The 55,778-nt window shown below is 70.3% G+C and carries 52 protein-coding genes and 7 tRNA genes (1 of these 59 running past the window's edge); 16 read left to right on the top strand and 43 right to left on the bottom strand.

Translation table 11 applies throughout. The features are described 5' to 3' along the window. Both ACGFW6_RS27875 and ACGFW6_RS27870 read right to left on the bottom strand, forming a co-directional pair. Nucleotides 1-68, bottom strand: the 5' portion of a protein-coding gene (locus ACGFW6_RS27875; RefSeq protein WP_393515425.1) for a hypothetical protein. Its footprint begins 280 nt before the window's first position; 68 of the gene's 348 nt are visible here — the first part of the coding sequence; the start codon lies at nucleotides 66-68; the stop codon falls past the left edge of the window. 16 nt (nucleotides 69-84) lie between these two features. Continuing rightward, nucleotides 85-522 carry a DUF948 domain-containing protein gene (locus ACGFW6_RS27870; RefSeq protein WP_093745335.1) on the bottom strand — a complete coding sequence of 146 codons (438 nt, stop codon included), beginning with the start codon at nucleotides 520-522 and terminating at the stop codon, nucleotides 85-87. 163 nt (nucleotides 523-685) lie between these two features. Between ACGFW6_RS27870 and ACGFW6_RS27865 the strand changes: the two genes are divergently transcribed. Next, nucleotides 686-2,869: an ATP-binding protein gene (locus ACGFW6_RS27865; RefSeq protein ID WP_393515422.1), complete on the top strand. Its 2,184-nt coding sequence runs from the start codon at nucleotides 686-688 to the stop codon at nucleotides 2,867-2,869. A 29-nt stretch (nucleotides 2,870-2,898) separates the two neighbouring features. Here ACGFW6_RS27865 and rpsD read toward each other — a convergent pair whose 3' ends face one another. The 5 genes from rpsD to ACGFW6_RS27840 all read right to left on the bottom strand — a co-directional run bounded on the left by rpsD (nucleotide 2,899) and on the right by ACGFW6_RS27840 (nucleotide 8,057). Then, nucleotides 2,899-3,513 (bottom strand): 30S ribosomal protein S4, encoded by a 615-nt coding sequence (gene rpsD, locus ACGFW6_RS27860; RefSeq protein WP_015661793.1) that lies wholly within the window; start codon nucleotides 3,511-3,513, stop codon nucleotides 2,899-2,901. A gap of 309 nt (nucleotides 3,514-3,822) precedes the next feature. After that, nucleotides 3,823-5,178, bottom strand: a complete 1,356-nt coding sequence (locus tag ACGFW6_RS27855) for a replication-associated recombination protein A (protein ID WP_393515418.1) — start codon at nucleotides 5,176-5,178, stop codon at nucleotides 3,823-3,825. Nucleotides 5,179-5,234: 56 nt separating this feature from the next. Further along, a complete protein-coding gene (locus tag ACGFW6_RS27850; protein ID WP_393515415.1) occupies nucleotides 5,235-5,891 on the bottom strand; it encodes a vitamin K epoxide reductase family protein in 657 nt (218 codons plus the stop codon). A 184-nt stretch (nucleotides 5,892-6,075) separates the two neighbouring features. Next, complete coding sequence (gene hisS, locus ACGFW6_RS27845) at nucleotides 6,076-7,338, bottom strand: histidine--tRNA ligase (protein ID WP_393515412.1); 1,263 nt, start codon at nucleotides 7,336-7,338, stop codon at nucleotides 6,076-6,078. A gap of 11 nt (nucleotides 7,339-7,349) precedes the next feature. Continuing rightward, nucleotides 7,350-8,057, bottom strand: a complete 708-nt coding sequence (locus ACGFW6_RS27840) for an MBL fold metallo-hydrolase (protein WP_393515409.1) — start codon at nucleotides 8,055-8,057, stop codon at nucleotides 7,350-7,352. A 180-nt stretch (nucleotides 8,058-8,237) separates the two neighbouring features. On the opposite strand from ACGFW6_RS27840, the gene ACGFW6_RS27835 reads away from it, so the two are divergent. Both ACGFW6_RS27835 and ACGFW6_RS27830 read left to right on the top strand, forming a co-directional pair. Beyond that, nucleotides 8,238-9,059, top strand: coding sequence for a peptidylprolyl isomerase (locus ACGFW6_RS27835; protein ID WP_393515406.1), 822 nt, complete (start codon nucleotides 8,238-8,240; stop codon nucleotides 9,057-9,059). A gap of 135 nt (nucleotides 9,060-9,194) precedes the next feature. Then, nucleotides 9,195-10,424 carry a DUF349 domain-containing protein gene (locus tag ACGFW6_RS27830; protein ID WP_393515403.1) on the top strand — a complete coding sequence of 410 codons (1,230 nt, stop codon included), beginning with the start codon at nucleotides 9,195-9,197 and terminating at the stop codon, nucleotides 10,422-10,424. Nucleotides 10,425-10,504: 80 nt separating this feature from the next. Here ACGFW6_RS27830 and ACGFW6_RS27825 read toward each other — a convergent pair whose 3' ends face one another. From ACGFW6_RS27825 to pgsA, 16 genes are all read right to left on the bottom strand, one after another. Next, nucleotides 10,505-13,027, bottom strand: coding sequence for a RelA/SpoT family protein (locus ACGFW6_RS27825; protein ID WP_393515400.1), 2,523 nt, complete (start codon nucleotides 13,025-13,027; stop codon nucleotides 10,505-10,507). A gap of 239 nt (nucleotides 13,028-13,266) precedes the next feature. Further along, on the bottom strand, nucleotides 13,267-13,680 hold the full coding sequence (locus ACGFW6_RS27820) for a hypothetical protein (RefSeq protein ID WP_393515397.1): 414 nt from the start codon (nucleotides 13,678-13,680) through the stop codon (nucleotides 13,267-13,269). Nucleotides 13,681-13,915: 235 nt separating this feature from the next. Beyond that, nucleotides 13,916-14,455, bottom strand: coding sequence for an adenine phosphoribosyltransferase (locus ACGFW6_RS27815; RefSeq protein ID WP_393515394.1), 540 nt, complete (start codon nucleotides 14,453-14,455; stop codon nucleotides 13,916-13,918). Then, nucleotides 14,452-15,576, bottom strand: coding sequence for a protein translocase subunit SecF (gene secF / locus ACGFW6_RS27810; protein ID WP_393515391.1), 1,125 nt, complete (start codon nucleotides 15,574-15,576; stop codon nucleotides 14,452-14,454). Before secF ends, ACGFW6_RS27815 begins: the two co-directional genes overlap by 4 nt. Before the next feature lies 1 nt (nucleotide 15,577). Further along, complete coding sequence (gene secD / locus ACGFW6_RS27805) at nucleotides 15,578-17,326, bottom strand: protein translocase subunit SecD (protein ID WP_393515388.1); 1,749 nt, start codon at nucleotides 17,324-17,326, stop codon at nucleotides 15,578-15,580. Between the two features lie 132 nt (nucleotides 17,327-17,458). Next, the gene (gene yajC, locus ACGFW6_RS27800; RefSeq protein ID WP_393515385.1) at nucleotides 17,459-17,953 is read right to left on the bottom strand and encodes a preprotein translocase subunit YajC; all 495 of its coding nucleotides are present in this window, start codon (nucleotides 17,951-17,953) and stop codon (nucleotides 17,459-17,461) included. 175 nt (nucleotides 17,954-18,128) lie between these two features. Further along, nucleotides 18,129-19,199, bottom strand: coding sequence for a Holliday junction branch migration DNA helicase RuvB (gene ruvB / locus ACGFW6_RS27795; RefSeq protein ID WP_359049621.1), 1,071 nt, complete (start codon nucleotides 19,197-19,199; stop codon nucleotides 18,129-18,131). Between the two features lie 174 nt (nucleotides 19,200-19,373). Then, on the bottom strand, nucleotides 19,374-19,979 hold the full coding sequence (gene ruvA / locus ACGFW6_RS27790) for a Holliday junction branch migration protein RuvA (protein ID WP_393515381.1): 606 nt from the start codon (nucleotides 19,977-19,979) through the stop codon (nucleotides 19,374-19,376). Then, nucleotides 19,976-20,518, bottom strand: coding sequence for a crossover junction endodeoxyribonuclease RuvC (ruvC, locus tag ACGFW6_RS27785; RefSeq protein WP_393515378.1), 543 nt, complete (start codon nucleotides 20,516-20,518; stop codon nucleotides 19,976-19,978). Before ruvC ends, ruvA begins: the two co-directional genes overlap by 4 nt. Nucleotides 20,519-20,718: 200 nt before the next feature. Then, nucleotides 20,719-21,471, bottom strand: a complete 753-nt coding sequence (locus ACGFW6_RS27780; RefSeq protein ID WP_393515375.1) for a YebC/PmpR family DNA-binding transcriptional regulator — start codon at nucleotides 21,469-21,471, stop codon at nucleotides 20,719-20,721. Nucleotides 21,472-21,519: 48 nt separating this feature from the next. Continuing rightward, nucleotides 21,520-22,125: a pyridoxal 5'-phosphate synthase glutaminase subunit PdxT gene (gene pdxT / locus ACGFW6_RS27775; protein WP_393515372.1), complete on the bottom strand. Its 606-nt coding sequence runs from the start codon at nucleotides 22,123-22,125 to the stop codon at nucleotides 21,520-21,522. Between the two features lie 17 nt (nucleotides 22,126-22,142). Then, nucleotides 22,143-23,048 (bottom strand): pyridoxal 5'-phosphate synthase lyase subunit PdxS, encoded by a 906-nt coding sequence (gene pdxS / locus ACGFW6_RS27770; RefSeq protein WP_393515369.1) that lies wholly within the window; start codon nucleotides 23,046-23,048, stop codon nucleotides 22,143-22,145. A 126-nt stretch (nucleotides 23,049-23,174) separates the two neighbouring features. Next, the gene (locus tag ACGFW6_RS27765; RefSeq protein ID WP_393515366.1) at nucleotides 23,175-23,717 is read right to left on the bottom strand and encodes a hypothetical protein; all 543 of its coding nucleotides are present in this window, start codon (nucleotides 23,715-23,717) and stop codon (nucleotides 23,175-23,177) included. Between the two features lie 152 nt (nucleotides 23,718-23,869). After that, nucleotides 23,870-25,045, bottom strand: a complete 1,176-nt coding sequence (locus ACGFW6_RS27760) for a glycosyltransferase family 4 protein (protein ID WP_393515363.1) — start codon at nucleotides 25,043-25,045, stop codon at nucleotides 23,870-23,872. Next, complete coding sequence (locus ACGFW6_RS27755) at nucleotides 25,042-25,974, bottom strand: phosphatidylinositol mannoside acyltransferase (RefSeq protein ID WP_393515359.1); 933 nt, start codon at nucleotides 25,972-25,974, stop codon at nucleotides 25,042-25,044. The genes ACGFW6_RS27760 and ACGFW6_RS27755 overlap by 4 nt, the downstream gene beginning before the upstream one ends. Further along, nucleotides 25,971-26,660, bottom strand: a complete 690-nt coding sequence (gene pgsA, locus ACGFW6_RS27750; protein ID WP_393515356.1) for a phosphatidylinositol phosphate synthase — start codon at nucleotides 26,658-26,660, stop codon at nucleotides 25,971-25,973. Before pgsA ends, ACGFW6_RS27755 begins: the two co-directional genes overlap by 4 nt. Before the next feature lie 281 nt (nucleotides 26,661-26,941). Between pgsA and ACGFW6_RS27745 the strand changes: the two genes are divergently transcribed. Then, nucleotides 26,942-29,137, top strand: coding sequence for an elongation factor G-like protein EF-G2 (locus ACGFW6_RS27745; RefSeq protein ID WP_393515353.1), 2,196 nt, complete (start codon nucleotides 26,942-26,944; stop codon nucleotides 29,135-29,137). A 170-nt stretch (nucleotides 29,138-29,307) separates the two neighbouring features. Next, nucleotides 29,308-30,969: a hypothetical protein gene (locus ACGFW6_RS27740; RefSeq protein WP_393515350.1), complete on the top strand. Its 1,662-nt coding sequence runs from the start codon at nucleotides 29,308-29,310 to the stop codon at nucleotides 30,967-30,969. Between the two features lie 109 nt (nucleotides 30,970-31,078). Here ACGFW6_RS27740 and ACGFW6_RS27735 read toward each other — a convergent pair whose 3' ends face one another. Further along, on the bottom strand, nucleotides 31,079-31,627 hold the full coding sequence (locus ACGFW6_RS27735; RefSeq protein WP_393515347.1) for an HIT family protein: 549 nt from the start codon (nucleotides 31,625-31,627) through the stop codon (nucleotides 31,079-31,081). Between the two features lie 78 nt (nucleotides 31,628-31,705). On the opposite strand from ACGFW6_RS27735, the gene ACGFW6_RS27730 reads away from it, so the two are divergent. Beyond that, nucleotides 31,706-32,365: a potassium channel family protein gene (locus tag ACGFW6_RS27730; RefSeq protein WP_393515344.1), complete on the top strand. Its 660-nt coding sequence runs from the start codon at nucleotides 31,706-31,708 to the stop codon at nucleotides 32,363-32,365. 34 nt (nucleotides 32,366-32,399) lie between these two features. Here the strand turns inward: ACGFW6_RS27730 and thrS are convergent, their stop codons facing one another. The 3 genes from thrS to ACGFW6_RS27715 all read right to left on the bottom strand — a co-directional run bounded on the left by thrS (nucleotide 32,400) and on the right by ACGFW6_RS27715 (nucleotide 36,391). Beyond that, nucleotides 32,400-34,376 carry a threonine--tRNA ligase gene (gene thrS, locus ACGFW6_RS27725; protein ID WP_393515341.1) on the bottom strand — a complete coding sequence of 659 codons (1,977 nt, stop codon included), beginning with the start codon at nucleotides 34,374-34,376 and terminating at the stop codon, nucleotides 32,400-32,402. Nucleotides 34,377-34,598: 222 nt separating this feature from the next. Continuing rightward, complete coding sequence (locus ACGFW6_RS27720) at nucleotides 34,599-35,828, bottom strand: hypothetical protein (RefSeq protein WP_393515338.1); 1,230 nt, start codon at nucleotides 35,826-35,828, stop codon at nucleotides 34,599-34,601. Further along, a complete protein-coding gene (locus tag ACGFW6_RS27715; RefSeq protein ID WP_126390191.1) occupies nucleotides 35,825-36,391 on the bottom strand; it encodes a DUF4365 domain-containing protein in 567 nt (188 codons plus the stop codon). Before ACGFW6_RS27715 ends, ACGFW6_RS27720 begins: the two co-directional genes overlap by 4 nt. 168 nt (nucleotides 36,392-36,559) lie before the next feature. Here ACGFW6_RS27715 and ACGFW6_RS27710 point away from each other — a divergent pair, with 168 nt between their 5' ends. Continuing rightward, entirely contained in the window at nucleotides 36,560-37,285 is a 726-nt protein-coding gene (locus ACGFW6_RS27710) for a 3'-5' exonuclease (protein WP_393515335.1), read from the top strand. 64 nt (nucleotides 37,286-37,349) lie between these two features. Here ACGFW6_RS27710 and ACGFW6_RS27705 read toward each other — a convergent pair. Then, nucleotides 37,350-37,421, bottom strand: a tRNA-Val gene (locus ACGFW6_RS27705). 39 nt (nucleotides 37,422-37,460) lie between these two features. Next, complete coding sequence (locus tag ACGFW6_RS27700) at nucleotides 37,461-37,919, bottom strand: SRPBCC family protein (protein WP_393515332.1); 459 nt, start codon at nucleotides 37,917-37,919, stop codon at nucleotides 37,461-37,463. Nucleotides 37,920-38,019: 100 nt separating this feature from the next. On the opposite strand from ACGFW6_RS27700, the gene ACGFW6_RS27695 reads away from it, so the two are divergent. Then, nucleotides 38,020-40,578, top strand: a complete 2,559-nt coding sequence (locus ACGFW6_RS27695) for an SCO7613 C-terminal domain-containing membrane protein (RefSeq protein WP_393515330.1) — start codon at nucleotides 38,020-38,022, stop codon at nucleotides 40,576-40,578. A gap of 68 nt (nucleotides 40,579-40,646) precedes the next feature. On the opposite strand, the gene ACGFW6_RS27690 is transcribed toward ACGFW6_RS27695, so the two are convergent. From ACGFW6_RS27690 to ACGFW6_RS27660, 7 genes are all read right to left on the bottom strand, one after another. Continuing rightward, nucleotides 40,647-43,382, bottom strand: a complete 2,736-nt coding sequence (locus ACGFW6_RS27690; RefSeq protein WP_393515327.1) for a Tat pathway signal sequence domain protein — start codon at nucleotides 43,380-43,382, stop codon at nucleotides 40,647-40,649. Between the two features lie 165 nt (nucleotides 43,383-43,547). Continuing rightward, complete coding sequence (locus ACGFW6_RS27685; RefSeq protein WP_393515324.1) at nucleotides 43,548-44,147, bottom strand: hypothetical protein; 600 nt, start codon at nucleotides 44,145-44,147, stop codon at nucleotides 43,548-43,550. 10 nt (nucleotides 44,148-44,157) lie between these two features. Next, nucleotides 44,158-45,036, bottom strand: a complete 879-nt coding sequence (locus tag ACGFW6_RS27680; RefSeq protein ID WP_393515321.1) for a carbohydrate ABC transporter permease — start codon at nucleotides 45,034-45,036, stop codon at nucleotides 44,158-44,160. After that, on the bottom strand, nucleotides 45,033-46,034 hold the full coding sequence (locus tag ACGFW6_RS27675) for a carbohydrate ABC transporter permease (protein WP_393515318.1): 1,002 nt from the start codon (nucleotides 46,032-46,034) through the stop codon (nucleotides 45,033-45,035). Before ACGFW6_RS27675 ends, ACGFW6_RS27680 begins: the two co-directional genes overlap by 4 nt. Next, on the bottom strand, nucleotides 46,034-47,359 hold the full coding sequence (locus ACGFW6_RS27670; RefSeq protein WP_393515315.1) for an ABC transporter substrate-binding protein: 1,326 nt from the start codon (nucleotides 47,357-47,359) through the stop codon (nucleotides 46,034-46,036). The genes ACGFW6_RS27675 and ACGFW6_RS27670 overlap by 1 nt, the downstream gene beginning before the upstream one ends. A gap of 335 nt (nucleotides 47,360-47,694) precedes the next feature. Beyond that, nucleotides 47,695-47,766: transfer RNA gene (locus tag ACGFW6_RS27665), tRNA-Val, on the bottom strand. A gap of 88 nt (nucleotides 47,767-47,854) precedes the next feature. Further along, nucleotides 47,855-48,313, bottom strand: coding sequence for a TIGR02611 family protein (locus tag ACGFW6_RS27660; RefSeq protein WP_393515312.1), 459 nt, complete (start codon nucleotides 48,311-48,313; stop codon nucleotides 47,855-47,857). Between the two features lie 191 nt (nucleotides 48,314-48,504). Here ACGFW6_RS27660 and ACGFW6_RS27655 point away from each other — a divergent pair, with 191 nt between their 5' ends. Both ACGFW6_RS27655 and ACGFW6_RS27650 read left to right on the top strand, forming a co-directional pair. Further along, on the top strand, nucleotides 48,505-48,918 hold the full coding sequence (locus ACGFW6_RS27655; protein WP_004002642.1) for an SsgA family sporulation/cell division regulator: 414 nt from the start codon (nucleotides 48,505-48,507) through the stop codon (nucleotides 48,916-48,918). A gap of 319 nt (nucleotides 48,919-49,237) precedes the next feature. Continuing rightward, on the top strand, nucleotides 49,238-49,798 hold the full coding sequence (locus ACGFW6_RS27650) for a CGNR zinc finger domain-containing protein (protein WP_393515309.1): 561 nt from the start codon (nucleotides 49,238-49,240) through the stop codon (nucleotides 49,796-49,798). 71 nt (nucleotides 49,799-49,869) lie between these two features. Here the strand turns inward: ACGFW6_RS27650 and ACGFW6_RS27645 are convergent, their stop codons facing one another. Together ACGFW6_RS27645 and ACGFW6_RS27640 are read right to left on the bottom strand one after the other, a co-directional pair. Continuing rightward, on the bottom strand, nucleotides 49,870-50,022 hold the full coding sequence (locus ACGFW6_RS27645; RefSeq protein ID WP_163017197.1) for a hypothetical protein: 153 nt from the start codon (nucleotides 50,020-50,022) through the stop codon (nucleotides 49,870-49,872). A 153-nt stretch (nucleotides 50,023-50,175) separates the two neighbouring features. Next, nucleotides 50,176-50,619, bottom strand: coding sequence for a hypothetical protein (locus tag ACGFW6_RS27640; RefSeq protein WP_393515306.1), 444 nt, complete (start codon nucleotides 50,617-50,619; stop codon nucleotides 50,176-50,178). A gap of 237 nt (nucleotides 50,620-50,856) precedes the next feature. Between ACGFW6_RS27640 and ACGFW6_RS27635 the strand changes: the two genes are divergently transcribed. Further along, the gene (locus ACGFW6_RS27635; protein ID WP_393515303.1) at nucleotides 50,857-51,378 is read left to right on the top strand and encodes a DsbA family protein; all 522 of its coding nucleotides are present in this window, start codon (nucleotides 50,857-50,859) and stop codon (nucleotides 51,376-51,378) included. Between the two features lie 59 nt (nucleotides 51,379-51,437). Here the strand turns inward: ACGFW6_RS27635 and ACGFW6_RS27630 are convergent, their stop codons facing one another. The 3 genes from ACGFW6_RS27630 to ACGFW6_RS27620 are packed head-to-tail and all read right to left on the bottom strand — an operon-like array spanning nucleotide 51,438 to nucleotide 54,178. Beyond that, nucleotides 51,438-52,262 (bottom strand): GNAT family N-acetyltransferase, encoded by an 825-nt coding sequence (locus tag ACGFW6_RS27630; protein ID WP_393515300.1) that lies wholly within the window; start codon nucleotides 52,260-52,262, stop codon nucleotides 51,438-51,440. A 51-nt stretch (nucleotides 52,263-52,313) separates the two neighbouring features. Beyond that, entirely contained in the window at nucleotides 52,314-53,135 is an 822-nt protein-coding gene (locus ACGFW6_RS27625) for an aminotransferase class IV (RefSeq protein WP_393515297.1), read from the bottom strand. Further along, on the bottom strand, nucleotides 53,132-54,178 hold the full coding sequence (locus ACGFW6_RS27620; protein WP_393515294.1) for a chorismate-binding protein: 1,047 nt from the start codon (nucleotides 54,176-54,178) through the stop codon (nucleotides 53,132-53,134). The genes ACGFW6_RS27625 and ACGFW6_RS27620 overlap by 4 nt, the downstream gene beginning before the upstream one ends. A 178-nt stretch (nucleotides 54,179-54,356) precedes the next feature. On the opposite strand from ACGFW6_RS27620, the gene ACGFW6_RS27615 reads away from it, so the two are divergent. The 5 genes from ACGFW6_RS27615 to ACGFW6_RS27595 all read left to right on the top strand — a co-directional run bounded on the left by ACGFW6_RS27615 (nucleotide 54,357) and on the right by ACGFW6_RS27595 (nucleotide 54,826). Next, nucleotides 54,357-54,429 (top strand) — tRNA-Gly (locus tag ACGFW6_RS27615). Between the two features lie 38 nt (nucleotides 54,430-54,467). Continuing rightward, nucleotides 54,468-54,541: transfer RNA gene (locus tag ACGFW6_RS27610), tRNA-Cys, on the top strand. Nucleotide 54,542: 1 nt separating this feature from the next. Next, a tRNA-Val gene (locus ACGFW6_RS27605) sits at nucleotides 54,543-54,614 on the top strand. 34 nt (nucleotides 54,615-54,648) lie between these two features. Further along, nucleotides 54,649-54,720: transfer RNA gene (locus ACGFW6_RS27600), tRNA-Val, on the top strand. 34 nt (nucleotides 54,721-54,754) lie between these two features. Further along, nucleotides 54,755-54,826 (top strand) — tRNA-Val (locus tag ACGFW6_RS27595). Nucleotides 54,827-54,877: 51 nt separating this feature from the next. Here the strand turns inward: ACGFW6_RS27595 and ACGFW6_RS27590 are convergent. Both ACGFW6_RS27590 and ACGFW6_RS27585 read right to left on the bottom strand, forming a co-directional pair. Further along, nucleotides 54,878-55,171 carry a zf-TFIIB domain-containing protein gene (locus ACGFW6_RS27590; RefSeq protein WP_380863328.1) on the bottom strand — a complete coding sequence of 98 codons (294 nt, stop codon included), beginning with the start codon at nucleotides 55,169-55,171 and terminating at the stop codon, nucleotides 54,878-54,880. A gap of 80 nt (nucleotides 55,172-55,251) precedes the next feature. Next, nucleotides 55,252-55,778: phosphotransferase family protein (locus ACGFW6_RS27585; RefSeq protein ID WP_393515291.1), on the bottom strand; the 527-nt coding region annotated here is incomplete at its 5' end.

Raw genomic sequence — 55,778 nt, 5'->3', positions numbered from 1 at the left:
TTGACCTTGGTGGTGGCCCAGACACCGGCGGCGACACCCGTGCTGAACCAGAACGTACGGCGGAACATCGCTCGGTCTCAGTCCTTACTTCCGCTTGCGGCGTGCGGTGGGGACCGTCCGGCCCACGATCACGGTACGCCGGGGCGACTTCGCGGGCACGTCCTCCTGCTTGCGGCCGCCGAGGGCCCGGCGCACGCCGTAGCCGAAGGCCGCGACCTTGACCAGGGGGCCGCCGAAGGTGGAGGCCACGGTGGTCGACAGCGCGGAGGCGTTCGACGTGACCTCCTGGACGTCCGAGGCGATCGCGTCGACCCGGTCGATCTGGGTCTGCGCGGAGCGCACCGCCGAGGAGGCGTCTGCCAGGAGCGGGACGGCCTGGTCGGTCACGTCCGCGACGAGTTTGGTGGTCGCCTTGAGCGTCTGGGCCAGCCTCGCCAGCGCGACGGCGAGGAAGGAGACCAGAATCGCCCAGAAGACGGCCACCAGGATCCCGGCAACCTCTCCACCGGACACTGTGTGCACCCGCTCCCTGAAACGTGCCTCTACATCGGTCTACATCGAAAAAGTCGTGCACCGAGCCTATCGCGCCGGGGCCGCCGTTCTGCACCGGATTACCGCCCGCGCGGGGCCGGGTCGCGAGAAGTGATTGTACGGACCGAACACGCTTCAGTACGCTCCGTATTCCATGCGGGATCAACTGCGCCCCCACTCCCCCGGCTCCGGCGATCTGCCCCTGGAGCTCAGCACGTTCGTGGGCCGCTCGGCCGAACTGACCGACCTCGCCGAGGCCCTCGGCACCGCACGGCTGGTGACCGTGACCGGCGCCGGCGGCGTCGGCAAGTCACGGCTGGCGGCACGCGCGGCCGCGCTGTGCGCGCCCGGCGACGGTGTGTGGCACGTGGAGCTGGAGCCGGTACGCGATCCGGAGTTCGTCGACTACGCGGTCGTGGAGGCCCTGGGCCTGACCGACCACACGACCCGTCTCCCCCGCGAGACGCTGCTGGACCGGCTCGGCGAGGGTGAACTGCTGCTGGTCCTCGACGGGTTCGAGCACCTGCTGGAGGCCAGCGCGGAGCTGGTGACGGATCTGCTGCGCCGGGCGCCGGGGCTGCGGGTGCTCGCGGTGGGGCGCAGGCCGCTGGGCATCGCGGGCGAGCGGCTGCTGCCGCTGGCGCCGCTGGGCGAGGACGACGCCGTGCGGCTGTTCGTGGAGCGGGCGGCCCAGTACGGACTGACCGTGCGGGACGACGGCGACGTACGGGAGGTGTGCCGTCGCCTGGACGGGATCCCGCTGGCGATCGAGCTGGCCGCGGGGCGGCTGCGGATGCTGTCGCCGGCGCAGGTGCTGGTCCGGCTGGACGACCGGTTCCGGCTGCTGACCGACGGAGGTCAGGACGCCCGGCCGCACTCGATCCCCGGAGGGCCTCCGTCCCGCCATCGGACGCTGCGCACGGCGGTCGGCTGGAGCCATGAACTGTGCACGCCCGAGGAGCGGTTGCTGTGGGCACGGCTGTCGGTGTTCGCGGGCCGCTTCGACCTGGAGGCGGTGGAGTACGTGTGCGGCGGTCAGGGTCTGCACTCCGACGACGTCTTCGACGTGCTCTCCGAGTTGCTCGCGCAGTCCGTGGTCGCGCGTGAGGAGACCGGGACCGGGGTGCGCTACCGCATGCTGGACACGATCCGGGCCTACGGCGCCGACTGGCTGGAGGCGACCGGTGACGCGGGCCGGCTGCGGCGTCGGCACCGCGACTGGTATCTGGGCCTGACGACCTGGTGCGAGCTGGAGTGGTTCTCGCCCCGGCAGGGTGAGGTGGCCGCCCGTGTCGAGGCGGAGCTGCCGAACCTGCGCAGCGCCCTGGAGTACTGCCTGAGCGAGCCGGACGAGGCGCATCTGGGGCACTACCTCGCGGGCTCGCTGTGGTTCTACTGGGTCGGCTGCGGCCGGCTCTCCGAGGGGCGGCACTGGCTGGAGCAGGCGGTGGCGCTGGACAGCGGTCATGAGCGGTCCCGGCTGAAGGCCCTGTGGGTGCTGGGCTATGTGGCGATCCTCCAGGGCGACTCGGTGCCGGCGCTCGGGACGCTGCTGGAGTGCCGGGAGGAGGCGGAGAGCGCCGCCGACCCCACGGCGGTGGCGTACGCCGAGCACCGCACGGGCTGTCTGGCGCTCGTGTCGGACGACATGGAACGCGCGGAGACGCTGCTGCGCTCGGCGCTGGCCCGCTACCAGGAGATCGGCGAGCTCAACAGCAATGTGCTGATGGGCCAGATCGAGCTGGCGATGACGCGGGCGTTCCGGGGCGATCTGCCGGACGCGGTGCGGCTGTGCGAGGACGTCCGTCAGGTGTGCGAGGACCACGGCGAGCGCTGGGCGCGCTCCTACGCGCTGTACGTCCTGGCGTACGCGGCCTGGGCCGACGGCGATCTGACCGGTGCCCGCACGCTGCTGAGGGAGTGTCTCGGCAACGCCCACTCCTTCCGCGATCTGCTCGGCTCGGTGCTGGCCGTGGAGCTGCTGGCCCTGGTCACGGGCGCGGAGGGCGACCCGGCGGAGGCGGCGGTGCTGCAGGGCGCGGCGGCGGGGATGTGGCCGTCGGTGGGGCTGCCGCTGTTCGGTTCGGCCTGTTTCAACGCGCCGCACGAGCTGTGCGAGACGGCGGCGCGGGAACGGCTCGGCGACGAGCGGTACGAGGAGTGCCTGCGGCGGGGAGGCGCGCTCGGCCGGGAGGAGGCGGTGCACCGGGCGCTGGGGCGGCGGCACCCGGAGGCCCCGTCCGCGCAGCGGGGATCGGCGCGGCCGGCCAACGCCGCCCCGGACATGCGAGAGCCCGCCGCCTCTCCCACCCGCAAGGGCGGGGAGACGACGGGCTGAGGCGCAGGTGTCCTACGGCCGCTGAAGGATCAACGGGCGTAGTACTCGACGACGAGCTGCTCGTCGCAGATCACCGGGATCTCCTTGCGGTTCGGCTCACGGTCCAGGCGGAACGCCAGGGCCTTGAGGTTCACCTGGAGGTAGCGCGGGGTCTCACCCTCGGGGGCGAAGCCGCCCTCACGGGCGATGGAGAAGAGGGTCTTCTCGCGGCTGCGCTCGCGGACCATCACGACGTCGTCGGGACGGACGCGGAACGACGGCTTGTCGACCTTCTGGCCGTTGACCTCGATGTGGCCGTGAACGACCATCTGACGGGCCTGGTAGATGGTGCGGGCGATGCCCGAACGCAGGACCAGGGCGTCGAGACGACGCTCGAGCTCGATGATCAGGGCCTCACCGGTCTTGCCCTGAACCTTGGAGGCACGCTCGTAGGCGCGGACGAGCTGACGCTCGGACACGTCGTACTGCGCACGCAGACGCTGCTTCTCCAGCAGACGGACCTTGTAGTCCGAGTTCTGCTTGCGGCCACGGCCGTGCTCACCCGGCGGGTAGGGACGGGCCTCGAAGTACTTGACGGCCTTCGGGGTCAGCGCGATGCCGAGGGCACGCGACTTCTTGACCTTGGGGCGGGACTGGTTCGCCACAATCTCTCATTTCTCAGTGTTCGGCTCGTCAGGGTTGAGGGAGGTCGCATCCGCAGCCGGGGAAACCCTCCTCGTCCTGCTGGACGGGGTGGGCAGCCGCTCCCCTGGTCTGGGCACATACGTGCAGCACGCGAGTGGCCCACCGACCGGTCCCGTCCTGCGACGAGTGGTGGTGGGCTGCCCGCGACACCGATCGACGGTGCGCGACGCTCCTGGGACCGATCCGGGACTGCGTCCTGGTCCGGCTCCGGCTGACCGTCCCGTTCTGACAGCACGGGACACAGCACTTCGGAGAAGTTTACAGGGTGCTCAGGACCGCTTGCGACCGAGGCGTTTCCTGGTCCACTCGACGGCGTCCGCGTACCGCGCCTCGGCGCCGTGCCTGGTCGGTGTGTAGTACTCCCGGTCCTTCAGGGCGTCCGGGGCGTACTGCTGCTCGGCGATGCCCTCGGACAGGTCGTGCGGATACACGTATCCCTGGGCGTGACCGAGCTTGGCGGCGCCCTTGTAGTGCCCGTCGCGCAGATGCGGGGGCACCGTGCCTGCCAGCCCCTTGCGTACGTCGTCCATGGCGGCGCCGATCGCCGTCGTCGCCGCGTTGGACTTGGGGGCCAGGGCGAGGGCGATGGTGGCGTGGCTGAGGGTGAGGGCGGCCTCGGGGAAGCCGATCATGGCGACGGCCTGGGCGGCGGCGACCGCGATCGGCAGGGCGTTCGGGTCGGCGAGGCCGATGTCCTCGCTGGCGGAGATCATCAGGCGACGGGCGATGAAGCGGGGGTCCTCGCCGGCCTCGATCATCCGGGCCAGGTAGTGCAGGGCGGCGTCGACGTCGGAGCCGCGGATGGACTTGATGAGGGCGCTGGCCACGTCGTAGTGCTGGTCGCCGTCGCGGTCGTACTTCACCGCGGCGCGGTCGACGGTCTGCTCCAGCGTCTGGAGGCTGATCTCGCTCTCGTCCTGGTCCAGGGCGGCCCCCGCGGCGGCCTCCAGGGCCGTCAGGGCGCGGCGGGCGTCGCCGCCGGCGATCCGCAGCAGGTGCTCCTCGGTGTCCTCGGGGAGGGCGACGGAGTCCTTCAGACCGCGCTCGTCGCTCAGCGCCCGCCGCAGCAGGCCCCTGACGTCGTCGTCGGTGAGGGGTTCGAGGGTGAGCAGGAGGGAGCGGGACAGCAGGGGCGAGATGACCGAGAAGTAGGGGTTCTCGGTGGTCGCCGCGATCAGGGTCACCCAGCGGTTCTCGACCGCCGGGAGCAGGGAGTCCTGCTGGGCCTTGCTGAAGCGGTGGATCTCGTCGAGGAAGAGGACGGTCTCCTTGCCGTACCCGCCGGTGGCACGGCGGGCGCCGTCGATGACCGCGCGGACCTCCTTGACGCCTGCGGTGATCGCGGAGAGCTCGACGAAGCGCTTGTTGGTGGCCTTGGAGACGACGTAGGCCAGGGTCGTCTTGCCGGTGCCGGGCGGGCCCCAGAGGATCACGGAGGACGGTCCGGCGGGGCCGCCGCCGGACTCGCCGACGAGCCGGCGCAGCGGTGAGCCGGGTTTCAGCAGGTGCTGCTGGCCCACCACCTCGTCCAGGGTGCGCGGGCGCATGCGCACGGCCAGGGGACTGCCGGCTGGGTCCTTCTCCTGGCGATCTTCTGCGGCGGCGGTGAACAGGTCGGGCTCCACGCTGGAAACCCTAAATCACCGCACTGACAATCCCACCCGGCCCCCGAGCGGCGGGCTCAGCTGGTCCAGAAGTCCCACCAGCGGGTCAGGATCAGCATGCCGATGATGCCGATGTGCAGCACGGGCATGACCCAGGTGAACTCGCCGAAGAAGCCCTTGAGCCAGTTCGGCGCGGGCAGGAAGCCGTTGCGGACGTTGAACGAGGTCACGTACCAGAACATGATGATCGTCGCGACCCAAGCCAGCGAGCACCACAGGCACAGCGCGTTGATGTTGTACAGCGACTGGTACATCAGCCAGGCGCAGAAGACCACGCCGAAGAGGGTGCCGGCGTTGAAGGTGAGCCAGTACCAGCGCGGGAAGCGGGCGCGGCCGAGCAGGGTCATGCCGACGCAGATGACGATGCCGTAGGCGACGAGGCCGAGCATCGGGTTGGGGAACCCGAAGGCGGCGGCCTGCTTGCTCTCCATGACGCTGCCGCAGGAGACGACCGGGTTGAGGCTGCATCCCGGGGTGAACGTCTTGCCCTCGACCTTGGCCTCGAGCAGCTTGAACTTGTCGATCGTGATGACCCACGCGGCAAGCAGCCCCGCCGCGCCGGTGATCACCAGCATCAGGGCGAGGGCACGGCTGCCGCCCACCGACCGCGGTGCTACCTGAGCAGGCTCCGACTCGGGCTCGGTGGAGACGTCTTTGACTGTCGTCTTGCTCATCACGCCGATCCGTCACTTGAGACTTGGAGTTTCTCCGGACACGGCACATTGTGCCGTACACGCACGCGTGCCCACCGTTCGCTGCGTATAAGGACATACGCGCAGTCCGGTAAAGGCGCTCAGTTCAGGACAGGGACGGAACGCAAGGGGCGGGGACCTGACGGTCCCCGCCCCTGGTGCGGAATCAGCCCAATCGGGCTTCCAGCTCCGCCACGATCTCGTTGACGCCGAAGGCCGCCTGCTCGCCGGACTCCATGTCCTTGAGCTGGACGACGCCCTCAGCGAGGTCGCGTTCGCCGGCGACGATCGTGTAGCGGGCGTTGCTGCGGTTGGCGTTCTTCATGGCGCCCTTGAGGCCCTTGGCGCCGTAGGAGAAGTCGGCCGCGATGCCGAGCTTGCGCAGTTCGGTGACCTTGGCGAACAGGACCCGGCGGGCCTCCTCGCCGAGCGGCACGGCGAACACGCTGGTGGACGACGGGAGTTCGAGCTCCACGCCCTCCGCCTCCAGGGCGAGCACCGTGCGGTCGACGCCGAGCGCCCAGCCGACGGACGGCAGCGCGGGGCCGCCGATCATCTCGGACAGCCCGTCGTAGCGGCCGCCGCCGCCCACCGCGGACTGGGAGCCCAGACCGTCGTGGACGAACTCGAAGGTGGTGCGCGTGTAGTAGTCCAGGCCGCGCACCAGCTTCGGGTCGTCCTCGTAGGAGACGCCCGCGGCGGTGATCAGTTCGCGGACCTCCTCGTGGTACGCCTTGCAGGCGTCGCACAGGTAGTCGCGCAGGAGCGGGGCGCCGGTGAGCTGCTGCTGCACCGACTCGCGCTTGTCGTCCAGGACGCGCAGCGGGTTGATGTCGATGCGGCGCCGGGTGTCCTCGTCCAGGTCGAGCCCGCGCAGGAAGTCCTGGAGGGCCGCGCGGTACACGGGCCGGCACTCCTTGTCGCCCAGGCTGTTCAGCAGGATCCGGAAGTTGCTGAGGCCCAGCGAGCGGTAGGCCTGGTCGGCCAGGATGATCAACTCGGCGTCCAGCGCCGGGTCCTCGGCACCGATCGCTTCGGCGCCGACCTGGGAGAAGTGGCGGTAGCGGCCCTTCTGGGGGCGCTCGTAGCGGTAGTAGGAGCCGGAGTACCAGAGCTTGACCGGGAGGTTGCCGGCCTTGTGCAGGTTGGCCTCCAGCGCGGCGCGCAGGACCGAGGCCGTGCCCTCGGGGCGCAGGGCGAGCTTGTCGCCGCCCTTGGTCTCGAAGGCGTACATCTCCTTGGTCACGATGTCGGTGGACTCACCGACACCGCGCGCGAACAGCTCGACGCTCTCGAAGCCGGGCGTCTCGATGTAGCCGTAGCCGGAGTTGCGCAGGGGCGCGGCGATCGCCTCACGGACGGCCAGGTACTTGGCGCTGTCCGGCGGGATCAGGTCGTACGTGCCCTTGGGGGCCTTGAAGGTGCTCACGGAAGGTCTCGTCACATTCCTCGTCGGGGAGCTTCCTGGGCTCCCGGGCCGGCGGCCACCTGCCGCAGATACGGGTTGGTGGCGCGCTCCTGGCCGATGGTCGTCTGGGGGCCGTGGCCGGACAGCACCACGGTCGAGTCGTCGAGCGGCAGGCACACGCGTGCCAGCGAGTCGAGGATCTCGGCCATGTCGCCGCCGGGCAGGTCGGTGCGTCCGATGGAGCCGGCGAACAGCAGGTCGCCCGAGAACAGGATCGGCGGGATGTCCGCCGCCTCGGGCATGCCGAAGGTCACCGACCCCTTGGTATGGCCCGGCGCGTGCGCGACGGTGAGCTCCAGGCCGGCCAGCTCCAGCTTGGCGCCGTCGGTCAGCTCCTTGACGTCGTCCGGCTCCCCGATGGTCAGCTCGCCCATGAGCTGCATGCCGATGGAGCGGCCGAGCGACTTCTCGGGGTCGCTCATCATGTACCGGTCCTCGGGGTGGATCCAGGCCGGCACGTCGTGCGCGCCGCACACGGGGACGACCGAGGCCACGTGATCGAGGTGGCCGTGGGTGAGGACGACGGCGACGGGCTTGAGCCGATGCTTCTTCAGTGCTTCCTCGACTCCGGGGGCCGCTTCGTGGCCCGGGTCGATGATCACGCACTCCTCACCGGCGGCGGGGGCGACGAGATAACAGTTCGTCCCCCAGGCCCCGGCGGGGAACCCGGCAATGAGCACGATCGTCCTTCGTTTGTGTCGACACGGGTGGTTTGTCGGCGGACTCCGCCTGTCGACAGAGCCTACCGGCGCTGCCGATTCCTCAGCGAACCCATATACGGTACGGGGCACACGCAGGCGGTCGGCTCAATGAACACACGCGTACCGGTCGACACTTACGACGCATGAGGAGAGAACCCGGTGGTCAGCCAGGAACAGCGGCGGCGTCAGCTCGCCCGGGAGAAGTTCTTGCGGCAGCAGCAGCGGCGTACGTCCGCCCGACGCAAAGCGCGCATGCGCAACTCGGTGATCGCGTCGGTGCTCGGAGTGGTCGTCATCGGCAGCCTCGCGCTGTACACGACGGGCGTCCTCAAGGGCGACGACAGCAAGGAGAACGCGGGCGCGGAGGTCACGCCGAGCGCGAGCCCCACCAGCAAGGCCCCGGACCCGTGCGAGAAGCCCGCCGAGGGCAAGGTCAAGACGGCGACCTGGAAGAAGGAGCCGGCGCTCACCGTCGACAAGTCGGCGAAGTACGCGATGAAGCTCGCGACGACGTGCGGTGACATAGACATCGACCTGAAGGCGTCGGCCGCGCCCCACACGGTGAACTCCTTCGAGTTCCTCGCCGCGAAGGGCTACTTCGACCACTCCAAGTGCCACCGGCTCACCACCAACGGCATCTACGTGCTGCAGTGCGGCGACCCGACGGGCGTCGGCACGGGCGGCCCCGGCTACACCATTCCGGACGAGAACCTGAAGGACAAAAGCCTGAAGGACAACATCTACCCGGCGGGCACCGTGGCCATGGCGAACACCGGCCAGAAGCACACCGGCGGCAGCCAGTTCTTCCTCGTGTACCAGGACAGTCAGCTTCCGCCCAGCTACACACCGTTCGGTACCGTTTCCGAATCCGGCATGAAGGTACTCAAGAAGATTGCCGACGCGGGTGAGAGCACCGGCCAGGGCGACGGCGCACCGAACGCGACGGTCGTGATCAACAAGGCGACGGTCACGAAATCCTGACCGCCAACTGCGAAATTTCGGTCGCGCGGGATGCGGACAGGCAACCCGCCGGTCGCCTATGTTGGCCGTGACGAAACTGTGGACGATGCCCGGGGGACACGAGCCCTTCGCGAGGCATCATGTGGAGGAGGCGCTGTGAGCAGCGACCCGTGGGGCCGCGTCGACGAGACGGGGACCGTGTACGTGCGTACGGCCGACGGCGAGCAGGTGGTCGGCTCTTGGCAGGCAGGCACTCCTGATGAGGCGCTGGCCTATTTCGAGCGCAAGTACGAGGGCCTGGTTGTCGAGATCGGCCTCCTCGAGAAGCGGGTGAAGACCACCGACCTGTCGGCGAAGGACGCCCAGACCGCGATCGACCACATCCGTGAGCAGGTCGACGCTCACCACGTGGTCGGTGATCTGGACGCCCTGCGGACCCGCCTGGACAAGCTGGTCGAGACGGTCGACAAGCGCCGTGAGGAGCGCAAGCAGCAGCGGGCCAAGCAGTCGGACGAGGCGCGCCACGCCAAGGAGGCGCTCGTCGTCGAGGCCGAGGAGCTGGCGCAGTCCGACCAGTGGCGGGCCGCCGGTGAGCGGCTGCGGGCGCTGGTGGACACCTGGAAGGGTCTGCCGCGGCTGGACCGCAAGTCCGACGACGAGCTGTGGCACCGCTTCTCGCACGCCCGTTCGGCGTTCTCCAAGCGGCGCAAGGCGCACTTCGCGCAGCTGGACGCGCAGCGCGAGGAGGCCCGCAAGACCAAGGAGCGGCTGGTCGCCGAGGCCGAGGCGCTGTCCGGTTCGACGGACTGGGGTCCGACGGCCGCGCGCTACCGCGAGCTGATGTCGGAGTGGAAGGCCGCGGGCCGCGCCCAGCGCGAGCACGAGGACGACCTGTGGAACCGCTTCCGCGGTGCCCAGGACATCTTCTTCGCGGCCCGCAGCTCGGTCTTCGCCGAGCGGGACGCCGAGCAGGCCGAGAACCTGAAGCTGAAGGAGGAGCTGGCCGGCGAGGCCGAGAAGCTCCTGCCGATCGGCGACCTGAAGGGCGCGCGTGCCGCCTTCCGCTCGATCAACGAGCGCTGGGAGGCCATCGGCCATGTGCCGCGCGACGCCCGGCCGAAGGTCGAGGGCCGGATGCACGCCGTCGAGCGGGCCCTGCAGGAGGCCGAGGAGAACGAGTGGCGCCGGACCAACCCGGAGGCACGCGCGCGTGCCGAGGGGCTGACCGGCCAGCTCCAGGCCGCCGTGGACAAGCTGACGGGCCAGATCGAGCAGGCGCGCGCCCAGGGCAACAACGCGAAGGCCGACAAGCTGGCGCGTGAGCTGGAGGGCCGCCAGGCGCTGCTGGACCAGGCGCTGAAGGGCCTCCAGGAGTTCGGCGGCTGACACCCGCCGGCACCGCTGCGACGAGAAGGGCCCCGTACGTGTCGTACGGGGCCCTTCTCGTGTCTGCTCCTACGGCACCGCTACGACCGGCTGCGCGCCGACGTCACGCGGTACACGTCGTACACGCCCTCCACTCCCCTGACGGCCTTCAGGACGTGCCCGAGGTGCTTCGGGTCGCCCATCTCGAAGGTGAAGCGGGAGGTGGCGACGCGGTCGCGGGAGGTCTGGACGGCCGCGGAGAGGATGTTGACGTGCTGGTCGGACAGGACGCGGGTGACGTCCGAGAGGAGCCGGGAGCGGTCGAGGGCCTCGACCTGGATGGCGACCAGGAAGACCGAGGACTGCGTCGGCGCCCACTCGACCTCGAGGATGCGCTCGGGCTCACGGGACAGTGACTCCACGTTGACGCAGTCGCTGCGGTGAACCGATACACCACTACCCCGCGTGACGAAACCGATGATCGGGTCGCCGGGTACGGGCGTACAGCAGCGCGCGAGCTTGACCCACACGTCCTCGACGCCCTTGACGATGACGCCGGGGTCGGCGCTGGAGCGGCGCTTGCGGCTGCGGCTGCGGGTCGGCGGGACCGACTCGTCGATCTCCTCCGTGGCCGCTTCCTCGCCGCCGAGCGCCTGGACCAGCTTCTGCACGATGTTCTGTGCGGAGACATGGCCCTCGCCGATCGCCGCGTACAGCGCGGAGATGTCGGCGTAGCGCATCTCGTGGGCGAGCGTGACGAGCGAGTCACCGGTCAGGATGCGCTGGATCGGCAGGTTCTGCTTGCGCATCGCGCGGACGATGGCGTCCTTGCCCTGCTCGATGGCCTCGTCGCGGCGCTCCTTGGAGAACCAGGCCCGGATCTTGTTGCGGGCGCGCGGGGACTTCACGAAGCCGAGCCAGTCGCGGGAGGGGCCCGCGCCGGCTGCCTTGGAGGTGAAGACCTCGACGAGGTCGCCGTTGTCCAGGGTGGATTCGAGCGGTACGAGCCGGCCGTTGACCCGTGCTCCTATGGTGCGGTGGCCGACCTCGGTGTGGACGGCGTACGCGAAGTCGACCGGGGTGGCCCCGGCCGGGAGCGCTATGACGTCGCCCTTCGGGGTGAAGACGAACACCTCGTTGCGGGACAGGTCGAAGCGCAGGGACTCCAGGAACTCGCCCGGGTCCTCGGTCTCCTTCTGCCAGTCCAGGAGCTGGCGCAGCCACGCCATGTCGTTGAGGTGGTCGTCCTTGCCCTTGCCGGACTTGGGCACGTCCGTGCGGATCTTGGAGGCGCCGGCGACGGCCTCCTGCTTGTACTTCCAGTGCGCGGCGATGCCGTACTCGGCGCGGCGGTGCATGTCGAACGTGCGGATCTGGAGTTCGACCGGCTTGCCGTTGGGGCCGATGACCGTCGTGTGCAGCGACTGGTACATGTTGAACTTGGGCATCGCGATGTAGTCCTTGAACCGGCCGGGGACCGGGTTCCATCGCGCGTGCACGGTGCCGAGGGCGGCGTAGCAGTCGCGGACCGTGTCGACAAGGACACGAATCCCCACCAGGTCGTAGATCTCCGCGAAGTCACGGCCGCGGACGATCATCTTCTGGTAGACGCTGTAGTAGTGCTTCGGGCGGCCGGTGACGGTCGCCTTGATGCGGGCGGCGCGCAGGTCCTGCTGGACCTCGTCGGTCACTATGGCCAGATACTCGTCACGCTTCGGTGCCCGCTCGGCCACCAGCCGTACGATCTCGTCGTACATCTTGGGGTAGAGGATCGCGAAGGCGAGGTCCTCCAGTTCCCACTTGATGGTGTTCATGCCGAGGCGGTGGGCGAGCGGTGCGTAGATCTCCAGCGTCTCGCGCGCCTTCTTCTCCTGCTTCTCGCGCTTGAGGTAACGCATGGTGCGCATGTTGTGCAGGCGGTCGGCGAGCTTGATGACCAGGACGCGCGGGTCCTTGGCCATGGCGACGACCATCTTGCGCACGGTCTCGGCCTGCGCGGCCTCGCCGAACTTGACCTTGTCCAGCTTGGTGACGCCGTCGACGAGCAGCGCGACGGAGTCACCGAAGTCGCGGCGGAGCTGGTCGAGGCCGTACTCGGTGTCCTCGACGGTGTCGTGCAGCAGGCCCGCCATCAGGGTGGCCGGATCCATACCCAGCTCGGCGAGGATTGTGGTGACCGCCAGCGGGTGCGTGATGTAGGGGTCGCCGCTCTTGCGCTTCTGGCCGCGGTGCCAGCGTTCGGCGACCTGGTAGGCCTTCTCGATCTGGCGGAGCGTGGCGGTCTCGATCTTCGGGTCGTTGCTGCGGACTATGCGCAGCAGCGGCTCGAGCACCGGGTTGTACGGGTTGGAGCGCTGGACGCCGAGGCGGGCGAGACGGGCGCGCACGCGGTTGGAGGAGCCGGTGCGGGCGGGCTGCCCGGTGTTCGGACGCACCGCCGGCGTCGACGAGGCGGGCTTGGGACGAGGCGGCTCGGCCGGCTTGTCGACCGGCGCCGACTGGGCATGCTCGACCGTCCCGCGCGAGTCGTTCTTCGCGTGTGGCGCGTTCGGCGCGGGCTTGGCCGCCGGTGCCGAGGCGGACTCGGGCTTGGCGGCGGTCAGGTGCTGGGCCTCGTCTGGCAAGAGGACTCCTCGTGCGCGATCCGGGTCCCCCGGTCAGGCTCCGGAGACCCCATGGTAGCGATCCTGAGCCACAGGATCGCCTTCAGGCCGATGTGAGGGCCGTCTACGCGAGAAACACACGAGGCGGGCGCCGGATTCCTCCGGGCCCGCCTCGGTCACCCTACGCAGTCGGCGCGCGACCACCGGTACGGTCGGGCCCCGGCCCGGCCGTGCGGTCGTTCACACCTCAGTGGCGCGGTTCAGCGCCACTTGAAGAGGGCCGCGCCCTTGACCTTCATCTCCTTGATGTCGGCGACGTTCCCCCACGGCACCCTGACGCTGCCGCTCTTGGCGCAGCCGGCGTCGTACCACTTCAGCTTGTGCTGCGCGTTGAAGCCCTTGACCTTGACACAGATCCGGGTACCCCGCTCGACCTTCCACTGATAGCCGATCTTGAAGCCGTCATGGCCGATGATGCTGCAGGTGGAGTCCTTGACCTTGCTCCAGCGGCCGGGGACGGCACCAGCGTTCTTCCAGGAGCTCGAACAGCGCGTGCCGGCGGCCTCGGACGCGGCGCTCGCGGGAGCCGCGTTCACGGGCGCCGCCGCTGCGGTAATCGCTGCCGCAGACACCAGCGTCACTGCCCCCGTGACAATCTTGCGCGAGATCAACACTTGAATCCTCCGTTTTCGGGTTCCCGCTCGCACCCACAAGTGGGCTGGTCAGGCGAGCGGGTGGTCGATATCGATCTTTCCAACCACCTCCCGTGGACCTCAAGGATCTTGAGCAACATTTGAGCCGATTGATCAAGACATGACATTTAGATTCGCTCATGCGATGCACGCAACGAAGAAGGGCGGGTACTCCGGGAAAGCCCGGAGTACCCGCCCTCACCTCGCTGGGACGGCCTCAGACGGTGATCAACGTCTCCAGAGGCGCGCCCGCCAGAGCAGGCTCGAGTCGCTGCCGACCGCCCAGGAACCCGAGCTCCATGAGGATCGCCACCCCTGCGACCTCCGCTCCGGCCCGGCGGATGAGCTGGAGGGATGCCTCGACGGTGCCACCGGTCGCGAGGACGTCGTCGACGACCAGGACGCGGTCTCCCGTGGTCAGGTCCTCGGCGTGGACCTCGATCTCCGCGGAGCCGTACTCCAGGTCGTACGCCTGGCTGAGGGTGGCTCCGGGGAGCTTGCCCGCCTTGCGTACGGGGATGAAGCCGACGCCCGCGCGGACGGCGGCCGGAGCACCGAGGATGAAGCCGCGGGCCTCCAGGCCGACGATCTTCGTGGCGCCGGTGTCGGCGACGATCTCCGCGAGCGCGTCGGTGAGCGCCGTGAACGCCGCCGGGTCCGCCAGGAGCGGGGTGATGTCCTTGAACATCACGCCCGGCTCCGGGTAGTCCGCGACGTCACGGATACGGCTGAGGAGCAGCTCCTTGATGTCGGTCATCGACGCTTCCCCGAGGGTCGGCCACGGCCCCGGCCACGGGACGCGGGCTGGTTGCGGGGGCCGACGACCGCGGGGGCGGCGTCCTCCGGCTCGTCGTCGTAGTGCTCGTCGGTGACCGGGGCCTCCGGGGCCTCGCCCTGTGCGGCGGCCTGCGCCCGCTTGGCGAGCACGCGCTTGCGCAGGGCCTTCATCTGCGGCTCGCGCTCCTTGAGGTCGGCGACGAGCGGCGTGGCGATGAAGATCGACGAGTACGCACCCGCGGCGAGACCGACGAACAGCGACAGCGAGATGTCGTTGAGCATGCCGGCGCCGAGGAAGCCGCCACCGATGAACAGCAGGCCCGCCACCGGCAGCAGCGCGACCACCGTGGTGTTGATCGAACGGACCAGGGTGCTGTTGATCGAGCGGTTGGCGACGTCGCTGTAGGTCCAGCGGGTCTGCTTGGTGATGTCCTTCGTCTGCTCCTTGAGGCTGTCGAAGACGACGACCGTGTCGTAGAGCGAGTAACCGAGGATCGTCAGCAGACCGATCACCGTGCCCGGTGTGACCTCGAAGCCCACGAGGGCGTAGATGCCGACCGTGATGGTGATGTCGTGGATCAGCGCGACGAACGCGGCGAGTGCCATGCGCCACTCGAACGCGATCGCCAGATAGATCACCACGAGGACCAGGAAGATCCCGAGACCCTGCCAGGCCTTGTTGGCGATCTGCTCACCCCAGCTGGGTCCGACCAGCTCGCCGGTGACGTCGTTCTCGTTGACGCCGAGCTTCTCGGCCAGCTCGGCCGAGACCTTGTCCGCCTGGTTGGTGTCGATGCCGGAGACCTGGATGCGCAGCTTGGCGTCGTCACCGCTGCCGAGCTTCTGGACGATGGCGTCGTGACCGGACGCCTCCTCCGCGTACTCCTGCGCCTGAGCGACCGAGACGCTGGTCTTCGGGGTGTTGAAGACGGCTCCGCCCTGGAACTCGATGCCCATGTTCAGGCCGCGCACCGCCAGGCCGACGATGGCCGTGATGGTGATCAGGATGGAGAGGCCGTACCAGATCTTGCGGTTGCCGACGAAGTCGTAGCCGACCTCGCCACGGTGCAGTCGGGCGCCGAGGTTGCCGAGCTTCGACATCTCACGCCTCCTTCGGGTCGACAGGGCTGGCGGGACGGCGGTTGCGGCGCAGCGGCGGCTTGGCTCCCAGTCGCTTGGGATCGAGACCGGACCACGGATGACCGTTCGCGAAGAACTTGGTGCGGGCCAGGATCGTCAGCAACGGCTTGGTGAACAGGAAGACCACGACCACGTCGAGCAGCGTGGTCAGGCCGAGCGTGAACGCGAAGCCCTGGACCTTGCCGACGGTGACGATGAAGAGCACCGCGGCGGCGAGGAACGACACGAAGTCGGAGACCAGGATGGTGCGCCGGGCACGCGGCCAGGCGCGCTCGACCGCGGGGCGCAGGGAGCGGCCCTCGCGGATCTCGTCGCGGACGCGTTCGAAGTACACGATGAACGAGTCCGCCGTGATGCCGATGGCGACGATGGCTCCGCAGACGGCCGGCAGGTTCAGCGCGAAGCCGATGGTCGGGCCGAGCAGGGCCATGATCGTGTAGGTCAGGGCCGCGGAGACCAGCAGCGACAGCAGGGCGATCAGCGACAGGCCGCGGTAGTAGACCAGCAGGTAGATCACGACCAGGCCGAGGCCGATCGCACCGGCGATCAGACCGGCGTGCAGCTGCTCACCACCGAGCGCGGCGGTCACCGTGGTGACGCTGTCCTCCTCGAAGGACAGCGGCAGGGCGCCGTACGACAGCATGTTGGAGAGGCTCTGGGCCTCCTCCTGGGTGAAGCTGCCGGAGATCTGCGCCTTGCCGCCGGCGATGGCGCCCTGGACGAACGGGTGGGAGACCACCTCGTCGTCCAGAACGATCGCGAACTCGTTCTGCGGGCTGGTCTGCTGCGCGAGCTTGGAGGTGGTGCTGGCGAACTTCTTGGCACCGGCCGAGTTGAAGGTCATGTCGACCTGCCAGCCCGCGGCTCCCTGGGTGTCGAAGGTCGCCTGGGCCTTCTTGATCTCGGTGCCGTCGACGTCGACCGGGCCCAGCAGGAACTTGCTCCACACCTTGCCGTCCTGGCCACAGGCGACGGTGGGCTCGCCCTGCTTGGCTCCCTGGCCGGCGGTGGCGCGCTGCTTCGGGTCGGCGCAGTTGAGCGCCGCGTACTGCTTCTCCAGCCCGCTCGTGGAGGTGCCGGAGGTGCTGGACGGCGAAGGGCTGCCGGAGGCTTCGGGGCTGCCGCTCGCGGACGGCGTGGAGTCCGCCTTCAGCGCGTCGGTGACGGCGCGGCCCTGCGAGGTGGCGGTGGCCGAGGGGGTGCCGGAGCCGGACGTCGCGGAGTCCTTGGCCTTGTCGGTGGCGGACGCGCTCGGCGTGCCGGTCCCGCTGGGGCTGGCGCTCGGGGTGGGCGCCGCCTCACCGACGGCCTCACGCTGCAGCACCGGACGGAAGTAGAGCTTGGCGGTGGTGCCGACCTGGTCCCGGGCTTCCTTGGAGTTGGTGCCCTTGGGGATGTTGACGATGATGTTCTTGTCGCCCTGGGTCTGTACCTCGGCCTCCGAGACACCCAGACCATTGACACGGCGTTCCATGATCTCGACCGCGGTGTCCATGTTGGTCTTGTTGATCGCGGATTCCTGGCCGGGCTCGGCGACCGCGCGAAGCGTGATGCTCGTGCCGCCGGCCAGGTCGATACCGAGTCGCGGAGTGGTGTGCCCCGAGGCGAACATCCCTCCGGTGAGCGCCGCGATGGCGATCAGGATGAGGGCCAGCGAGCGCCCTGGCTTGCTCTGGGCGCTCGCGCTCCGGCCCTTCTTAGGTGCTGCCACCTTCTCGTACTCCCTCTCGGGCCGCCTCACACCGGATCGACGGGCGGACGGCCATGACATGGTGTCGGGATCCCGTGCGAAGTCGGCATGCCCGGGGGCGCGCAGGCGTGGCCCGCGCGCCCCGGAACATGGCTACTTCGCGTCGGAGTCGCCGTCGGTCTTCTTCGGCTCGTCGTCGGCCTTGGCGGCGACGGAGGCGTCGGACGGCTCCTCGGCCTCGTCGTTCTCGTCCTTCTTACCGAGGTCGACGGCCTTCTCGTCGGAGGCGGCGGCAGCGTCGGTCGCGTCGGTCTCGGTGAGGGAGGAGGCGTCGTCCGGGACGACGTCGGACTTCAGGTCGTGCTCGATGCCGTGGACGATGCGGTTGTACTCGTCGTCGGAGAGGACGGCACCGATCGCGTTCTTGGCGAAGAGAAGCTCCACGCCCGGGCCGGCGTCAAGAAGGACGGTGTCGTCGCTGACCTCCTTGACGGTGCCGTACATGCCACCGATGGTGCGGACACCGGATCCGGGCTGCATCTGGTTCCGCATGTCGGCGGCCTGCTGCTGCTTCTTCTTCGCAGACCGGGTCATCAGGAACATGGCCCCGATGAGCACGATGAACGGGAGGAGGGTCACGAGACTCACGGGTCGGAACTTCCTTCACACGACCGCGATCTTGAGCGGCCTGATGGTTGGGGGATTTTCTGCCGCCGACAAAGGCGGCATCGGCGGAGTCTAAGCGAGTCTCCGCGCATGGAACAACGCTCAGCATGGCACCGGGGTTCCTACTCCGGCCACCAAGCTCGCCGTCACCGCCCCGTCACGCCCCGAAGAGGTCCTGTTGTCCGTTTCCCGCAGCTGACGAGCGCGGCGGGGTCAGGCCGAGGTGCGCCCACGCGGCAGGCGTCGCGACGCGTCCGCGCGGGGTCCGGGCGAGCAGGCCCTCCCGTACGAGGAAGGGTTCGGCGACCTCTTCCACGGTCTCACGCTCCTCCCCCACCGCGACAGCGAGCGTGGACAGGCCGACCGGGCCGCCGCCGAACAGCTTGAGCAGGGCCTCCAGGACTCCGCGGTCCAGCCGGTCCAGGCCGCGGGCGTCGACCTCGTACACGGCGAGGGCCGCCCCGGCGATGTCCCGGGTGATGATCCCGTCGGCCTTGACCTGGGCGTAGTCGCGTACCCGGCGCAGCAGGCGGTTGGCGATACGGGGCGTGCCGCGGGAGCGGCCGGCGATCTCGGCGGCGCCGTCGGCCTCGATCTCGACGTCGAGGAGGTTCGCCGAGCGGTGGATGACGCGCTCCAGCTCGGCGGGCTCGTAGAACTCCATGTGCGCGGTGAAGCCGAAGCGGTCGCGCAGTGGCGGCGGCAGCAGACCGGCCCGGGTGGTGGCGCCGACCAGGGTGAACGGGGGCAGCTCCAGCGGGATGGCGGTGGCGCCGGGCCCCTTGCCGACGATCACGTCGACGCGGAAGTCCTCCATCGCCATGTACAGCATCTCCTCGGCGGGCCGGGACATGCGGTGGATCTCGTCGAGGAAGAGGACCTCGCCCTCCTGCAGGGAGGAGAGGATCGCGGCGAGGTCGCCGGCGTGCTGGATCGCGGGGCCGCTGGTGATGCGGATGGGGGCGCCCATCTCGGCCGCGATGATCATCGAGAGGGTGGTCTTGCCCAGGCCGGGGGCGCCGGAGAGCAGCACATGGTCGGCGGTGGCGCCCCGCGCGCGTGCGGCGCGCAGCACCAGGTCCAGCTGTTCGCGGACCTTCTCCTGGCCGATGAACTCGCCCAGGTCCTTCGGGCGCAGCGCGGCCTCGACGGCCTGGTCCTCACCGTCGGCGGACGAACCGACGAGCCGCTCGGCGGCGGGGGTGTCGGTGGTGTCGTCCCAGTTCACTGCGGTTCTCCTAGCGATGAAAGCGCCGGACGATAGGGGCGGCCGGGGGTCCGGGGGTCGGCCCCCGCAAGACACGGCACGGAGTGTGTCTCGGGGTCGCGGCCGGATGGGGCGTACGAGGGTCGGGGCGTCCCGGGCAGCGGCGGTTTCGATCCGCTGCGGGGCGCCGCCGGGTCAGCGGGCTCTGTTCAGGGTCTGCAAAGCGGCCTTCAGCAGCTGTCCCACCTGCGGGGTGCCCTCGGCGGCCTCGGCCTGCGGCGTCACCGCGGCGACCGCCTCGTCGGCCTCGCGGGTCGCGTAGCCCAGGCCGATCAGTGCCGCGTGCAGCTGGTCGCGCCAGCCCTGGCTGACCGGGGCGCCGACGGCGGGCGCGCCGATGGGCTCGCCGAGGCGGTCCTTCAGCTCCAGCAGCAGCTTCTGGGCGCCCTTCTTGCCGATGCCGGGCACGGCGGTGAGCGACTTCTCGTCGGCGGTGGCCACCGCTCTGCGCAGGGCGTCGGGCGAGTGCACGGCCAGCATGGCCTGGGCCAGGCGCGGGCCGACGCCGCTCGCGGTCTGGAGCAGCTCGAAGGTCTGACGCTCGTCGTCGTCGGCGAAGCCGTACAGGGTGAGCGAGTCCTCGCGGACCACGAGGGACGTGGCCAGCTTGGTCTGCTGGCCCATCCGCAGGCCCGAGAGGGTGTTCGGGGTGCACTGGACGGCGATGCCGATCCCGCCCACCTCCACCACCGCGGAGTCGGGGGCGAGTGCGGCGACCGGGCCGCTGAGAGACGCGATCATGCGGGACGGCCTTTCGAGGGAGCCTTGGCGGTGTGCAGGGCGACTGCCTGCTGGAGCCGGTTCTGCGCGGGGGCGCGCCAGATGTGGCAGATGGCGAGTGCGAGGGCGTCGGCGGCGTCGGCCGGCTTGGGCGGGGCGCTGAGCCGCAGCAGGCGGGTGACCATGGCGCCGACCTGTGCCTTGTCGGCGCGGCCGGAGCCGGTGACGGCGGCCTTGACCTCGCTGGGGGTGTGCAGGGCGACGGGGATGCCGCGGCGGGCGGCGCAGAGCATGGCGACGGCGCTGGCCTGGGCGGTGCCCATGACCGTCCGGACGTTGTGCTGGCTGAACACCCGCTCCACGGCGACGCATTCGGGTTGGTGCTCGTCCAGCCACATCTCGATGCCCTGTTCGACGGCGACGAGGCGGTGACCCAACTCGGCGTCCGCGGGCGTCCGTACGACACCGACGCCGAGCATGGTGAGCGGGCGTCCGGCGACGCCTTCGACCACGCCGACACCGCATCGCGTCAGCCCCGGGTCCACCCCCAGTACGCGCACCCCGTGCCCCTCCCCTCCGTGCGGCCGAACCGCCGCCGCTCGCCGACCTGGCTGAGCGCCGTCGGACCTCAATCGCTGGTTGCGGCCCGTGGACGGCGATCTTTGACTCTCGCCAGGCTATCCGCTGCCACTGACAAGAGCGGCGGGCCGGTGGGATGTGTCCCACCGGCCCGCTCGAAACCGCTCAGCTCGCGACAGCGTTACGCGTCGACCTTCTCCATGATCTCGTCGCTGACGTCGAAGTTGGCGAAGACGTTCTGCACGTCGTCGCTGTCCTCGAGCGCGTCGATCAGCTTGAAGATCTTCTTGGCGCCTTCCTCGTCCAGCTCGACCTGGACGGACGGCACGAAGCTGGAGTCCGCGGAGTCGTAGTCGATGCCGGCCTCCTGCAGGGCGGTGCGCACCGCGACCAGGTCGGTGGCCTCGCTGATGACCTCGAAGGACTCACCGAGGTCGTTGACCTCCTCGGCGCCGGCGTCCAGGACCGCACCCAGGACGTCGTCCTCGCTCAGCTCGCCCTTGGGGACGATGACGACGCCCTTGCGGCTGAACATGTACGACACCGAGCCCGGGTCGGCCATGCTGCCGCCGTTGCGGGTCATGGCGACGCGGACGTCGGAGGCGGCGCGGTTGCGGTTGTCGGTGAGGCACTCGATGAGCACCGCGACACCGTTGGGACCGTAGCCCTCGTACATGATCGTCTCGTAGTCCGCGCCACCGGCCTCGAGACCGCCACCGCGCTTGACCGCGGAGTCGATGTTCTTGTTCGGGACCGACTGCTTCTTCGCCTTCTGGATGGCGTCGTAGAGAGTCGGATTGCCCTCGATGTCGACGCCGCCCATGCGCGCCGCGACCTCGATGTTCTTGATCAGCTTCGCGAAGAGCTTGCCGCGCTTGGCGTCGATCACGGCCTTCTTGTGCTTCGTCGTGGCCCATTTAGAGTGGCCGGACATCTGCCTGTCTCCTTCGCGTAACCCATCTATGAACGAACGCCAGAGATCCTACAAGGACTCCGCTGTCCGGTTCGCGCGCACCATGTCGGCGAACAGACCGTGCACGCGGTGGTCTCCGGTCAGTTCCGGGTGGAACGACGTGGCCAGCGCGTTGCCCTGACGGACCGCGACGATGTGGCCGTCGTGCTCGGCGAGGACCTCGGCCTCGGCGCCGACGGACTCGACCCAGGGGGCGCGGATGAAGACGCCCTCCACAGGATCGCCCGCGACGCCCTTCACGTCGAGTGCCGCCTCGAAGGACTCGTTCTGGCGGCCGAAGGCGTTGCGGCGCACGATCATGTCGATGCCGCCGATCGTCTCCTGACCCGACCGCGGATCGAGGATCTTGTTCGCGAGCATGATCATGCCGGCGCAGGTGCCGTAGACGGGCAGGCCGTCACGCACGCGTGCGCGCAGCGGCTCCATCACGCCGAACAGGACGGCCAGCTTGGAGATGGTGGTGGACTCGCCGCCGGGGATGACGAGGCCGTCGATCTCGGCGAGTTCCTCGGGGCGCCGCACCGGCCTGGCCACGGCGTCGACCGCGGCCAGGGCGATGAGGTGCTCCCGTACGTCGCCCTGGAGAGCCAGGACGCCAATGACAGGAGTGTTCATGGGTGGGTTACCTGTGCTTACCAGCCGCGGTTGGCGTAGCGCTCGGCCTCGGGGAGGGTGTCGCAGTTGATGCCGACCATGGCCTCGCCGAGGTTGCGGGACGCGTCCGCGATGATCTTCGGGTCGTCGTAGAAGGTGGTGGCCTTCACGATGGCGGCGGCGCGCTTGGCCGGGTCGCCGGACTTGAAGATGCCGGAGCCGACGAAGACGCCCTCGGCGCCGAGCTGGCGCATCAGCGCGGCGTCGGCCGGGGTGGCGACACCGCCGGCGGAGAACAGCACGACCGGGAGCTTGCCGAGCTCGGCGACCTCCTTGACGAGCTCGTACGGGGCGCGCAGCTCCTTGGCGGCGGCGTACAGCTCGTGGTTGTCGAAGCCGCGCAGCCGGGCGATCTCGTTCTTGATCTGGCGCAGGTGACGGACGGCCTCGACGACGTTGCCGGTGCCGGCCTCGCCCTTGGAGCGGATCATGGCCGCGCCCTCGGCGATCCGGCGCAGGGCCTCGCCCAGGTTGGTGGCGCCACAGACGAACGGGGTCGTGAAGGCGAACTTGTCGCTGTGGTTGACCTCGTCGGCCGGGGTGAGGACCTCGGACTCGTCGATGTAGTCGACGCCGAGGGACTGCAGGACCTGGGCCTCGACGAAGTGGCCGATGCGGGACTTGGCCATGACCGGGATCGAGACGGCCTCGATGATGCCCTCGATCATGTCGGGGTCGGACATCCGGGCCACGCCGCCGTCCTTGCGGATGTCGGCGGGGACCCGCTCCAGGGCCATGACGGCGACGGCGCCCGCGTCCTCGGCGATCTTCGCCTGCTCCGGCGTGACGACGTCCATGATCACGCCGCCCTTGAGCTGCTCGGCCATGCCGCGCTTCACACGGGCGGTGCCGATCTCGGGGGCCTGGTTTTCGGAGTTGGACACGGGTGACCTCACACGGTGAAGAAGGGTTACTGCAAGCATCGAGGAAACGGGAGCGGACCAGGCCACAGCAAGGGCCAATGACAAGGCGGTGGATCGTTTTCCCGGCCCTGACGGCGTAAGGGCCGGTCAGGCGGCCCGCTCGACGAGTGCCGTGGGCGGCTCGTCGTCCATCTCGAACGCCAGCGGGAACGGCGCGTGCCCGGCCAGCCGGAACCAGCGCACCTTGCGGTGCCGGCGCAGCGCCCTGGCCGCCCGTACGGCGTCGTTGTGGAACCGCCGGGCCATCGGTACCCGGCGCACCGCCTCGGTCAGTTCACGGGCGGCTTCCTCGCCGCCCGGCGCCTCCCGGACGACCTCCACCTGCTGGGGTTCGGCGAACACGGCCCGCAGCGCCTGGCTGAGCTCGCTCTCGGCGACCTCCCGCTGCTCCTCCTCGGTCTGCCGGGCGGCGTGCGCGGCCTCGTAGAGGACGATCGACGCGGCCGGATCGAGCACGCCGGAGGTGGCCAGTTCCTGGGCCACCGAGGCGCGGCGCAGCAGTTGTGCGTCGAGGGCGGCCCGTGCCGCGTCGATCCGGGCGTGCAGCCGGTCGAGGCGGCCCGCGGTCCAGCTCAGGTAGAGGCCGATCGCCACGAGGGCGACGAGGATCCAGATGAGAGTTGCGGTCACGGGCGGAAAGCCTACGGGGGTGCCCCCACGGGCGAACCGCTCGGCCCGCCCGTGCCCCGGAGCACCTGCTCACCCGACGCGGCGGCGGTCGGTTCCGCGCCGGCCCGCCCGGGCCGGCGCACCCCTCGGCCCGGGCCGGCCGGCAGCGCCGCTCAGTCCCGCGCCAGCCCCAGCCGGGCCCGCAGCCCGCTGCCGCCGCCCGAGGGCCGGTCGTCCGCCGCCACCGCCGCCGCGCCCGCGGTCACCGTCTCGTACACCGACATGATGTCCGCGCCGACGGTCGACCAGTCGAAGCGGCGGACGTGTGCGCTGCCCCGCTTCTGCAGCTCGGCCCGGCGGGCCGGGTCCTCCAGGAGCCGTACGGCGGCCTCGGCGAGGGCGTCCGCGTCCTCGTTGGCGAAGAGTTCGCCTGCCGCGCCCTGGTCGAGGACCTGGGCGAAGGCGTCGAGGTCGGAGGCGAGGACCGGGGCGCCCGCCGACAGTGCCTCGACCAGGATGATCCCGAAGCTCTCGCCGCCGGTGTTGGGAGCGATGTAGAGGTCGACGCTGCGCAGGAAGCGGGCCTTGTCCTCGTCGCTGACCATCCCGAGGAACTCCACGCGCGAGCGCAGCTCGGCCGGCAGGGACTCCACCGCCTCCTTCTCGTCACCCCGGCCGGCCACCAGCAGCCGGGTCTGCGGACGGGCGGCGAGGATCTTCGGCAGGGCCCGCATCAGCACCGGCAGGCCCTTGCGGGGCTCGTCGATGCGGCCGACGAAGCCGATCGTGTCGCCCTGCCACGCGGGGTTGGGCTCGGCCGTGGCGAAGAAGTCGACGTCGACGCCGTTGGGGATGACGACCGCGTCGCCGCCGAGGTGTTCCACCAGGGTGCGGCGGGCGTACTCGCTGACCGCGATGCGGGCGCTGATCTTCTCCAGGGCCGCCTGGAGGATGGCGTACGCGGCGATCATGGCCCGGGAGCGCGGGTTGGAGGTGTGGAAGGTCGCCACGATCGGGCCCTGCGCCGCCCAGCAGGCGAGCAGGCCGAGCGACGGTGACGTCGGCTCGTGGATGTGGATGACGTCGAACCGGCCGTCGTGCAGCCAGCGGCGCACCCGGGCGGCCGAGAGGAACCCGAAGTTCAGGCGCGCGACCGAGCCGTTGTACGGCACCGGGACGGCGCGGCCCGCGGAGACGACGTAGGGCGGGAGCGGGGTGTCGTCGTCGGCGGGGGCCAGGACGGACACCTCGTGGCCGAGCCGGATGAAGTACTCGGCGAGGTCGCGGATGTGGAACTGGACGCCACCCGGGACGTCCCAGGAGTAGGGGCAGACGATGCCGATCCTCACGGACGTTCCCCGTCCCGGGCGCCGGCGGCCGATGGTCGTGGTTCCAGGTCGTCGAGCCACAAGCGCTGGAGCATGTGCCAGTCCTCCGGATGTTCCGCGATCCCCGAGGCGAAGGCATCGGCCAGCGCCTGTGTCATGACAGACGTCTTCTCGGCCCGGGTACCTGACTCGGGTACCTCGATCGGGGGGTGCACCCGGCCCTGCATGACGGGCGACTCGTCGTACCAGAGCGTCACGGGCAGCAGCAGCGCCCCGGTCTGCTGGGCGAGCAGCGCGGGACCGGCCGGCATCCGGGCCGTGGCACCGAAGAAGTCCACCTCGACGCCGGAGGCGGACAGGTCGCGGTCGGAGACCAGGCAGACCAGGCCGCCGTCGCGCAGTCTGCGGGCCAGCGTGCCGAAGGCGGTGCCGCCGCTGTGCGGCAGGACCTCCATGCCGAGGCCCTCGCGGTAGGCGACGAAACGGTCGTAGAGCGTCTCGGGCTTGAGGCGTTCGGCGACCGTCGTGAACGGTGTCTCCAGCTTGGTGGTGACCCAGGCGCCCGCGAGGTCCCAGTTGCCGAGGTGCGGCAGGGCGAGGATGACGCCCTGGTCGGAGGCCAGCCCGTCGGTCAGGTAGTGGACGTCCTTGGGGTCGAAGCCGTCCTTTATGCGCTCCGGGCTCCAGGCGGGCAGCCGGAAGGACTCCATCCAGTAGCGCAGGTAGGAGCGCATGCCGGCGCGCGCGAGTTCCGCGAGCCGCTCCGGGCTAGCGTCGGGCACCACGCGCGCGTAGTTGCTCTCCAGCCGCTTGACGCCCTTGCCGCCCTGCTTCCAGGCGAGGTCGGCGATGGTGCGGCCGAGCCGTACGGCGACGGGCTCGGGGAGCTTCTTGACGGTGCCCCAGCCAAGTCCGTACAGCGCGTCCGTGAGCCGCTCCTGAGCACTCACTTGGCGGCCTCGCTCCCGTGAGAGGCGTTCTGCGACGTCTCCGGCGCCGCCGCGGCGGCCTCCGCCTCGGCGGACTCGCGGCGGACCGTGACGACGCGCTGGATCAGCGTCACCAGGCTACCGACCGCGACGATCCACAGGGCGACCGGCAGCAGGTACTGGATGCCGGGCACGCCGAACTTGTGCAGACCCGCGAGACCGGCCGCGACCAGCGAGATCACCAGCCGCTCGGCGCGCTCGACCAGACCGTTGACGGCGACCGGCAGGCCGATCGACTCGCCGCGCGCCTTGGTGTACGACACCACCTGGCCGCTGGCCAGGCAGAAGATCGAGACGGCGCACAGCACGAGGTCGTCGCCGTCACCGGCGTACCAGAGGATGAAGCCGCCGAAGATCGCGGCGTCGGCGACCCGGTCGAGGGTGGAGTCCAGGAAGGCGCCCCAGCGGCTGGAGCGGCCGAGCTGGCGGGCCATGTTGCCGTCGACGAGGTCGGAGAACACGAAGAGCGTGATCACGACCGTGCCCCAGAAGAACTCGCCCAGGGGGTAGAAGACCAGCGCGCCCGCGACCACACCGGCCGTGCCGATGAGCGTCACGGTGTCGGGGCTGACGCCCCGCCGGATCAGAAACGCGGCGAACGGTGTGAGGACACGCGTGAAGAATGCACGCGCGTACTTGTTCAGCATGGCCTTCCCGAGGGTCGGTGTGACGCCGGGCGGCCCCTGCTGGCCACCGGCTGGCCCATCGTAGCCACGCGCGCGTGCGTGCGACCGCCGGGCACTCGTACAGGCCGCCGGCGGCACCGGTCCACCGGTCCCCGATGGCAGGATCGCGTCCGCCGTATGGACGCACCGTGACGGGAGTGGAAAGCTCGAAGGACCGCGGGCGTCATCGGAGCCGCCATCGCACGCGGATCGGCCTGATGTCCGCGCCCACAGTGACCTCACCGTGCACGGGAGGCAGGATCATGGGCGACAAGGCGAACGCACACCCTGGGGCCGCCGGCAGGGCTACGGCGGCCGACCAACCCGCGTCCGTACGGAATGTGGTGCTGGTCGGCCACTCCGGATCGGGCAAGACCACATTGGTGGAAGCCCTCGCGCTCACGGCGGGGGCGGTGAACCGGGCGGGCCGCGTGGAGGACGGCGGCACGGTCTCGGACTACGACGAGATCGAGCACCGGCAGCAGCGCTCGGTACAGCTGTCCCTGGTGCCCGTCGAGTGGGACGGCATCAAGGTCAACCTTCTGGACACCCCCGGATACGCCGACTTCGTCGGGGAACTCAGGGCCGGTCTGCGAGCCGCGGACGCGGCCCTTTTCGTCGTCTCCGCCTCGGACGGCGTGGACGGCTCGACCCGCATGGTGTGGGAGGAGTGCGCGGCCGTGGGGATGCCGCGCGCGATCGTCGTCACGCATCTCGAGGCCGCGCGGGCCGACTACGAGGAGATGACACGGATCTGCGCGGAGGCCTTCGGCGGCGACGACCCGGACGCGGTGCTCCCGCTGTATCTGCCGCTGCACGGCCCGCAGGGTCCGGACGGGCACGCGCCCGTGACCGGTCTGATCGGGCTGCTGTCGCAGAAGCTGTTCGAGTACTCCTCCGGGGAGCGCAAGGAGTCCGAGCCGGGCGAGGACCAGCTCCCCGAGATCGACGAGGCCCGCAACCGACTGATCGAGGGGATCATCGCCGAGAGCGAGGACGAGACCCTCATGGACCGGTATCTCGGCGGCGAGCAGGTCGACGTCAAGACACTCATCGAGGATCTGGAGCGGGCCGTCGCGCGCGGCACCTTCTTCCCCGTGCTGGCCGCCGCGCCCGCCGCCGACGGTGCTCGCCAGGGCCTCGGCACGGTCGAGGTGCTGGAGCTGATCACGCGGGGCTTCCCGACCCCGCTGGAACGCGAGGCGCCCCGGGTGACCACGGTGGACGGCAAGCCGCGCGAGCTGAAGCTGTGCGATCCGAACGGGCCGCTGGTCGCCGAGGTCGTGAAGACCGCGTCCGACCCGTACGTCGGCCGGGTCTCGCTGGTCCGCGTCTTCTCCGGCACCCTGCGCCCCGACGAGACGGTGCACGTGTCCGGGCACGGCCTGGAGGACCGCGGGCACGAGGACCACGACGTCGACGAACGGATCGGCGCCCTCTCGGCCCCCTTCGGCAAACAGCAGCGCCAGCTCAGCCACTGCATCGCCGGAGATCTGGCGTGTGTGGCGAAGCTGAGCCGCGCGGAGACCGGCGACACCCTGTCGGCCAAGGACGACCCGCTGCTGATGGAGCCCTGGCAGATGCCGGATCCGCTGCTGCCGCTGGCCATCGAGGCGCACAGCAAGGCGGACGAGGACAAGCTGTCGCAGGGCCTGTCCCGGCTGGTCGCCGAGGACCCGACGATGCGCCTCGAACAGAACCAGTACACCCACCAGGTGGTGCTGTGGTGCCTGGGCGAGGCGCACGCGGACGTCGCCCTGGAACGGCTGCGCAGCCGCTACGGCGTCCAGGTCGACCTGGTGCCGCACAAGGTCTCCCTGCGCGAGACGTTCGCCGACCGGTCGGCGGGCCGCGGCCGGCACGTGAAGCAGTCCGGCGGTCACGGGCAGTACGCGATCTGCGAGATCGAGGTGGAGCCGCTGCCGGGCGGCTCGGGCATCGAGTTCGTGGACAAGGTGGTCGGCGGCGCGGTGCCCCGGCAGTTCATCCCGTCGGTGGAGAAGGGCGTCCGGGCCCAGGCGGCCAGAGGCGTCGCGGCCGGCCATCCGCTCGTCGACATCCGGATCACGCTGCTGGACGGCAAGGCGCACTCGGTGGACTCCTCCGACGCCGCGTTCCAGACCGCCGGCGCGCTGGCGCTGCGGGAGGCGGCGGGCGACGCGAAGATCCATCTGCTGGAGCCGGTGGCGGAGGTGTCCGTGCTAGTCGGCGACGAGTACGTCGGCGCCGTGATGAGCGACCTGTCGGGGCGGCGGGGCCGTGTCCTCGGCACCGAGCAGACCAGCGGCAACCGCACGCTGATCAAGGCCGAGGTGCCCGAGATCGAGATCGGCCGGTACTCCGTGGACCTGCGGTCGCTGTCGCACGGCACCGCACGCTTCAACCGTTCGTACGCGCGGCACGAACCGATGCCGCAGCAGATCGCCGAAAGGATCCGTGAAGAGGCGCGCGACGCCTAGCGGTTGGCGCCGGGCGCGACCGAGTTCTCCCCTCCGCGTCGGCGGAGGGCTTCGGCCGTCCGCCGACGATTGTCGGTGGCGGGAGATACTCTGATCATTGATCAACAGGTGTGCGCGGTACGGAAGTCGGGAAGGCCGCAGAAGCGACAGTGCGGCGACTGGGGGCGGGAATGACCGTTGAGGGCGGTTACGCGGACATCTTCGGTCCGCAGGTGCCTCGCACGGCCGGCGAGGGGCAGACGGCGACGTTCGCGCTCGCCTCGGCGGCCTATCGGGACAATCCGTACGAGGACATCAAGAAGGCCGACAACGAATGGCACAAGACCGACGTCAAGGCCGGTCGCGGCTGGGCGAAGATCTTCCGGCCCAATCTGGGTGAGGCCTACTCGCGGGCCGTGGTCGACCGCATGCTCGGCCCCGGCCGCAAGCCCCTGATCCAGTCCTTCGGCACCGAGCCGCAGGTCGTGGTCGAGCACGCGCTGGCCGCCAACAACATCCGCAAGAGCCGCGACCGGATGCTCAGCGCCATCATGGTCGTCTGCGGTGTGCTGTTCCTGCCCGGGCTCCTGCTGTGGCTGCTGGTCTTCACGCTGCGCACCACCATCGTCAAGCGGGACGCGAAGCGCGGCGGCGCGCTCGCCTCCGTACTGCTCGTCGCGGCCGGCGCGTTCGCCGTGCTCTTCCTGCTCCGGATGCCGTTCAGCGGTTTCTGGGCGTGGTACGCGCGAGCCTGTGTCCTGATGCCGGTCGTCGGCTGGTTCTGGGCCAAGCAGGTCTGCGAGCGCACCGCACGGGATCTGCGGGAGCGGTGGGACAGCCTGCTGGCCGGCAGCAGCGTCGGCGCGAAGGTGCCGGAGGCCGTGCCGACCAGCCCCACCGAGACGCAGGCCGAGCAGCTGCGGCAGTCCCTCGCCAAGCTCAGCGCCGAGCAGCAGTCCAACTCCGTGTTCTACGCCGGGCCCAAGGGGATACTGGGCATGGGCACACGCTGGGGCAGCTGGCAGCTCGCCGAGGACCTGGTGGCCGCCGACTCCACCCGCGAGATCCACCCCTTCCGCAGCTGGGACGTGATCCGCGCGGTCCATGACCAACTGCGCATGCTGGAGCGCGGCCCGCTCAACACCGGCGGTTTCCCGAAGCCTTCGATACGGCACTGGGTCGTCACGCCGATCGCCGAGGGCGCGAAGGCCGTGTCCCGGCCGGAGGGCACGGACGTCGAGGCGTACCAGGTCAAGTCCCACGCCATACAGGACATCTGCAACAAGCAGCAGTTCGGCAGCGGCGACCGGCACTATCTGGGCGTCCAGTGGACGCTGTGGGACGGCCAGTTGATCATCACGATGCTGATCACGGTGACCGTGCTGCACGAGACGCTGCGCATCGAGGTGACCGGGCACGCCCTCGGTCCGGTGAACGGGCTGTTCCAGGAGAAGCCCGAGGCGCCGACCAAGGAGGTCACCAAGTCGTTCAAGCCGTGGGAGACCCGCAAGGTGAAGCTGCCCCTGGTCAACACCGACGAGGTGGTACGGCTGGCGGTGCGGGCCCCGATCTCCTGGTATCCGCCGCTGCTGAACTGGCTCGGTGGGACGATCGGGCTGCCGGAGCCGTTCGGGCTGCGGCACGCGTGGGCGGACCAGCCGTGGCGGCACCGGTTCATGGCGGACGACGCCCTGCGCGCCGCCACTCCGGTGCTGCGGGTGGTGCACTCCGCGGCGATCAAGGTACTGGCCGAGAACGGCGTGGACACCGAGAAGTTCGGTGCGCGGTCCTCGTTCCTGAGCACGGCCGTGCAGGATCCGTCGCCCCGGAAGGCCGACGTCTACGACGCGTAGGGCTCCGCCGGTCCGACAGCGTGGGGCGGGTCTGGGTGACTACGCCCCCCAGACCCCCCTTTTTTCGGACTGAACGGCCGCGTCCTCGCACGCCGGACAGGCCGATGAGTCAGGCCGTCGGCCAGACCTCCGCCAGCATCTTCCGCGTGTCCGCCAGCAGCTGCGGCAGCACCCGGGTGTGACCCACGACCGGCATGAAGTTCGTGTCGCCGCCCCAGCGCGGGACGATGTGCTGGTGCAGATGGGCCGCGATGCCGGCGCCGGCGACCGTGCCCTGGTTCATGCCGATGTTGAAGCCGTGCGCGCCCGAGGCGGTCCGCAGGGCCGTCATCGCCTGCTTGGTCAGCGCGGCGAGCTCACTGGTCTCCGGTTCGGTGAGGTCCGTGTAGTCGGCGACGTGACGGTAGGGCACCACCATGAGGTGGCCGCCGTTGTAGGGGTACAGGTTCAGGACCGCGTACACCTGCTCACCGCGCTTGACGACCAGGCCGTCCTCGTCGGATTTGGCCGGGATGGAGCAGAAGGGGCAGCCGTCGTCGGCACCGGGACCGGTCGGCTTGTTCTCACCCTGGATGTAGGCCATCCGATGGGGCGTCCACAGGCGCTGGAACGCGTCCTGGATCCCCACTCCCCACTGCTGCTCCGGCTCACTCGTCATGCGTGAAGCATATGGCTTCGTCCGTTCGCGGCGTGTCGCCGGGGCGACGGGAGGGCCGTCACCGGCCAAGCTGGGCCGGTGGACGACGACAGCCCTTACTCCCGTTGGGAGCAGCGCACCGAGATCCCGCTGTTCCTGGCATCGCTGCTCTTCCTGGCCGCCTACGCCGCCCGCGTCCTCGCAGTGGGCATGCCGTCCTTCTGGAAGGACCTGTGCCTCTACGCGATGCTCGCGCTCTGGCTGCTGTTCGCCGTGGACTACCTGGTGCGCTGGCGGCTGATCGGGGGGCGCTTCCTGCGCTTCGCCAGAACGCACTTCCTGCACACGGTCGTGGTCGTCCTGCCCCTGCTGCGGCCACTGCGGATCGTGCCGCTCTACGACGCCATCCAGCACCGGCAGGGGGAGCCTCGGCTGTCCCTGCACGCGCGCGTGATCGCCTACGCGAGCCTGTCCACCCTGCTCCTCGGCTTCGCCGGTGCCCTCGCGGTCTACCAGCAGGAACGCGGCGCGCCCGGTGCCACCATGCGCACGTTCGGGGACGCGGTGTGGTGGGCAGCCGAGACGATCAGCACGGTCGGCTACGGAGACATCACGCCGGTGACCACGGGCGGCCGGGCGATCGCGATGGTCATGATGGCCGGCGGGCTGGCCCTGCTCGGCGCGGTGACGGGGTCGTTCTCGTCCTGGCTGCTGCAGATCTTCTCCCGCGAGAGCGACACGAAGCCCCCGGAGAGCTGAGCTCCCGGGGGCCTCCTGATCGTGGTCGGCCGGATCAGACCTGCGCCCGCTCCTCGACGATCTGCGCGATCTTCGCGAGGGCGTCTTCGAACGGGATGCCGTTCTCCTGCGAGCCGTCGCGGTAGCGGAAGGACACGGCGTTGTTGGCCATGTCCTCGTCGCCCGCGATGACCATGAAGGGCACCTTCTGCTTCTGGGCGTTGCGGATCTTCTTCTGCATACGGTCCGAGGAGGAGTCGACCTCGACCCGCAGGCCCTTCTTCTTGGCGGCCGCGGCGAACTTCTCCAGGTAGTCCACGTGCCCGTCGCCGATCGGGATGCCGATCGCCTGGACCGGGGCCAGCCACGCCGGGAAGGCGCCCGCGTAGTGCTCCAGGAGGACGGCGAAGAACCGCTCGATGGAACCGAACAGCGCGCGGTGGATCATGACCGGGCGCTGCTTGGAGCCGTCCGCGGAGGTGTACTCCAGGTCGAAACGCTCCGGCAGGTTGAAGTCGAGCTGGATGGTCGACATCTGCCAGGTCCGGCCGATGGCGTCCTTCGTCTGGACGGAGATCTTCGGACCGTAGAAGGCGGCGCCGCCCGGGTCCGGGACCAGGGGCAGGCCCTGCTTCTCGGCGACCTGGCGGAGCGTCTCCGTGGCCTCCTCCCAGACCTCGTCGGAGCCGACGAACTTCTCCGGGTCCTTGGTGGAAAGCTCCAGGTAGAAGTCGGTGAGGCCGTAGTCGCGCAGCAGGCCGAGGACGAAGGTGAGCGTCTTGTCGAGCTCCTCCGACATCTGCTCGCGGGTGCAGTAGATGTGCGCGTCGTCCTGCGTGAAGCCACGCGCGCGCGTCAGGCCGTGCACGACGCCCGACTTCTCGTACCGGTACACGGTGCCGAACTCGAACAGACGCAGCGGCAGTTCGCGGTAGGAGCGGCCGCGCGCGTCGAAGATCAGGTTGTGCATCGGGCAGTTCATGGGCTTGAGGTAGTAGTCCACGCCCTCGTCGAGCTGCATGGGCGGGTACATGCCGTCTGCGTACCAGTCCAGGTGCCCGGACGTCTCGAAGAGCTTCCCCTTCGTGGCGTGCGGGGTGTAGACGAACTCGTAGCCCTCCTCCTCGTGCCGGCGGCGCGAGTAGTCCTCCATGACCCGGCGGATGATGCCGCCCTTGGGGTGGAAGACGGCGAGGCCGGAGCCGATCTGCTCCGGGATGGAGAAGAGGTCGAGTTCGTTGCCCAGCTTGCGGTGGTCGCGCTTCTCGGCCTCGGCGAGGAAGTCCAGGTACGCCTTCAGCTCGTCCTTGGACGGCCAGGCGGTGCCGTAGATGCGCTGGAGCATCGGGTTCTTCTCGCTGCCGCGCCAGTAGGCGGCCGCGTTGCGCATCAGCTTGAACGCCGGGATCGCGCGGGTCGACGGCAGGTGGGGACCGCGGCAGAGGTCCTTCCAGCACAGGTCGCCGGTCTTCGCGTCGAGGTTGTCGTAGATCGTCAGCTCACCTGCGCCGACCTCGACGTCCGCGCCGTCGTCGGAGGACGCGGAGCCCTTGAGGCCGATCAGCTCCAGCTTGTAGGGCTCGGCGGCGAGCTCCTCGCGGGCGGCCTCGTCGGTGACGACGCGGCGGGCGAACTTCTGCCCGCGCTTCTGGATCTCCTGCATCTTCTTCTCGATGGCCTTGAGATCCTCGGGCGTGAACGGCTTCTCGACGTCGAAGTCGTAGTAGAAGCCGTCCTTGACGGGCGGGCCGATGCCCAGCTTGGCCTCGGGGAACAGCTCCTGCACGGCCTGCGCCATCACGTGCGCGGTGGAGTGGCGGAGGATGTTCAGGCCGTCCTCGGAGGAGATCTCGACGCCCTCGACCTCCTCGCCGTCGGCGAGCACGTACGACAGGTCCTTGAGCTCGCCGCCCACGCGCGCGGCGATGATCGAGCGCTCGCCGGCGAAGAGGTCGGCGGCCGTAGTGCCCGTCGTCACCACGCGTTCTTCCCGCTCGGAATCGCGTTGGATGATCACACGGACGTCTGACACCGGTCTCTCCTGACTGAAGGTGGGGTGCGGCGCCATACCAGGAGCGCGCGCATTACGCGATCGTACCGACCTCGGAGGGCCGACCGCGAAACGGTCACGTCAGCGCTCCGCAGGGAGAGCCGGGCTGGTCGGCGGATCGTCTGCGGCTTCGTCGTGGCTGGTCGCGCAGTTTTCGCACCCCTCAGTGCGCTGCCCGCCCCCGCGTCGAACAGCTCACGCCCTTCAATCCCCCGCGTCCTCTCCGCCGCACGCCTCCTCGAAGAAGTCCAGATCCTCCTGGAGCGACTTCATCAGCCGGTCCCGCTCGGCCTCGTCCACCTGGACCGGTACGACGCCGGAGGCGTCGGTGATCTTGCGGAAGCCGCCGCGGCTCTCCAGGCGACCGTGCACTCGCACGGGGAGACCGACGAGGTGGGCGTGGCCGGCTATGCGGTACGCCTCCTCATCCAGGGTGAGCCGGACGTGCGGCACCTCGGCGCCCGCGATGACGCGCAGACGTACGGTGCCCTCCCCGCGCGGCCCGGAGCGGCGCATGCGTACGACGGCGCCCGTGATCCTGACCGGTACGGACGGCTCCTCACGCAGATAGCGGGCCCCGGCCTCGCGCAGCACGGGCAGGTCGCCCGGCGAGAACTCGACGGGCTCGACGCCGGCCGCGCAGTCCGCGGGCACCCCGGCCGCGGGTGACCAGTCGACGGCGATACGGGCGCCCTCGGTGCCGCGCACCAGCACCACCAGCGCTTCCGTGAGCTCCCGGCTGACGCCCGCCTCCACGGCACCGTCGAAGGCGTCCATGCCGCCGGTGGCCCGCTGGTAGTCGATGGCCTCGCGGGCGGCGTAGAGGGCCTGGTGGAGTCGGACGGCGAGCGGGCGTCCCGCGCCGACCGGCACGAAGGCGGCGAGGTGGTGGCCGCCGGCGCCGGAGCCGACGAGGACGCTCTCCAGCATCGCGGCGGCGGAGCGGCGGTGCCGGGCGCCGTAGTAGCCGGCACGCGCGCGCGTGGCGAGCGCGGCGGCGAGGAGCATCTGGCGGGCCGCGGTGCGCAGTTCCTCCTCGACCGTCCAGGGCGCGGCCCCGGCCGGTCCGCTCGGCGCGTCCCGCCACCAGCGCACCTCGTCGCTGGGCACGGCGAGTCCGACGAGCACCTCACGGGCGGAGGGCATGCCGCTGCGGGACAGCGCGACGAGCGCCTCGCCGAGCAGGTCGTCGCTGTCGGGGAAGGCGCGGGACTCGGGCACGAGCAGGCTGGTGCCGTTGCCGCCGGGTCCGGGCGGGGTCCAGCGGCCGTAGCGTCCCGCCGCTCCCCCGCGCCGCTGCCAGCCGTGCCGGTGCAGCAGGGCGCTGAGGACGGCGGGGTCGACGTCGCCGGGCTCGGGGGGACGTTCCCAGGACGCGTCGACCGGGTGCGGCCTCGCTGGTCGTACCGGCTCCTCCAGGGGGCGATGCGTCATGGTTTACCTCCCGTCCCGACCCGCGTCATGATCTCGCAGAGCGCCCGGTCGTCGAAGATGCGTGAGGTCGGTATCCGCACGGTGGTGCGGCGCCGCCCGGTGATCGGGTGTCCCGCCAGGTTGACCCAGTAGCAGCAGTGCCGCAGGTCGAGCCGGTCGTGGCCGGCGCGCAGCCACTGCTCCTGCGACCGCGGGACGATCATCACGACCAGGATCTTGTGCACCGAGACCGGGGTACGGGCGAGCTTCGCCAGATGGTCGTTGTCGAGCGTGAAGGAGAAGAAGCGGCCGGGCGGATTGGGTGCGAGCTGGTAGGTGGCCTTGAGCTGCACCTTGATGGTGACCTCGTCGTCCACCGTGTGACCCGGCGCGCTGTGGCTGACGTGCCAGTCGATGCCGTTGTCCGGAAAGGGCTGGGACAGCGAGCAGCCGGACGCCGCCGCGACGGCGTGCAGATAGCCCACCTGCAAGGTCTCCATGCAGGCGGTAGTGGCGAGTGAACCGCGATGGGGGCCCGTACGTTCGGGCAGCAGCCCGCCCCGCTCGGGCTGCGCTATCGCCATGACCAACAGCCTTCCACGCAAGGTGAATCCCCGTACCGGGCCGCTGAACTGCAAAGACCCGCACTCCTGTTGTGTCCTTCCGGCGTACGCCGCAAACGGCCCGGGTATCACCAAACGGGCAGAAGACGGTACGTCAGCTGCCGTGGGTGAACGAGGGGTTGTGTAGGTATGGCGTGCTGGTATGAGGGCCCGCTGGCGGCATTCGACACGGAGACAACAGGCGTGGACGTCGAGACCGACCGGATCGTCTCGGCGGCCGTCGTCGTCCAGGACGCCCCGGGCGCCCGGCCGAGGATGACCCGGTGGCTGGTGAACCCGGGCGTGCCGGTGCCGGAGGCGGCGACGGCGGTGCACGGACTGACGGATGAGCATCTTCAGCGCAACGGCCGCTGGCCGGCGCCGGTGATGCAGGAGATAGCCGGGGAACTGGCGGCGCAGGCCGCGGTGAACCGGCCGATCGTGGTGATGAACGCACCGTTCGATCTGACACTGCTGGACCGCGAGTTGCGCCGCCATCGGGCGTCGTCCCTGGACCGCTGGTTCGAGGCGACGCCGATGCTGGTGCTCGACCCGCGCGTCCTCGACAAACACCTGGACCGCTACCGCAAGGGCCGCCGCACGCTGACGGACCTGTGCGCGCACTACGGCGTCACGCTGGACGGCGCGCACGAGGCGGCGGCCGACGCACTGGCCTCGCTGGAGGTGGTACGGGCCGTGGGACGGCGTTTCGCTGCCCGGCTGGAGCGCCTGTCCCCCGCCGAACTGCACACGCTCCAGGCGGTGTGGCACGCGGCACAGGCACGCGGCCTGCAGGCGTGGTTCGCCCGCAGCGGCAGCGAGGAGGCGGTGGACCCGGCGTGGCCACTGCGCCCGGACCTGCCGGCGGCGGCATGAGGAAGGAAGGTCCGCCACCACACGAAAAAAGCCGGTCCGCCACGGCGGACCGGCCTCTTCCCGGTGGGCGATACTGGGTTCGAACCAGTGACCTCTTCGGTGTGAACGAAGCGCTCTCCCACTGAGCTAATCGCCCGGGAACGCACTGAACAATACAGGTCCCCGCGCGTTTCCTTCAAACCGCTTGCCGACCACCGGCCAGGTAGCCCGTCAGTCCGCGCCGTCCGGAGCGCATCATCAGCCAGTGGTTGGCACGGAAGACAGGCCGCCCGGGTACCGCGAGCCGCCGCAGCAGCGGCTTGTTCACGTCGACGACCTGCTCGTAGCGGGCCAGACTACCGCCGCCGCGCGCGGTGACGGTCCAGCGGGCCCAGCCGTCGATGTCCCCGCTCATGGCGATCTCCAGCACCCCGGCGGACCGGTCCCGGAGCACCTCGCGTGCGGTGAACGTCATGGCGTACGGCAGGAGGGAGCGGATCGTGATCACGCCGCTGGTGTCGTCGATCCGGGTCACCTCGCGCACCTGGGGCCACCAGCGCGGGTAGTCCTCGGCCTGCTGCAGCGCGTCGTAGACGGCCGCCGGCGGCGCGGGCAGGGCCCACAGGCTGAGGAAGCGGTAGTGGCTCCAGTCCATGAGCCGAGTCTGCCCCCGTCAGGTGGTTTCCGCCGCATCTGAGTACGTACTGAGTACGCACACTCATGCCCTGCGGCGTGACGCGGACCACACTCCTGCCATGACGCACTTTCCGCCCCCGGCCGAGGAGTTGCGGCTCCTCGACCTCGAGCTGCGCCAACTGGACTCCCGCCGGGCCCAGTTGCTGCACCGCCGAGCCTGGCTGGTCACCGCGCTGCAAGCGGCGGCGCCCCGTTCCGCCCCGGCGCCTCTCGCCCCGCCCCGGCCCGAGGCCTCGGCGCCCCGGGTCCAGAACGTCCTGCTGGTGCTGGGCGGTGTCCTCCTCACGATCGCCGCGATGGCGTTCACGCTGGTCAGCTGGGGGCACATGGGGATCGCCGGGCGGGCTCTGGTGCTCGGCGCGGTCACGGTGGCGGTGCTCGCCGCGCCGGTGCCGCTGCTGAAGCGCGGGCTGCGGTCGACGGCCGAGTCGGTGGCGGGCCTCGGGCTCGCCCTGACGGTGCTGGACGCCTACGCACTGCACGAGGTGGGCCTGGCGGACGTGGACGCCACCGGCTACCTCGCGGCCGCTTCGGCGGTGCTGGCGGCCCTGTGGACGGCCTACGGTCTGCTGCCGCGCACCTCGGAGCTGCGTCTGCCCCTGCCCGCCGCCCTGCTCGTCGCCCAACTCCCGCTCACCCTGGGGGCGGTGGCGGCCGACGCGAGCCTCTTCGCGATCACGGCCGCCGTGCTGGTGACGGCCGGGCTCGACGCGGGTGTGGCGCTCCGGGTGCCCGCCGGCTCCGTACGGATCACCGCGATGACCGGTGCGTACGGCATGGGCGCCTGGGGCGTGTGGGCCGCCGGCTGGCTGTCCTGGACGGCCACCGGCCCGAGCGCCGCCGCCCGTGCGGCGGCGCTCCTCCTCTTCGCCGCGGGCATCGCGGTCACCGCGGCGTGGCGGGAGGTCGCCGCCAAGCAGGCGCTCGGCCTGTCCGTCGCCGCCGGTCTCCTCGTCGTCGCCGCGTTCGGCGGCAGCGCCCGCTCCGTGCTGCCTGAGGCGTGGACGGTTCCCGCGTATGTGGCGTGCGGGATCGCCCTGCTGGCGGCGGTGCGGGTGGACCGGCTGCCGCGGGTGGTGCGCGACGGGCTCACCCGGGCCTCCGCCGCCGTACAGGGCCTCGCCCTGCTGTGGACGCTGCCGCTGGTGGGGATCGCGCTGGTGGGTCCGGTCGCCTGGGCGGAGCAGGTGTGGTCCGGAGCTCCGATCGACATGCGGCAGGCGGTGACGGTCGACGCGCCGTGGCCGCCTCACGCGGTGACGGTACCCGTGGTCCTGGTGATGGTGGCCGCCGTGCTGCTCGTCGTGGCACGCGACACCGTGTGGCGGACCCGTGCCCTGACCGGCGCGCTGGTGCCCGCGTGGGCGACGGCTCTGGTCCTTCCCGCGGTACTCGAAGTCCCTTACCCCGTGGGCCTGGTGACGCTCACGATCACGACGGCCGGAGCGCTCGCGGGTGCGGCGTGGATACGACCGTCCGAGCGGCCGGGGACCGAGAACGAGCCGTCGTCGACCTCCGCGCAGACGTCCACGTCGGCCCCGGCCGAAGGAGCCGCTCCCGTCACCCGGGAACCCGCCGCGGCCCTCTCCGAACAACCCGCGGCAGGGCCCCCGACCACGGAAGCGCCGGGGGCAGCCACGGGCACCACGATCGGCGTCCCCGCCCCCCGCGCGACCGCCACCGTCCTCGCCCTGCTCACCTCATTCCCCCTCGCCTTCCTCGCGCTGACGACCGAGGCCGCGACCCTCACCGTGTCGGCCGCGCTGACGGCGCTGTTCGCGGCGGCCTCCTGGAAGGCGCACCTGGCTCCGGTCACGGCTCCGGCCGGGCTCGCGTTCGCCGCCGCACTCTGCTGCGCGGCGGGGGCCGCGGCCGGCTGGCAGCCGCAGTACGTGGCCCTGCTGGTCCTGGCGGTCCCGGTGGCCGCGGCCCTGCTCGCGGCACGGCTCGGTGACGCGCGGGCGACGGTACCGGTCGAGGTGACGGGCGCCCTCGCCGCGCTGCTCGCCGTCGCGCTGGCCGCGGCACCGGCGGACCTGCCGATGCTGGCCCTGGTGCTGGCGCTGTGCGGTGTGATCGCCGCCGGTACGGCCGTCCGCCCGGAACGCCGGTCCGTGGCCTACGCCTCCGCCGCGCTGTTCGTCCTGGCCACGTGGGTGCGCCTGGCGGCCTGGGACGTCGGCACGCCGGAGGCGTACACCCTGCCGGTCACCGTCCCGGCCCTGCTGGTCGGCGCCCTGCGCAGGCGCCGCGTTGCGCAGACCTCGTCCTGGACGGCGTACGGCCCCGGCCTCGCCGCCACCCTCGTGCCGAGCCTCCTCGCGGCCTGGGGCGACCCGCAGTGGACGCGGCCCCTGCTGCTGGGTCTCGCGGCCCTGGCCATCACCCTGCTCGGCGCCCGCCACCACCTCCAGGCACCGCTGCTGCTCGGCGGCGCGGTCCTGGCCCTGGACGCCCTGCACGAACTCGCCCCGTACATCGCCCAGGTGACCGACGCCCTCCCCCGCTGGGTACCGCCGGCTCTGGCCGGCCTCCTCCTGCTGGCCATCGGAGCGACGTACGAGCAACGCCTCAGGGACGCCCGCAAGATGCGGGAATTCTTGACCAACATGCACTGAAACGCCCCTGAAGGGGGCGCGGGGAACTGCGCGACCAGCCACAGCGGTCCGCAGTTCCCCACGAACCGTCACGGCATCCTGTCCCCGAGCAGCGCCAGGTTCTCGATGGCGGCAAGCCCGTACAGCGCCGTGTCATTCGTCGACACCCAAGCGGCCTCACTACCCGGTACCAAGGCGGTCGGCCCACTCAGCGCCTCCGTCTTCCAGGGCGCCGACTCCTTGTACCCGTCGGAGTTGTAGAACTTCTCCCACGCGCGGGCGGCCAGCTTCGCGTCCCCCGTCCGCACGGCCGCGTACGCGTCCAGCCGCGAGTGCCCCTGGAACAGCAGCAGCGACCCGAAGTTCGACCCGTACCGCGCCGCCTGCTCCGCCTTGGTGGCGTTGAAGTACCGGCAGTAGTCGAAGTACGCCTCGTTGAACGCCGGCATGTCGACGAGGTCGATCAGCTCGGCGCACAGTTCGTTGAGCCCGAAGACGGCGGACAGGTGCGAGACCCCGACCACCGGCTCCGGGGCGATCGCGAACCTGCCGGTGTCGAGGTCGTACAGCCCGCTGCCCTGCACGAACCCGTTCGGCTGCGCGGCGATGGTCTCCATCGTCGACAGCACCCGCGCCTTTGCCTTCTCCCACTTGGGCCCCTTGCGCTCCCACTCCGTCAGCCACGCCGAGACGAGCCCGCTCCAGTCCGTGCCGAAGCCGATCGACAGCGCGTGCCGGTCGGGCGTGTACGGCTCGGTGCGGATCTTGCGGATCGGGTCCAGGACGAGGAACGTCTCGTCGGAGTCGACGTTGGCGTGCATGAGGTCGCCGACCCGCTCGTCCGCGGTGAGGAAGTAGTAGTAGCGGCGGTACGTCGTGTTGGCGATCCGCTGCTGCTTGGCGCTGTCGGCGTAGTGCTGGACGCCGTGCCGGGTGCCGAGGCCGGCCCACTCGCCGAGGTGGTAGACGTCGACCTCGCCGGTGTGCCGGGTCATCGCCTCGGCGAAGCGGAAGATGTCGGCGCGGCCGGAGCGCAGATACGCGAACCAGAGCCAGAGGTCGGGCGAGAGTTCGGAGTTGTCCCAGGCGTAGCCGCCGATGTCGTACCGCCACTGGTGTCTGACGGTGTCGTAGGTGTGCATGATGTCGCCGTAGTCCCAGAACCCGTACCAACGGCGCTGCTCCACCTGGTCCTTGTAGTAGGTGAAGAGGAAGTCGAGGTGGTCCTCGATCTTCGCCTTGGCGGGTGTGGAGCGGTCCGGCTCGGAGTACAGCCCCGGCCCGAAGACCTTGGCCTTGATGAGCTGCGCGGGCGGTGCGGCGAGCTGCGGCAGCACGCGGACGGCCTCTATCTGGCGGGCCAGGGTCTCCGGTGCAGGCGTCGACTCGTTGGCCCAGAACAGCAGCTCCGACGTACGGGCGATGCCGTACGGCGTCCCGAACTCCGGCTCGTAGTCCTCGTAGGTGATGTTGAGCCCTTCGAGCTGCTCGGGGTAGGTGTCCTGGCCCATGCCGTCGTGGTAGAAGCGCAGGTCCATGGGCTGGGCCTCGGGCGACCAGAGCCACATGGTGACCTCGGCCGCGTCGGTGTGGGCGTCGCGGATGTCGAGCTGGGCGGGGTACTTCTCCCAGAAGTCCCGCAGCCCGAGCGAGAGTCCGCCGCCGACACCGCCGACGTAGGCGAACCCCGAGGCGCGCCGCCCGCCGCCGGCTCCGATCCAGCCGTGGCCCTTCTTGGTGCGCTTGCGCAGGGTGAAGCCGTCGGCGGAGAGCTGGGAGAGGGTGTAGTCGCCCCACTCGGGGATGTACTGGAGGCGGGTCGTGACGCGCTGGTCCCAGGTGGCCGGGTCGGGCAGCTTCTCCCCCGCGAACTGCGCCGCCTGTACGGCGGCCCCGGGGTCGCGGCGCAGTCCGGTGATGCCCTTGACGGCCTCGCGGAGCAGGCCGGTGCCCTCGCCGCCGATGCGGATGTGCCGGTCGTAGGACTGGTCCCGCATGGGCACCGTGAAGCGGACGCCGATGCCGCGGATGAAGTCGCCGCTCGCCCGGCCCGGCTCCTGCGTGCCGTCGTAGGTGATGGTGTGCACCATGCGGAAGGAGTCGGCGCCCGCGTAGAAGTAGAGCCGGATGGAGAAGGGGAGCCAGCTGCGGCTGCCCCTGCGGTGCTTGCCGTCGATGCGGACGACCGCGCGGACCGGCCCGTCCTGTTCGACGGTGACCTCGGAGATCGCCCCCTCGAAGCGTTCGGTCCTGACCGCGCCCTGGTCCTCGTCCTCGATCTCGGGCTGCCGGATCAGCACGAGCCGTCCGTTCCTGGCGATCTCCGTGGAGCCGCGGGTGACCGACTTGACGAGGGTCGCGCCCGACTTGCCGATCCGCACGGTGATGACTCCGGTCGAGACGTCGATGGTCCCGCCGCTCCTGTCGACGGTGACCTTCTTGGCAGGGGCGGCGGGCTCCCCCGCGGTGAGGGTGAGCCTGCCGTCGCCCGAACCGACCGCGTGCGCCGTCCACTTGAGGGAGCCGTCGGGCCAGTGGGCGATCGGCCACGACTGCACGGGGACGGCCTTGCCGTCGGCGTCCGTCAGGGCGAACGTCTGGTCCTCCTGGTACGCGCCCTTCGGCCAGGGGACGCCGACGGTGGAGCCGGGCGCGGCGCCGAGGCCGCCGTCCTCCAGCCAGTCCAGGGTCACGGGCTCCGCTTCGGCGGCCTCGGCCACGGGCGCGGCCTGCGCGTCCTTCGCTCCTAGTGCCCAGCTGAACTGTGCGGCTGCTCCGGCGACCGCGGCCGCCTTGAGAAGGGACCTGCGGGGGATGGGGGACATGGCCTTTCCTTTCCGTGCGCGTGCAGGGGATGGTCAGGGGCATGACAGAGAGAGGTGCGGCGCCCCGGGCGCCGACCTTGCGAACGGGCACCGCCCGTCAGCGGCACCGACTTCCTGCGGGCGCGGCCGTTCCGCACTGCCGGCTTCGTGCGGGGGCACGGCCTTTCAGCGGTGCCGGTACCGCTCCTCCACGGCGACGGCCGCCGCCACGACGGCCCCGAGCACCGGGGCCGCGAGCGGCGCGGCGAACCAGGCGGAGGCGGCCACGACGGCCAGCCCGCCGATGATGAGGAAGGACCCGGCGGGGTCGAGCACGGTACGGCGCCCGCCCCCCGTGAGCAGCGCCCACCAGCCGGCGTCCGGCGTCCAGCGGGCCGCCGCCCGCAGCAGGGCCACGACGGCGACGAGCAACGCGAACAGCCCGATCGCCCCGACGAGCGGCCCACCGGGAATCCCGGCCCGCGCGGCCTGGACGTCCACCCGGACCGCGGCGGCCACGGCCCACCCGGCGAGCCCGACGACCCAGCCGCGGCGCACCGCCACCCGGAAGTCGGCGACGAACTCCCGAAGCCCCCCGCTCTCGTGCGCGATCCTGCGGTGCAGATGCCGGGCCCCGGCGGCGAGCGCGGCCGGATAGGTCACCACTCCGAGGCAGGCCACGGCGATCCACACCCCGGTGAGCAGGCATTCGGCGAACAGGGCGAACCGCTCGGCGAACACGGACTCCCCGCCTGCCGTACGTGCCTTGGTGCGTGCTCGGGCCATCGTGACCGCCTCAGCCCTTCAGTCCGGAGGTCGCCATGCCGTCGATCAGATACCGCTGGAAGGCCAGGAAGAAGGCGAGGACCGGCAGGAGGGCGACCAGCGACATGGCGATCATGCCGCCGTAGTTCGCGAGCCCTTCCTGGTCGACGAACATCTTCAGGCCGAGGGAGACGGTGTACTTGTCGGGCTCGTTGAGGTAGATCAGCGGGCCCATGAAGTCGTTCCAGGCGTTGATGAAGGTGAAGATCGCGCTGGTGATGAGGGCCGGCCGGCACAGCGGCAGCATGATCGACCAGTAGATCCTGAAGTGCCCGCAGCCGTCGAGGCGGGCCGCCTCGTCGAGCTCCTTGGGCAGATTGCGCATGAACTGCACCATCAGGAAGACGAAGAACGCCTCGGTGGCGAGGTACTTCCCCAGCAGCAGCGGGGTGTACGTGTTGATCATCTCCATGTTGCGGAACAGCACGTACTGCGGGATGAGCAGTACGTGGTACGGCAGCAGGAGCGTGCCGATCATCAGCGTGAACAGCAGATTCCGGCCCGCGAACCTGATCCTCGCGAAGGCGTAGGCGGTCAGCGAGCAGGACGCCACGATCCCGATCACCGAGCCGACCGCGAGGAACAGCGAGTTGAAGAAGAAGGTGGAGATGGAGATGTCGGCGATGCCGTCGGCGAGGCTCGTGTAGTTGGACAGCACCGGGTCCCCCGGCAACAGATCCAGGCTGCCGACGATGTCCTCGCTCTTCTTGAAGGAGCCGCCGACGACCCAGATCACCGGGTAGAGGATCACCGCGAGGATCAGCAGGGACCCGATGTGCCAGGCGGCGGAGCCGGGCAGCCTGCGGCGCAGTGCCCCGGCCCGCGAGGTCGACAGTTCGGTGGTGCTCATCGGGCGCCCTCCTCGTAGTGCACCCAGCGCTTCTGGGACCAGAACAGCACCGCCGTGACCAGGGCGACCGCGACGAGCAGCATCCAGGCCATGGCGGAGGCCAGGCCCATACGGCTGTTCTCGAAGCCCTGGACGTAGAGGTAGCAGGTGTAGACCATCGAGCCGTCGGCCGGACCGCAGGCGTTGCCCCCCGCGCCGCCGCCGACGATGTACGCCGAGCTGAAGATCTGGAAGGAGTGGATGGTCTCCAGCAGGACATTGAAGAAGAGGACGGGGGAGATCATCGGCAGCGTGATGTTCCAGAAGCGGCGGAACTTGCCGGCCCCGTCCACCTCGGCCGCCTCGTAGAGCTCGCGCGGAACCTGCTTGAGGCCGGCGAGGAAGATGACCATCGGGGCGCCGAACTGCCAGACGGTGAGCGCCACCAGGCTGTAGATGATCAGGTCCGGGTCACCGGTCCAGCCGCCGACGTCGATCCCGAAGATCTTCTGCGTACGGTCGACGATCGCGTCGTCCGAGAAGATCGCCTTCCAGACGATCGCGACGGAGACGCTCGCGCCGATCAGCGAGGGGGCGTAGAAGGCGGCACGGTAGAAGGCCTGGCCGCGTCGCTTCTGCGCGAGGAGCAGGGCCACGCCGAGCGCCGCGAGCAGCTTCAGGGGCGTGCCGACGACGACGTACCAGAGCGTGACCTGCACCGAGTGGCGCCAGCGGGGATCGCCGAACATCTCGGAGAAGTTGTCGAGTCCGATCCACTTGGGCGCGTCGAAGAGGTTGTAGTCGGTGAAGGCGAAGTAGAGCGAGGCGATCATCGGGCCGGCGGTGAGCAGCAGGAACCCGGCGATCCACGGGGACATGAAGAGGTAGCCGGCCAGGTTCTCCCGGCGGACCCGCCGCTTGAGGGCGGCGGGTCGCTCGGGCTTCACCGGTCCGTGCCGCGGCTCGGAGTCCTTGGTCAGGTCCTCCGTCGCAGGGGCGTGTGTCACGGTCATCCCCATCAGACGACGAGAGCCGTCTTCGACTCGGTGAAGAACTGCTTGACGGCCTCGTCGACCGAGCGCTTGCCGAGCGCGAGCTCCTCGGCGATGCGCAGGAACGCGGCCTCGCAGATGTCCGCGCCGTTCGGGTGCGGGGTGATCGGCTCCAGGACTCCCGCCTCGACGAGGGAGGTCTCGTAGGCGGCGATCCCCTTGTTGACCTCGTCCGTCGGCTGGAACGCGTCGAACTGGGCCTGTGTGGCGGGCACACCCCGGTCGTAGCCCATGATCTTGGCGACCTCGGGCTCGTGCACCATGAAGTCGATGAACTGGGCGACCTCCTTCGGGTGCTCGGTGCGCTTGGAGGCGCTGAGCATCAGGGAGCCGAGGTACTGGCCGGTCTTCTTGCCGTCCGTCGTCGGGATGGGCGCGAGGCCGTACTCGCTCTTGCCCTCGGAGGTGTAGCGGACGGTGAAGTTGTCCCAGGTGAACTCGCCACCGGCGAGCTCTGCGGAGACGGCCGACTTGGGCTTGATCTGGGCGACCTTCTTGGCGTCGGCATAGACGCCCTCCTCGACGCCCTTCTCGGCCTTGGTCCACCAGTCCGTCAGATCCGTCTCGGTGAACCCGAGTCCGTCCTCGGTGAAGAACGCCTTGCCGTTCTGGCGGAGGTAGAGGTCGTAGAGGTACATCACCCCGTACATGCCGCTGTCGCCCGCGCGGCCGGTCCGGTCGCGGATCCGCTTCATCGCCGCGTCGAAGTCGTCCCAGGTCCAGCCCTGTTCCGGCTTGACGCCCGCCTTGGTGTAGACGGGCTTGTCGATGACCAGGGCCATGGAGTTGGAGCCGACCGGGACACCGAGGAGCTTGCCGTCGATCTCACCGAACTTGTCCAGGCCCGCGCGGAAGCCGTCCATGGACAGGTTGCCGGCCTCGACCTGCTCACCGAGATCGAGCAGCACATTCTTCGCGTCGTATTTGCGCAGGAATCCAATCGCATTCTGGAACACGTCCGGCGGATTCCCCCCGGAGGCCTGGGTGTTGAACTTCTTCCAGAAGTCGGTGTACGGCTGAAAGTCCGTCTTGACCTTGATCTTCGGGTACTTCTTCTCGAAGAGCGCGATGGTCTTGTTGATCCGCTCGGCACGGTCCTCGGCACCCCACCATGCGTAACGGATCGTCACCGTTCCGTCGGCGGAGGCACCCCCGTCGCCCCCGCACGCCGTGGTCGAGGCGAGCCCGATCGTGGCGGCCGTGGCACCGGCCGCCTTCAGGATCGTGCGCCTGTCGACATTCCTGTTGGTTCCCACAGTCGGGCCTCCCCGCAGCGTCGTTGCCGCCTGCATGAATCGTTTCAAGTAAGCGCTTGCTGGCACAAGTTACGGAGGGCCCCGGGGTGCGTCAATGATTCGGACAGGAATTTCTTGCGGGCCGGGCCGCCCAGTTGACGGCGCGTGAGGTCGGACCGGTCCGACCCACGAGGCGATGCCGCAGGTGAGGGGGCGTGCGGTCGGCGGGCCGAACGGGGCGGGGTGGCGCGGGCGCACGGCCGCCGGCCAACGGGCCGCGCGACCCCCGACGAGTCGCGGGACGGGCGTCGGCGGGCGCGGGCCCCCGGGACCACGACGCGAGAACGCCGACGGCCCGTCTGCACTCTCGCAGACGGGCCGTCGGTTCCGGGTGGGCGATACTGGGTTCGAACCAGTGACCTCTTCGGTGTGAACGAAGCGCTCTCCCACTGAGCTAATCGCCCGGACGCAGGAAGAACATTACCCCATGTCAGGGGGTGCGGGTGACCAGCGCGAACGCGCACCGGCCGACCGACGCACCCCCCTCGCGGATCACTGGTCCTTGATCTTCCAGGGCATGACGAAGCCGAACTTCCAGAGGTAGAACGCGAGTATCGCGCCCACGATGACGAGGCCGATCGTCGTCAGGATGATGTTGCGGCGCCGCACCTTCGGGTCGAGGGCACGCTGGGCCGCCTCGGTGACCTTGCGCTTGGTCCAGCGCAGCACCAGCTGGGCCCAGACGAACTCGGTCGCCCAGACGGCCATGCCGGCGAAGATGATCACCCAGCCCGGGCCCGGCAACGGCAGCAGGATGATGCCGGCGACGACTATCGCCAGGCCGATCACGAACACGCCCACTTGCCAGCTCAGATGCAGCGCTCTACGCGCCTTGATGAACTCCGGCGCTCGCGACCCGAGCCCCTGCTCGCTGTCGTCCTTCACACCATCCACTTCTGTCTCGTCCGCAGCCATGGCAACATCGCCCGGCTCGTTACTCCCCGTATTCATACGGCCAAACCCTACCGGACCGAAACCAGTCACCGGAATGGGCGTACCTCGCGAACAGGTTCTCGGCCGGAAGAGTTACGTAAAGACACGCAAAACACTCAGAGGGGTTTACAACGGCACCGTAGGTGGCATGTCGATTTCGCCGACGTGCGAATCCCCGAGCGCACACTGAGCGAAAGGCCCTGGCGCTTATGAACACCACGGTCAGCTGCGAGCTGCACCTGCGCCTCGTTGTGTCGAGCGAGTCCTCCCTGCCTGTCCCCGCAGGCCTGCGGTACGACACGGCCGACCCCTACGCCGTGCACGCCACCTTCCACACCGGAGCTGAAGAGACCGTCGAGTGGGTGTTCGCCCGTGACCTCCTCGCGGAGGGGCTGCATCGGCCCACCGGCACCGGCGACGTCCGCGTCTGGCCGTCGCGCAGTCATGGTCAGGGCGTCGTCTGCATCGCCCTGAGCTCTCCGGAGGGCGAGGCGCTGCTGGAGGCGCCCGCGCGAGCTCTGGAGTCGTTCCTGAAGCGGACGGATGCCGCCGTGCCTCCCGGCACGGAACATCGGCATTTCGACCTCGATCAGGAGCTGTCCCACATCCTGGCGGAGAGTTAGGGCGAGGTCCCCCACAAGCCGCCCGGCGCCGTCGACTCGGGGAGACGGCTCGGGCCAAGACAACCGCATACGGCACGCAGCAGCGCCGTCTCCGCATCGCGGGGGCGGCGCTGGTGTGCGTGTGGGTGAGGGGGCTCGCGGGGCGGGAGAGGCGCCTGAGGCGGGACGGGTGCGCCCGCGCGGGAACCGTCGGCGCCGCTGTGGCGTTGTAATCGGAACAGCCGCGCACGGGCGCGGCCCGGGTAGGGGTTCCGTGAGCCACTACCATCGGCCAGCATCGGCGGGCACCCCGCCCGACCACCAGGCCAGGGAGCGAAACGTGCTGATCACCCATGACACCCGGTGTGCGCTCGATGCCGTGGTGGATCTGGTGAACACCGTGCCGGAGGACGACGAGGCGTCGGACGGACTGGCGGATGTCGCCGCTCTAGGAGATTTCGTACGAAAGCACGAAATCAGCGATGTCGGGGTGCTGTCGGAGTTCGATCTGTCGGCGGTGCGCAAGGTCCGCGGACGGTTCGCCGCGATCTTCGCGGCTCCGGACGCCCGGACCGCCGCGGGCCTGATCAACGAACTGGTCGCCGCCGCGGGCACCACCCCTCGGCTCACCGACCACGACGGCTACGACTGGCATGTGCACTACTTCGCCCCCGGCGCCTCCGTCGCCGACCATCTCGCGGCGGACTGCGGCATGGCGCTGGCGTTCTTCGTGGTGGCGGGCGAGGAGGAGCGGCTGCGGCGCTGCGAGGCGCCCGACTGCCGGCACGCCTTCGTCGATCTCTCCCGCAACCGGTCGCGCAGGTACTGCGACAGCCGGACCTGCGGAAACCGTCTGCATGTGGCCGCCTACCGAGCGCGTCGCAAGGAAGCGGCCGGCTGAACGGTCCGCCCGGCACGACAGGTGTGTCGACGCGGACCCCGGCGGGTGGCGCCGGGGGCCGCGGGTACGGCTCAGAGCAGCAGCAGATCGTGCAGCGCAGCCATGAGCAGCAGACACCCGATCACCGCAAGGAAGATCATCAGCGGTGGCTGGGAAAGGGCGAAGAGGCACCCGCGAGGCTCGTCCTGAGACGGTGTGGCCTCGCTCTGTGTCGTGTCCAGCATCTCGCGGCGATGATGACGCAAGTCCCCGTCATCACGCGATCAACACGCCCGGAATGAGCGGGAGTTCGCTGGATTCCGTGATGTCCGCTTCGAGTCGTGATCATTTACGGACGCGGCGCGACCCACTGTGTCGTTTCAGCCCTGACGCAGCGGTCAGATGCCGTGCTTCTTGAGGATGGCCTCGATGTCGCTGAAGTCCTCCCCGCTCTCCGCCTTGGGCGCGGTCGCGGGCCGGGTCGACTGACGGGAGCCCGCGCCCAGCGAGGGCGCCGAGGCCGTGGGGGCCACCGCGTCGCGCCGCGCGGCGGCGCGGGCCTCCTTGCGTTCCTTGCGGGTGCCGCCGCGGCGGCGTTCCACCGCCCGGGTGGTCGCGAAGAGCATCCAGGACACCCCGAGGACTCCGAAGCCCGCCCAGGCCGTCGGGCTGAAGGCGGTGTCCGCCAGCCACTCGACGACTCCGGTCATCACCAGGCCGAGGGGCACCAGCGAGTACGCGGCGATGCGCGTGGCTGCGAGGAAACGCTTGCGGTACGCCGTGACCGCCGCGATGCCCAGGCCGGCCGCGGCGACGGCTGAACAGACGGTCTCGGCAATCATCCGGGCCTCCAGGCAGGCTGGGTCGGGACAGGGCACTTCGTCCCTTCCATCCTGCACCGTCCCGCCCCCGCCCGGCCATGCCTCGGCCCGACATCAGGGACATCTCCGGGTCGCCTCCTTCGCAGGTGCCGGTCGTGTCGCGGCCTCCGGGCCGGCCCCGGCCGGAGCCCCAGGTCGGATTGGCCGGAGGCCCAGGTCGGATTGGGTCGTCCGGGCGAGGGCTGGGAGACTGGGGCCATGAGCGACTCCTCCCCCGACCGCCCCGCCGCCCCCGTCCTCGACGTCTGGTGCGAGCTGCAGTGCCCCGACTGCCGCAGCGCCCTGGACGATCTCCGCGCCCTGCGCGCCCGCTACGGCGACCGGCTGGAGCTGCGCCTGCGGCACTTCCCGCTGGAGAAGCACAAGCACGCCTTCGCCGCCGCGCAGGCCGCCGAGGAGGCGCTGGAGCAGGGGAAGGGCTGGGAGTACGTCGAGGCCGTGCTCGGCCGGGTCGAGGAGCTGGACCGTGAGGGGGAACCCTTCCTGGTCGAGGCGGCCCGGGAACTCGGTCTGGACGCCGAGGAGTTCGACACCGCGCTGATCGACGGCCGGCACATCCTGATCGTCGACGCCGACCAGGCCGAGGGCAAGGCGATCGGCGTGACCGGCACACCGACCTACGTGATCGACGGCGAGCGCCTGGACGGCGGCAAGAGCCAGCAAGGCCTGCGCGCCCGCATCGAGGAGATCGCGGACCGCCTGCTGGCGGAGGGGGCGTAGCGCTGAGCGGGAGGCCCCCGCCCTCGGGAGTTTCGCCGCCGGCGAGCCCTCGGCTCGGGCTAGAGCAGATCCTTGCCCAGGTTGTAGGCGGTCGTCTCGTAGCCGAGGGACTCGTAGAGCCGCTCCGCCGGGGCGTTGCCGGCGAAGACGTGCAGACCGACGCGGTCCTTGCCGCCGGCGGCGGCCTGTTGTTCGGCCAGCAGCATCAGGGCACGTCCGTGCCCTTGGCCGCGAAAGCGCGGGTCGGCCTCGACATCGAGCACGTACGCGGTGTCGGGCCACAGGCCCAGCCACAGCCTGCCGACCGGGCTCCCCTCGTGCTCCAGCACGCTGATCAGCGTGTTCTCGGTGGCGAGCCCGTCCGGCAGGAACCTCTTGTGCCCGTCGTCCGCCTTCTTGCGGGCGTCGGCGGGCGGCACCCCGCTCGCGATCAGGCTGCGCGCGAACTCCTCGCGCTCATAGGCCAGCCAGGGGCCGAACTCGGCCTCGGTCATGGCCCGGGGCACGCTGCCCACGGGAAGTTCGGGCGGTGTGCCGTTCAGCCGCTTCGTCATGTTGCGGCTGCGCACGACGTACCCGAGGGTCGTGGCGAGCCGGAGCGCTCCGTCGGCGCCGCCGGGCACGGACGCCTCGACACGCTTGCAGCCCCAGCCGCGCAGTACCTCCTCGGCGGCGAGGGCGGCCACCGTGGCACGGCCGCGCCTGCGGTCCGGCTCCTCGATGCGCAGTTCGGAGACGCAGGCCACGGTCGGGCCGTACTGGGCGTGCGTGGCGAGGCGTATCCCGCCGACGGGACGGCTGTTCACGCACACCTGGTAGCGGCGCGAGCGCGTCCCGTCCGCGTGGTGCTGAAGCGGCTCGGTCGGCCGCAGGGTCGTGGTCATCAGGGGTGTTCTACCCACCCCGGCGACGCGCGGCAGCCCATTTTCCGGACCTCAGGGGTCCAGGTCGTCGCCGGCCCGCTCCTCGAAGATCCGCATGGCCTTGGCGGTCACCGGGCCCGGCGCGCCCCGCAGTTCCCGGTCGTCGACACGGTGCACGGCCTGGACGTCCCGCAGCGTGGAGGTGAGGAAGACCTCCTCGGCCCGCTCCAGCACGTCCAGCGGCAGGTCGGTCTCCCTGGCCCCGGTCCACTCGACCGTGAGCGCGCGCGTGATGCCCGCGAGGCAGCCCGAGGCGACCGGCGGGGTGTGGATCTCGCCGTCCAGGACGACGAAGACGTTCGAGCCGGTGCCCTCGCAGAGTTGACCGACGGTGTTGGCGAACAGCGCTTCACTCGCGCCGTGTTCATGGGCGCGGGCGAGGGCGACGACGTTCTCGGCGTACGAGGTGGTCTTCAGGCCGGTCAGGGCGCCGCGTTCGTTGCGGGTCCAGGGGACGGTGATCACGGCCGTCGAGTCGGGCCGGCGGGAGGTCTCGCCGAGGGCGACGAGGAGGGTCGGGCCCTGGTCGCCGCGGTCCGAGCCGAGGGGGCCGTGGCCGCCGGTGTAGGTGATGCGCAGCCGGCCGAGCGGCATCGGGTTGGCCTCCAGGACGGCGGCGCAGGCGCGGCGGACCTCGTCGTGGTCGGGCTCGGGCAGACCCAGGCCGAGCGCCGAGCGGGTCAGCCGGTCGAGGTGCCGGGTCAGCGCGAACGGACGGCCGTCCACCGCCTTCACGGTCTCGAAGATGCCGTCGCCCACGGTCAGGCCGTGATCGAAGACGGAGACACGGGCGGACTCGATGTCCTGGAGCCCGCCGTCGAGCCAGATCCTCACGATTGCAGTCCCTCTCCACTCACCTCGTACGCACCCGACGCTACCGCGAGCAGCCGGGACGCCTTCAGCTCGGTCTCCCGCCACTCCCCCTCGGGATCCGATCCCCAGGTGATCCCGGCGCCGGTGCCGAACCGCAGCATGCCTTCGGCCCGGTCGATCCAGAACGTACGGATCCCCACGGCCAGCTCGCCGACACCCCGGTCGGCGTCGACCCATCCGATGCCGCCGCAGTACGGTCCGCGGGGCGCCGTCTCCAGCGCGTCGATGATCCGCAGGGCGCTCGACTTGGGGGCGCCGGTGACCGAGCCGGGCGGGAACGCGGCGTCGAGCAGCTCGGTCCAGCCGATGCCGGCCCGCAGCTCGCCGCGCACGGTGGACACCAGGTGCACCAGGCCCGGGTGCTTCTCCACGGCACACAGATCGGGGACGGTCACGGTCCCGGTGGCGCACACCCGGCCGATGTCGTTGCGCACCAGGTCCACGATCATCACGTTCTCGGCGAAGTCCTTCTCCAGCAGGTCCGCCTCGGTGCGCCCGGTGCCCTTGATCGGCCCGGACTCCACGACACGCCCGTCGCGCCGCAGGAAGAGTTCAGGGGAGGCGGTGGCTGCCTCGACCCCGTGCTCCGGCAGCCGGATCGTTCCTGCATACGGCGCCGGGTTGCCGCGGGCCAACAGGGCGGTCAGGGCGTCCACATCGGCGCCGGCCCCGATCGGCGCGCTCATCACCCGGCACAGGTTCGCCTGATAGACCTCGCCGGCCGCGATGTGCTCGCGAATACGCCGTACGCCCGCCGTGTACGCGGCGCGATCGAGCGACGACGTCCAGTCATCGACCGCGGGCCCCAGCCACTCCCCCGGCACCGGCGCGGGCACCGGCTCCTCGCGTACGTCGCGGAAGCGGGCGCAGGTCAGACCGCCCTCGAAGTCGGCGCAGACGGCCCAGAAACCAGTGGAGTCCAGGGCCGCGGGGTCACTGGTGACATCGAGGAGGCCGGTGGCGACGCGGTCGCCGAAGCGGGCGAGGGGAGGGAGGTCGAGCACGCAGTCGAGTCTATGGCCGGTGTCCTGCGGGTGACCTGGCCATGTCCCTTCGGGGAGCTCCCCCGGGTCCCTGAGCAGGCGCAGCGCAGCACGCTGCACAAACGCGTTTTTGTGCTGGCCCCGGAATCCGCTAGAGTTCAACACGTCGCCGGGCCGCGGGAGCGGAACGAAACGACAAGCGGACGTAGCTCAGTTGGTAGAGCGCAACCTTGCCAAGGTTGAGGTCGCGAGTTCGAGCCTCGTCGTCCGCTCGAAGGAACAGGGGATCATCCCGAACCCCTACACTCCTGGTGGAGTGGCCGAGAGGCGAGGCAACGGCCTGCAAAGCCGTCTACACGGGTTCAAATCCCGTCTCCACCTCCAAGGACGATTAGCTCAGCGGGAGAGCGCTTCCCTGACACGGAAGAGGTCACTGGTTCAATCCCAGTATCGTCCACTGGATCTTCGACAGATCATCGAAGGTCTGACCCGCGCGATTAGCTCAGCGGGAGAGCGCTTCCCTGACACGGAAGAGGTCACTGGTTCAATCCCAGTATCGCGCACGCAACACCCACGACCTGCGGGTTGTGGTCCCGCGGACGATTAGCTCAGCGGGAGAGCGCTTCCCTGACACGGAAGAGGTCACTGGTTCAATCCCAGTATCGTCCACACACCGAAGCCCCCGGTCGATGACCGGGGGCTTCGTCGTGCCGGTGCGGCTCAGCTGGAGAACAGCATGTGGCCGAAGCTCTTGTGCCGCTTGTGGCCGTAGTGACCGCCGTGGTGGCCACCGTGCGGGGCACCCCAGGCGGGGGCCTGCGGCGCGGCCGCCGGGTACGCCTGCGGGGCGGCCGGGGGCGGCGGTGCGGGCTGGGCGTACTGGGACTCCAGGCGGGTCAGCGCCTCCAGCTCGCCGTAGTCGAGAAAGATCCCGCGGCAGCCACTGCACTGCTCGATCTGGACACCATTGCGGTTGTACGTGTGCATCGGCGCATGGCATTTCGGACACTGCATGCTCGGCTCAACTCCTCGCCGGTCGGTCCTGCTTCGTGTATCGCCAGGACAGACTCTGTCCGGCTGCGGTCGGTTGCACCCTACTTCGCCTCTTCTCGGACCAACTCCGGGGGGACGGAAGCCATTCGGTCACAGGCGTCGACGAGAGCCTGCTCGATCTCGTCCGGGCGGCGTCCCTCGGCCGCCGCCTTCGTGATCGCGCGGGCGGCCGTCTGCACGGTGAGGGCGCGGGCGGGAACGTCCAGCGCGGGCCAGGGGTCGCCGTCGGCGGGCACGGCCGGGCCGCCGGCGGCCCGGTAGGCGGTCAGGAACCGGTGCCATTCGTCGGGCGGCAGCAGCCCGCACGCGAACCAGGCGGCCGGGCGGGCGAGGTCCCAGGCCGGCACGCCCACGCCGACGTCGTCGACGTCTATGAGCCGCCAGGCGCCGTCCCGGGCCGGATGCCGGACGAGCTGGCCGAGGTGGAGATCACCGTGGCAGAGGGTCGCCGTGTCGGGCTGGGGGGCCTCGTCACGAGCCCAGGCGGGGAGGGTGTCCCAGGCACGGAGGACGGGGGCGGCGAGGGAGGCGACGGTGGTTGCGTGGAGGGCGGGAGTGGTGGGGGTGG

Origin of the sequence: Streptomyces sp. Y7 (assembly GCF_043195415.1) — a bacterium.
In the GTDB taxonomy this organism is placed as follows: Bacteria; Actinomycetota; Actinomycetes; order Streptomycetales; family Streptomycetaceae; genus Streptomyces.
The sequence above is the reverse complement of the archived record's forward strand: the minus strand, read 5'-3'. Positions and strand labels throughout refer to the sequence as shown.

Bases quoted from the DNA above. Each gene is read 5' to 3' on its own strand.
- ACGFW6_RS27680 (WP_393515321.1), bottom strand. From the start codon at position 45,036: ATGAGCACCACCGAACTGTCGACCTCGCGGGCCGGGGCACTGCGCCGC.
- secF (WP_393515391.1), bottom strand. From the start codon at position 15,576: ATGTCGAAGCTCGGCAACCTCGGCGCCCGACTGCACCGTGGCGAGGTC.
- ACGFW6_RS27685 (WP_393515324.1), bottom strand. From the start codon at position 44,147: ATGGCCCGAGCACGCACCAAGGCACGTACGGCAGGCGGGGAGTCCGTG.
- ACGFW6_RS27645 (WP_163017197.1), bottom strand. From the start codon at position 50,022: ATGCTGGACACGACACAGAGCGAGGCCACACCGTCTCAGGACGAGCCT.
- ACGFW6_RS27865 (WP_393515422.1), top strand. From the start codon at position 686: ATGCGGGATCAACTGCGCCCCCACTCCCCCGGCTCCGGCGATCTGCCC.
- ACGFW6_RS27670 (WP_393515315.1), bottom strand. From the start codon at position 47,359: ATGCAGGCGGCAACGACGCTGCGGGGAGGCCCGACTGTGGGAACCAAC.
- ACGFW6_RS27675 (WP_393515318.1), bottom strand. From the start codon at position 46,034: ATGGGGATGACCGTGACACACGCCCCTGCGACGGAGGACCTGACCAAG.
- ACGFW6_RS27635 (WP_393515303.1), top strand. From the start codon at position 50,857: ATGAGCGACTCCTCCCCCGACCGCCCCGCCGCCCCCGTCCTCGACGTC.
- ACGFW6_RS27660 (WP_393515312.1), bottom strand. From the start codon at position 48,313: ATGAATACGGGGAGTAACGAGCCGGGCGATGTTGCCATGGCTGCGGAC.
- ruvA (WP_393515381.1), bottom strand. From the start codon at position 19,979: ATGATCGCGTCTCTCAGCGGCCCGGTCGCCGCACTCGCCCCCGACTCC.
- ACGFW6_RS27690 (WP_393515327.1), bottom strand. From the start codon at position 43,382: ATGTCCCCCATCCCCCGCAGGTCCCTTCTCAAGGCGGCCGCGGTCGCC.
- ACGFW6_RS27745 (WP_393515353.1), top strand. From the start codon at position 26,942: ATGGGCGACAAGGCGAACGCACACCCTGGGGCCGCCGGCAGGGCTACG.
- ACGFW6_RS27710 (WP_393515335.1), top strand. From the start codon at position 36,560: ATGGCGTGCTGGTATGAGGGCCCGCTGGCGGCATTCGACACGGAGACA.
- ACGFW6_RS27590 (WP_380863328.1), bottom strand. From the start codon at position 55,171: ATGCAGTGTCCGAAATGCCATGCGCCGATGCACACGTACAACCGCAAT.
- ACGFW6_RS27720 (WP_393515338.1), bottom strand. From the start codon at position 35,828: ATGACGCATCGCCCCCTGGAGGAGCCGGTACGACCAGCGAGGCCGCAC.
- pdxT (WP_393515372.1), bottom strand. From the start codon at position 22,125: ATGAACACTCCTGTCATTGGCGTCCTGGCTCTCCAGGGCGACGTACGG.
- ACGFW6_RS27850 (WP_393515415.1), bottom strand. From the start codon at position 5,891: ATGAGCAAGACGACAGTCAAAGACGTCTCCACCGAGCCCGAGTCGGAG.
- ACGFW6_RS27740 (WP_393515350.1), top strand. From the start codon at position 29,308: ATGACCGTTGAGGGCGGTTACGCGGACATCTTCGGTCCGCAGGTGCCT.
- ACGFW6_RS27735 (WP_393515347.1), bottom strand. From the start codon at position 31,627: ATGACGAGTGAGCCGGAGCAGCAGTGGGGAGTGGGGATCCAGGACGCG.
- ACGFW6_RS27715 (WP_126390191.1), bottom strand. From the start codon at position 36,391: ATGGCGATAGCGCAGCCCGAGCGGGGCGGGCTGCTGCCCGAACGTACG.
- ACGFW6_RS27695 (WP_393515330.1), top strand. From the start codon at position 38,020: ATGACGCACTTTCCGCCCCCGGCCGAGGAGTTGCGGCTCCTCGACCTC.
- ACGFW6_RS27655 (WP_004002642.1), top strand. From the start codon at position 48,505: ATGAACACCACGGTCAGCTGCGAGCTGCACCTGCGCCTCGTTGTGTCG.
- ACGFW6_RS27630 (WP_393515300.1), bottom strand. From the start codon at position 52,262: ATGACCACGACCCTGCGGCCGACCGAGCCGCTTCAGCACCACGCGGAC.
- ACGFW6_RS27700 (WP_393515332.1), bottom strand. From the start codon at position 37,919: ATGGACTGGAGCCACTACCGCTTCCTCAGCCTGTGGGCCCTGCCCGCG.
- ACGFW6_RS27640 (WP_393515306.1), bottom strand. From the start codon at position 50,619: ATGATTGCCGAGACCGTCTGTTCAGCCGTCGCCGCGGCCGGCCTGGGC.
- ACGFW6_RS27815 (WP_393515394.1), bottom strand. From the start codon at position 14,455: ATGACCGACATCAAGGAGCTGCTCCTCAGCCGTATCCGTGACGTCGCG.
- ACGFW6_RS27780 (WP_393515375.1), bottom strand. From the start codon at position 21,471: ATGTCCGGCCACTCTAAATGGGCCACGACGAAGCACAAGAAGGCCGTG.
- pgsA (WP_393515356.1), bottom strand. From the start codon at position 26,660: ATGCTGAACAAGTACGCGCGTGCATTCTTCACGCGTGTCCTCACACCG.